This window comes from Myxococcales bacterium (assembly GCA_022563535.1).
Taxonomy (GTDB): domain Bacteria; phylum Myxococcota_A; class UBA9160; order UBA9160; family UBA4427; genus DUBZ01.
In genome coordinates this window covers 1-57,671 of record JADFNE010000020.1, presented here as the reverse complement: position 1 = coordinate 57,671, position 57,671 = coordinate 1, and the positions used below count along the sequence as shown (strand labels likewise).

The 57,671-nt window shown below is 60.6% G+C and carries 53 protein-coding genes and 1 tRNA gene (1 of these 54 running past the window's edge); 9 read left to right on the top strand and 45 right to left on the bottom strand.

Annotated features, from left to right (window positions below; translation table 11 throughout):
* The 22 genes from IH881_08650 to IH881_08545 all read right to left on the bottom strand — a co-directional run.
* On the bottom strand, positions 1-410 hold the beginning of the coding sequence (locus IH881_08650; GenBank protein ID MCH7867756.1) for a cysteine desulfurase. The gene continues 745 nt to the left of window position 1, outside the view; the window shows 410 of its 1,155 coding nt (coding positions 1-410); its start codon is at positions 408-410; the stop codon falls past the left edge of the window.
* 40 nt (positions 411-450) lie between these two features.
* Positions 451-927 carry a hypothetical protein gene (locus tag IH881_08645; GenBank protein ID MCH7867755.1) on the bottom strand — a complete coding sequence of 159 codons (477 nt, stop codon included), beginning with the start codon at positions 925-927 and terminating at the stop codon, positions 451-453.
* An 11-nt stretch (positions 928-938) separates the two neighbouring features.
* On the bottom strand, positions 939-2,291 hold the full coding sequence (gene pepQ, locus IH881_08640) for a Xaa-Pro dipeptidase (GenBank protein MCH7867754.1): 1,353 nt from the start codon (positions 2,289-2,291) through the stop codon (positions 939-941).
* A complete protein-coding gene (locus IH881_08635) occupies positions 2,288-3,862 on the bottom strand; it encodes a hypothetical protein (GenBank protein MCH7867753.1) in 1,575 nt (524 codons plus the stop codon). The genes pepQ and IH881_08635 overlap by 4 nt, the downstream gene beginning before the upstream one ends.
* Positions 3,843-5,012, bottom strand: a complete 1,170-nt coding sequence (locus IH881_08630) for a beta-lactamase family protein (protein ID MCH7867752.1) — start codon at positions 5,010-5,012, stop codon at positions 3,843-3,845. The genes IH881_08635 and IH881_08630 overlap by 20 nt, the downstream gene beginning before the upstream one ends.
* Before the next feature lie 102 nt (positions 5,013-5,114).
* Positions 5,115-6,032: an LD-carboxypeptidase gene (locus IH881_08625; GenBank protein ID MCH7867751.1), complete on the bottom strand. Its 918-nt coding sequence runs from the start codon at positions 6,030-6,032 to the stop codon at positions 5,115-5,117.
* Positions 6,033-7,448 (bottom strand): replicative DNA helicase, encoded by a 1,416-nt coding sequence (gene dnaB / locus IH881_08620; protein ID MCH7867750.1) that lies wholly within the window; start codon positions 7,446-7,448, stop codon positions 6,033-6,035.
* Between the two features lie 331 nt (positions 7,449-7,779).
* Positions 7,780-8,235 (bottom strand): 50S ribosomal protein L9, encoded by a 456-nt coding sequence (locus IH881_08615; protein ID MCH7867749.1) that lies wholly within the window; start codon positions 8,233-8,235, stop codon positions 7,780-7,782.
* Positions 8,236-8,246: 11 nt separating this feature from the next.
* A complete protein-coding gene (locus tag IH881_08610; protein ID MCH7867748.1) occupies positions 8,247-8,630 on the bottom strand; it encodes a 30S ribosomal protein S18 in 384 nt (127 codons plus the stop codon).
* A complete protein-coding gene (gene rpsF / locus IH881_08605; GenBank protein MCH7867747.1) occupies positions 8,627-9,262 on the bottom strand; it encodes a 30S ribosomal protein S6 in 636 nt (211 codons plus the stop codon). The genes IH881_08610 and rpsF overlap by 4 nt, the downstream gene beginning before the upstream one ends.
* 175 nt (positions 9,263-9,437) lie before the next feature.
* On the bottom strand, positions 9,438-10,019 hold the full coding sequence (gene pdxT / locus IH881_08600; GenBank protein ID MCH7867746.1) for a pyridoxal 5'-phosphate synthase glutaminase subunit PdxT: 582 nt from the start codon (positions 10,017-10,019) through the stop codon (positions 9,438-9,440).
* A gap of 66 nt (positions 10,020-10,085) precedes the next feature.
* Complete coding sequence (pdxS, locus tag IH881_08595) at positions 10,086-11,018, bottom strand: pyridoxal 5'-phosphate synthase lyase subunit PdxS (GenBank protein MCH7867745.1); 933 nt, start codon at positions 11,016-11,018, stop codon at positions 10,086-10,088.
* Between the two features lie 91 nt (positions 11,019-11,109).
* The gene (locus IH881_08590; protein MCH7867744.1) at positions 11,110-12,591 is read right to left on the bottom strand and encodes a PLP-dependent aminotransferase family protein; all 1,482 of its coding nucleotides are present in this window, start codon (positions 12,589-12,591) and stop codon (positions 11,110-11,112) included.
* A gap of 121 nt (positions 12,592-12,712) precedes the next feature.
* Positions 12,713-14,056 carry a Na+/H+ antiporter NhaA gene (locus tag IH881_08585; protein MCH7867743.1) on the bottom strand — a complete coding sequence of 448 codons (1,344 nt, stop codon included), beginning with the start codon at positions 14,054-14,056 and terminating at the stop codon, positions 12,713-12,715.
* Positions 14,057-14,239: 183 nt separating this feature from the next.
* Positions 14,240-14,824, bottom strand: coding sequence for an aminoacyl-tRNA hydrolase (locus IH881_08580; protein ID MCH7867742.1), 585 nt, complete (start codon positions 14,822-14,824; stop codon positions 14,240-14,242).
* Between the two features lie 25 nt (positions 14,825-14,849).
* Entirely contained in the window at positions 14,850-15,542 is a 693-nt protein-coding gene (locus tag IH881_08575) for a 50S ribosomal protein L25 (GenBank protein MCH7867741.1), read from the bottom strand.
* Positions 15,543-15,612: 70 nt separating this feature from the next.
* Positions 15,613-16,542 (bottom strand): ribose-phosphate pyrophosphokinase, encoded by a 930-nt coding sequence (locus tag IH881_08570; protein ID MCH7867740.1) that lies wholly within the window; start codon positions 16,540-16,542, stop codon positions 15,613-15,615.
* 63 nt (positions 16,543-16,605) lie between these two features.
* Positions 16,606-16,680 (bottom strand) — tRNA-Gln (locus tag IH881_08565).
* 71 nt (positions 16,681-16,751) lie between these two features.
* Positions 16,752-17,738: a 4-(cytidine 5'-diphospho)-2-C-methyl-D-erythritol kinase gene (locus tag IH881_08560; GenBank protein ID MCH7867739.1), complete on the bottom strand. Its 987-nt coding sequence runs from the start codon at positions 17,736-17,738 to the stop codon at positions 16,752-16,754.
* Positions 17,739-17,749: 11 nt separating this feature from the next.
* The gene (locus tag IH881_08555) at positions 17,750-18,040 is read right to left on the bottom strand and encodes a DUF1844 domain-containing protein (GenBank protein ID MCH7867738.1); all 291 of its coding nucleotides are present in this window, start codon (positions 18,038-18,040) and stop codon (positions 17,750-17,752) included.
* A gap of 3 nt (positions 18,041-18,043) precedes the next feature.
* The gene (locus IH881_08550; GenBank protein ID MCH7867737.1) at positions 18,044-18,661 is read right to left on the bottom strand and encodes a CDP-alcohol phosphatidyltransferase family protein; all 618 of its coding nucleotides are present in this window, start codon (positions 18,659-18,661) and stop codon (positions 18,044-18,046) included.
* A 2-nt stretch (positions 18,662-18,663) separates the two neighbouring features.
* Positions 18,664-18,945, bottom strand: coding sequence for a hypothetical protein (locus IH881_08545; protein ID MCH7867736.1), 282 nt, complete (start codon positions 18,943-18,945; stop codon positions 18,664-18,666).
* A 291-nt stretch (positions 18,946-19,236) separates the two neighbouring features.
* On the opposite strand from IH881_08545, the gene bamD reads away from it, so the two are divergent.
* From bamD to IH881_08530, 3 genes are all read left to right on the top strand, one after another.
* Positions 19,237-20,001 carry an outer membrane protein assembly factor BamD gene (bamD, locus tag IH881_08540; GenBank protein MCH7867735.1) on the top strand — a complete coding sequence of 255 codons (765 nt, stop codon included), beginning with the start codon at positions 19,237-19,239 and terminating at the stop codon, positions 19,999-20,001.
* Between the two features lie 104 nt (positions 20,002-20,105).
* Complete coding sequence (locus IH881_08535; GenBank protein MCH7867734.1) at positions 20,106-20,915, top strand: tetratricopeptide repeat protein; 810 nt, start codon at positions 20,106-20,108, stop codon at positions 20,913-20,915.
* 9 nt (positions 20,916-20,924) lie between these two features.
* Complete coding sequence (locus tag IH881_08530) at positions 20,925-21,455, top strand: CvpA family protein (GenBank protein MCH7867733.1); 531 nt, start codon at positions 20,925-20,927, stop codon at positions 21,453-21,455.
* A gap of 42 nt (positions 21,456-21,497) precedes the next feature.
* Here IH881_08530 and ispG read toward each other — a convergent pair whose 3' ends face one another.
* The 6 genes from ispG to IH881_08500 form a co-directional block, all read right to left on the bottom strand.
* Positions 21,498-23,570 (bottom strand): (E)-4-hydroxy-3-methylbut-2-enyl-diphosphate synthase, encoded by a 2,073-nt coding sequence (ispG, locus tag IH881_08525; GenBank protein ID MCH7867732.1) that lies wholly within the window; start codon positions 23,568-23,570, stop codon positions 21,498-21,500.
* Between the two features lie 5 nt (positions 23,571-23,575).
* Positions 23,576-26,215, bottom strand: coding sequence for an alanine--tRNA ligase (alaS, locus tag IH881_08520; protein ID MCH7867731.1), 2,640 nt, complete (start codon positions 26,213-26,215; stop codon positions 23,576-23,578).
* A 154-nt stretch (positions 26,216-26,369) separates the two neighbouring features.
* A complete protein-coding gene (locus IH881_08515; GenBank protein ID MCH7867730.1) occupies positions 26,370-27,563 on the bottom strand; it encodes a type IV pilus twitching motility protein PilT in 1,194 nt (397 codons plus the stop codon).
* A gap of 273 nt (positions 27,564-27,836) precedes the next feature.
* Positions 27,837-28,958 (bottom strand): recombinase RecA, encoded by a 1,122-nt coding sequence (gene recA / locus IH881_08510; protein ID MCH7867729.1) that lies wholly within the window; start codon positions 28,956-28,958, stop codon positions 27,837-27,839.
* A gap of 218 nt (positions 28,959-29,176) precedes the next feature.
* Positions 29,177-30,583, bottom strand: coding sequence for a competence/damage-inducible protein A (locus tag IH881_08505; GenBank protein MCH7867728.1), 1,407 nt, complete (start codon positions 30,581-30,583; stop codon positions 29,177-29,179).
* Positions 30,584-30,670: 87 nt separating this feature from the next.
* Positions 30,671-31,198, bottom strand: a complete 528-nt coding sequence (locus IH881_08500) for a phosphatidylglycerophosphatase A (GenBank protein MCH7867727.1) — start codon at positions 31,196-31,198, stop codon at positions 30,671-30,673.
* Between the two features lie 290 nt (positions 31,199-31,488).
* On the opposite strand from IH881_08500, the gene IH881_08495 reads away from it, so the two are divergent.
* From IH881_08495 to mltG, 3 genes are all read left to right on the top strand, one after another.
* Entirely contained in the window at positions 31,489-33,162 is a 1,674-nt protein-coding gene (locus tag IH881_08495) for a HEAT repeat domain-containing protein (protein MCH7867726.1), read from the top strand.
* A gap of 77 nt (positions 33,163-33,239) precedes the next feature.
* Positions 33,240-33,722, top strand: a complete 483-nt coding sequence (gene ruvX / locus IH881_08490) for a Holliday junction resolvase RuvX (protein ID MCH7867725.1) — start codon at positions 33,240-33,242, stop codon at positions 33,720-33,722.
* Positions 33,719-34,738, top strand: coding sequence for an endolytic transglycosylase MltG (mltG, locus tag IH881_08485; GenBank protein MCH7867724.1), 1,020 nt, complete (start codon positions 33,719-33,721; stop codon positions 34,736-34,738). Before ruvX ends, mltG begins: the two co-directional genes overlap by 4 nt.
* Before the next feature lie 76 nt (positions 34,739-34,814).
* On the opposite strand, the gene IH881_08480 is transcribed toward mltG, so the two are convergent.
* The 10 genes from IH881_08480 to IH881_08435 form a co-directional block, all read right to left on the bottom strand.
* Positions 34,815-35,852 carry a rod shape-determining protein gene (locus IH881_08480; GenBank protein MCH7867723.1) on the bottom strand — a complete coding sequence of 346 codons (1,038 nt, stop codon included), beginning with the start codon at positions 35,850-35,852 and terminating at the stop codon, positions 34,815-34,817.
* A gap of 195 nt (positions 35,853-36,047) precedes the next feature.
* Positions 36,048-36,491 carry a hypothetical protein gene (locus tag IH881_08475; protein ID MCH7867722.1) on the bottom strand — a complete coding sequence of 148 codons (444 nt, stop codon included), beginning with the start codon at positions 36,489-36,491 and terminating at the stop codon, positions 36,048-36,050.
* Between the two features lie 147 nt (positions 36,492-36,638).
* Positions 36,639-38,045: a proteasome accessory factor PafA2 family protein gene (locus tag IH881_08470; GenBank protein MCH7867721.1), complete on the bottom strand. Its 1,407-nt coding sequence runs from the start codon at positions 38,043-38,045 to the stop codon at positions 36,639-36,641.
* Between the two features lie 61 nt (positions 38,046-38,106).
* Positions 38,107-38,805, bottom strand: a complete 699-nt coding sequence (prcA, locus tag IH881_08465) for a proteasome subunit alpha (GenBank protein MCH7867720.1) — start codon at positions 38,803-38,805, stop codon at positions 38,107-38,109.
* On the bottom strand, positions 38,802-39,605 hold the full coding sequence (gene prcB / locus IH881_08460) for a proteasome subunit beta (GenBank protein ID MCH7867719.1): 804 nt from the start codon (positions 39,603-39,605) through the stop codon (positions 38,802-38,804). Before prcB ends, prcA begins: the two co-directional genes overlap by 4 nt.
* A gap of 39 nt (positions 39,606-39,644) precedes the next feature.
* Complete coding sequence (locus tag IH881_08455; GenBank protein ID MCH7867718.1) at positions 39,645-39,860, bottom strand: ubiquitin-like protein Pup; 216 nt, start codon at positions 39,858-39,860, stop codon at positions 39,645-39,647.
* A gap of 134 nt (positions 39,861-39,994) precedes the next feature.
* Positions 39,995-41,479, bottom strand: coding sequence for a proteasome accessory factor PafA2 (locus tag IH881_08450; protein ID MCH7867717.1), 1,485 nt, complete (start codon positions 41,477-41,479; stop codon positions 39,995-39,997).
* A 73-nt stretch (positions 41,480-41,552) separates the two neighbouring features.
* On the bottom strand, positions 41,553-43,346 hold the full coding sequence (gene arc / locus IH881_08445; protein ID MCH7867716.1) for a proteasome ATPase: 1,794 nt from the start codon (positions 43,344-43,346) through the stop codon (positions 41,553-41,555).
* Positions 43,347-44,273: 927 nt separating this feature from the next.
* The gene (locus tag IH881_08440; protein MCH7867715.1) at positions 44,274-44,972 is read right to left on the bottom strand and encodes an outer membrane lipoprotein carrier protein LolA; all 699 of its coding nucleotides are present in this window, start codon (positions 44,970-44,972) and stop codon (positions 44,274-44,276) included.
* A 97-nt stretch (positions 44,973-45,069) separates the two neighbouring features.
* Entirely contained in the window at positions 45,070-47,547 is a 2,478-nt protein-coding gene (locus IH881_08435; GenBank protein MCH7867714.1) for a DNA translocase FtsK 4TM domain-containing protein, read from the bottom strand.
* Between the two features lie 496 nt (positions 47,548-48,043).
* On the opposite strand from IH881_08435, the gene IH881_08430 reads away from it, so the two are divergent.
* The gene (locus IH881_08430) at positions 48,044-48,499 is read left to right on the top strand and encodes a single-stranded DNA-binding protein (protein MCH7867713.1); all 456 of its coding nucleotides are present in this window, start codon (positions 48,044-48,046) and stop codon (positions 48,497-48,499) included.
* Positions 48,500-48,626: 127 nt separating this feature from the next.
* Here IH881_08430 and IH881_08425 read toward each other — a convergent pair whose 3' ends face one another.
* The 7 genes from IH881_08425 to IH881_08395 all read right to left on the bottom strand — a co-directional run bounded on the left by IH881_08425 (position 48,627) and on the right by IH881_08395 (position 54,748).
* Positions 48,627-48,998 carry a TIGR02266 family protein gene (locus tag IH881_08425; GenBank protein ID MCH7867712.1) on the bottom strand — a complete coding sequence of 124 codons (372 nt, stop codon included), beginning with the start codon at positions 48,996-48,998 and terminating at the stop codon, positions 48,627-48,629.
* Positions 48,999-49,108: 110 nt separating this feature from the next.
* Complete coding sequence (gene radC / locus IH881_08420) at positions 49,109-49,909, bottom strand: DNA repair protein RadC (protein ID MCH7867711.1); 801 nt, start codon at positions 49,907-49,909, stop codon at positions 49,109-49,111.
* 116 nt (positions 49,910-50,025) lie between these two features.
* The gene (locus IH881_08415) at positions 50,026-51,309 is read right to left on the bottom strand and encodes a hypothetical protein (GenBank protein ID MCH7867710.1); all 1,284 of its coding nucleotides are present in this window, start codon (positions 51,307-51,309) and stop codon (positions 50,026-50,028) included.
* Positions 51,310-51,356: 47 nt separating this feature from the next.
* Entirely contained in the window at positions 51,357-52,487 is a 1,131-nt protein-coding gene (locus tag IH881_08410) for a zf-HC2 domain-containing protein (GenBank protein ID MCH7867709.1), read from the bottom strand.
* Positions 52,484-53,152 carry a sigma-70 family RNA polymerase sigma factor gene (locus IH881_08405; GenBank protein ID MCH7867708.1) on the bottom strand — a complete coding sequence of 223 codons (669 nt, stop codon included), beginning with the start codon at positions 53,150-53,152 and terminating at the stop codon, positions 52,484-52,486. The genes IH881_08410 and IH881_08405 overlap by 4 nt, the downstream gene beginning before the upstream one ends.
* A gap of 80 nt (positions 53,153-53,232) precedes the next feature.
* Positions 53,233-53,793: a cyclic pyranopterin monophosphate synthase MoaC gene (moaC, locus tag IH881_08400; protein ID MCH7867707.1), complete on the bottom strand. Its 561-nt coding sequence runs from the start codon at positions 53,791-53,793 to the stop codon at positions 53,233-53,235.
* Positions 53,783-54,748, bottom strand: a complete 966-nt coding sequence (locus tag IH881_08395) for an alpha/beta hydrolase (GenBank protein ID MCH7867706.1) — start codon at positions 54,746-54,748, stop codon at positions 53,783-53,785. Before IH881_08395 ends, moaC begins: the two co-directional genes overlap by 11 nt.
* A gap of 325 nt (positions 54,749-55,073) precedes the next feature.
* Here IH881_08395 and IH881_08390 point away from each other — a divergent pair, with 325 nt between their 5' ends.
* Entirely contained in the window at positions 55,074-56,675 is a 1,602-nt protein-coding gene (locus tag IH881_08390; protein MCH7867705.1) for a PAS domain-containing protein, read from the top strand.
* A 58-nt stretch (positions 56,676-56,733) separates the two neighbouring features.
* Complete coding sequence (locus IH881_08385) at positions 56,734-57,483, top strand: prolipoprotein diacylglyceryl transferase (GenBank protein ID MCH7867704.1); 750 nt, start codon at positions 56,734-56,736, stop codon at positions 57,481-57,483.
* The last annotated feature ends 188 nt before the right edge of the window (positions 57,484-57,671 follow it).

Below are 57,671 nucleotides of genomic sequence, written 5' to 3'. Positions count from 1 at the left end.
TCGACCGCTTCGGGGGTGACGAGACCGTCCGAATCCACCGGAAGTCGCACTTCGCGGTGGCCCTGGGCGGCCTGGAATCGACAAGCTTCGAGCACTGATGGGTGCTCGGTTTCGAGTGTCACAATCGTGTGTGGGACGGTCGACAGCGCACCCAACACACCCTGGATCGCGAGGTTGTTGCTCTCGGTCGCACCGCTGGTAAAGATGATCTCCTTTGGAGACGCTCCGAGCTGCGCGGCGATGCGCTCGCGCGCATCTTCAACCGCAGCATCGGCACGCCAACCAAAAGCGTGGGTGCTGCTCGATGCATTCCCGTAGTCTTCGCGGAAATAGGGGAGCATGGCTTCCAGCACGCGAGGGTCGAGTGGCGTGGTGGCCTGATGATCCAAATAGATAGGACGGCTACTCATCTGTCACTCGTGCTAGGGAGAGGGTTCAGGGTAGCACCCCTCACGAAGAGACATCAACAAACTTCACGAGGTCCCCAAAACAAACCCACTCCTTCGAATCAATTTCCCCCAACGTCTGTCTCTGTTTCCACATAATCGATCTCATCTCTGCGCGTGCCAAGCTGTCGCCCGGCGACCAGCCAACCCGGCACACCACCAATTCCCGCATCCCCACAACTTCGATACCCGCCCGACCCAGCACTCGCACCATCGGTTCGATCCGCTCGGGCGGTGCTGCCGTCTCGAACGGAGCCATCGCCCCGCCCTCGCGTCCCGCCAGTTTCGCCAATTCGCGGATCGACACCGAACTCATGTCAGCGCGAAAGCGCCAAAGACACCCCAGTCGTGTTCTGATCAAAACAAACCGGGGCACGGGAACGGCTCCGCCTTTCCCGACCCTGAGTCGCTGACCCGAGTCGATGGAATAACAACTCTCGAAGTACGCCTTGGCCATTTCGAGGTCGGCGGAGAGTTTCATACCCGCGCGCCCTACAGGTGTCCCGGCACGAACGGGCGCGTCAGGTTTTCAGCACCATCCTTTGTCACGAGGATATCGTCTTCGATGCGGATTCCTCCCCAGCAGGTCATGAGATCGAGAAGCTTCCAATCCAGCAGCTCGCTGTCCGGGCCGGCGCGCATGGGCTCGAGCAAGGACGGGATGAAATAGAGACCGGGCTCGATGGTGATGACTTGTCCCGTTTCGAGATCGCGGGTTGTGCGCAGATGGGGGCAGTCGTCCGGGGGCTCGCGGATAGACCCGCTGGGATCCGTTTGCTTCCCACCCACGTCGTGCACCTGAAGCCCTAGATGGTGGCCGAGGCCGTGTGGGAAGAAGGGAAAGACCAGGCCTCGCTCGCGCGCTTCGGCCTGCTCGATCCGGATGACGCCGACATCACAGAGCAGCTGCGCCACTCGCTCTTCGGCCATGCGATGCAGCGCAACGAAACTCAGACCGGGACGCACTTCGTCTACCAGGCCCTGCTGGAGGCTTTCCATCCCGTCGAGCAGCGCGCGGAACTCACTGCTCCCCGCCCCCTGACTGCCCGCGCAATAGGTTCGGGTGATATCGCTCGCGTAGCCATTGCAACGTGCGCCGGCATCGATGAGAAACGACTGGCCCGGAGCGGGGGCATGGGTGCGACGGTGTTGGTAGTGGAGTACGGCTGAAGCCTCATCCCACGCGATGATGTTGGGATAGGGAAGTTCCGGATCGAGTTGCCGAGTCGCCTCGAGGTAGCTGAGGTGAAGCCGATGTTCGGAGTGCGACTCAACAACTCCCTTGCGAACGACGGCATGCCCGAGGCTGGCGATGCGCTGCGCTTCGCGCAGGCAAGCAACCTCATAGGGAGTCTTGGTCCCGCGCTGCCAATCGAGGGCAGTCAACAGAGAGACCGGCTCGAAGCAATCTTGCGCAATGCCCAGCGCGCTCGCGGTTTCCGCGTCATCACCGACGAATGCACAGGTCCCCAGATCCTCTAGCCGTATGAAGGCGGCGACCGGGTCTTCGACCTCGTCGATCTCGAGGGATTGCTGCACCCAATCGTCGAGCTCGGGTAGCGGGGCGTGCCAGAAATCATGACCCGCCGCGCGCAGCAGCCGCACGGGCCGACCCGGTCGGTAGACCAGGAGATGATCCGGCCCTGGAACTGGCGCAAAGCGCAGGAAGTGGGGATGCGTGCGGAACGGGACCTCGAGATCATCGCCGTGGTAGGTCGCCAGACGCCCAGCGTGAAAGACGATGGTGTCGAAGCTCGCCCCCTGTTGGGCGGAGGCAACAAGCGCCGAAACAGTCGTGCGGTCGACCGCGCGCAGATGATCCCCGAACAAGCCTTGCCAGTTCACGGCCGCTCTCCCGCTTCCAGCGCGGTCAAGATCTTCTGCCAGATATCGCCGAACGCTCCGTTGCTCATCACCAGGACAACGTCTCCGGGTTCCATCTGCGCGGCTTGATCCATTGCGGCGGCATCGATGTCCGCGAAGATCTGGGTCGCGATTCCCTGGTCCTCGAGTGCGCTGGCCAACACCTCGGCCGAGAACAATTCGGTTGGCTCACCGGTATTGCTGTAAATGGGCTCGACGGGAAGTTCGCGCAGAACCACGCGATCGGCCCCGCCAAAAGCCTGGGCATACGCGTCCTGAAAAACCGCCCGGCGACTCGTGTTGGTTCGCGCTTCGAAGATGGCGATCAAGCGCTGACCTGGGAACTGGGCGCGCACGGCGCCGATCGACGCGCGCACCGCCGTGGGATGGTGAGCGAAGTCGTCGATCACCGTGACCCCCCGAACCTTGCCGCGGATCTCTTGACGCCGCTTGACGCCCCGAAAATTCGCGAGCGCGGGAATGGTTTCTGAAAGTGGAACGCCCTCGCGTTCGAGAACGGCCAGGGCCGCGATGCTGTTTGCGACGTTGAAGCCGCCGTAGAGCGGCATCAAGACCGAGTGCGACTCGCTCTTGTGCTGACCGCTCTTGTACTGGCGTAGGCGCAGGCGAAAGCGCGTGCCCTGCTCGCTGGGTTCGAGCTGGTCTGCGATCCAGTCGACACCGTCTGTATGCCAGACATCGTCGGGCGCCTCGCCCTCTTCCACCACCAGATACTTCACCACGCTGCAGCTGGCGCGGCCTGCAATTTCGCGCACGTGCTCACGACCCCAATCTGCCACGATGCAAGCCGTGTCGGGCATTGCGGCGACCAGATCGCGAAACGCCGACTTCACGTGATCGAGGTCGCGGTAGATATCGGCGTGGTCGAACTCGACCGAAGTCAAAATCAGACTCGCGGGATGGTAATGCAGGAACTTGGGCGTCTTGTCGAAGAAGGCGGTGTCGTATTCATCGCCTTCGACGACGAAGTGCTTGCCCGTACCCTCGCGGAAGCTCCCGTCAAAATCGAGACTGATGCCGCCCACCAGCAGCGATGGATCGCGCCCGGTCGCGAGCAGCAGATACGCGGTGATGCTCGTGGTGGTCGTTTTACCGTGGGTACCCGAGATTACGATGCGATGCTTGTCCGCCATCGCCAACTCGAACAGCGCGTCCGAAAACGAGCGATAGGGAATACCCGACGCAATGGCCGCCACGGCTTCCGGGTTGTCGGGGCGAACGGCATTGCCAATCACGATGAGATCGGGGGCGCGGCCCGAAGTAGAGGCTGCGGCCTCGAGGTGTGCCGGATCGAATCCCTCGCTTGGCGAGATCCCCCAATCGTCCAGCGCGAGACTCATGGGTGGGTACAGGGCTTTGTCCGAACCCGTGACGTCAATTCCCCGGCGTTTGAGCAAGCCGGCCAGGGAGCCCATGCCCGTGCCCCCGACGGCGATAAAATGCACGCGATTCAGTTCGCCGATCGGCGCCTTCTCGGGTGCCTTTTCCGGGGCTTCGACCGCGCCGCTCGGATCAGCCGGAGATGAAGGCATCTATGATGAAGTCGTGAATCTTGGGCCGAAGTTCGAAGCGACTTCGCTTCGCGACCAGATGCACGCGATTGGTGAGCATGACGACGATGGCTTCCCGTTCGAGATCGATCCAAAGAGAAGTTCCGGTAAACCCGAGGTGTCCGACGGAGTTGGGAGAAAAATAATTGCCGGAAGATGAAGCCCCCTGGGTCGGCGTGTCCCAACCCATTGCCCAGTCGGAGTCCTCGGGCAGATGCTGCCGAGTGCAGAATTCGCGCACCAGGGTTTTGGGGAATAGATCGCTGCGGCCGTGCCAGCCGTCGAGGAAGGCCCCGGCAAAGGTCATGACGTCGTCCGCGGTGGCGAACAACCCCGCGTGTCCCGCCACTCCTCCCATCGCCGACGCATTCGGATCGTGCACTTCGCCCCAGAGAATGCGGTCGCGCCATGAACAGTTTTCGGTGGCGGCAATGCGGCGGCGCAATTCTGCCGGGACCGCGTCTTGCGAACTCGTGCCGTCGACGGGCAGCGGCAAAAAGCGCGTGTCCTTCATCCCCAGTGGCCCGAAGATCTGCTCCGCGCAAAAAACGTCGAGGGGTTGTTGTGCCACGGCTTCGACGACTGCACCGAGGGTCATGAAGTCGAGATCCCCGTAGACCGCGGCTTCGCCGGGATCGTGCACGAGCCCCGAGCGAATCACCCGCTCGAGGATCCATTCGCGCCCTTCCGGTGTGCCGAGGATGCGATCAAAACTCTTGCGTTCTTTGCGGATCAACAGCTCGTGGAAGGCCCGCCAGGGCCTGAGCCCAGACGAGTGAGTGAGCAGGTGTCGCAGGGTGACGGCGTCTTTGTCGCGATCCGCAAACTCGGGCAACACCTTTGATACGGGATCGTGAAGATTGATCGCTCCCTCTTTCACGAGCAGCAGGATGGCCGAGGTCGTGGCCATCGGTTTGGTGAGAGAGGCCAGATCGAAGACCGTTTTCCGGGTCATCGGCAAACGCTCCGGTTGAAGCACCGCGTGACCGCGCACGCAAACGTGCTCGACGAGTTCGTTCTCGATCGGCATGCGAGCGAGCACGACGGCGCCCGGAATCTCTGCCTTCTCGATCGATTTTTCGATCGCCTTCGGGACGCGCGCCAACTTTCGGTTGATGATGCTTCGTTTCATCGTCGATCCATGGTCTTTCGAACCTTATCCAGCGCTATCCAGCAGTTTTGCGCGTTCGCCAATCTGCGACGAGATAACCACACGGGTCGTCCGCGCTGATTCCTAGCGTTTCGCCACCGCCAATTCCAACATTTCGATCTCGCCGCGGTCTCCGTCAATTGCGGCGCGCACACCCACAGCCCAGGCGAGGTTCTCATCGGCGTGGCCAAAGGGAAGTTCGCAAACGATCGGAACCCCCAGCGGCGTGAGGAGTTCTTCCAGCACGGCAGACGCCGTCGGCTGGGGCATGGACGAATTGGTGCAATCGGCGAAGGTGCCGATGCCGATCCCGACGACATCATCGAACTTGCCCGCGGATTGCAACTGCGAGAGCATTCGGTCGATGCTGTAGGGCGGCTCATGGGTCTCTTCGAGCAACAGGATCGAATCCCGGGTCTCGATTTCCCAGGGTGTGCCCAGGCTCCCCACCACCAATTTGAGCGATCCACCGGTGAGTCGACCCTCTCCCCAGCCGCGCACCATGGGCTTGCCCGAAATCCGCGGAGGCGGCCCGATGCCGAGCAGCGATGTCGTGATCGCTCGCCTGCTTGCTGCCGTGAGATCGTCGGGGCGGTCGAACATGGGCCCGTGAAAGCCCATCAGCCCCGCCTGGCGCAGTTGCCAGAGCAGCAGTGTCGTGATGTCGCTGTACCCCATCAAAGGTTTGGCGGCACTGCGCACGGCTTTGGGGTCGAGCCGTGAGATGATGCGATGGCAGCCATAACCGCCCCGGGCGCAGTAGATCGCGTCGATGTCGGGATCTGCAACCAGCTGCATGAATTCTGCTGCACGACGTTCGTCGGAACCCGCGAGATAACCCGCACTGCGGGTCAGATCGTCGGCCTGGACAACCTCGAAGCCGAGTTTACCCAGCATCGCGACGCCAGCTGCGAGACGCGCAGGCTCGATGGGCCCGGCGGGCGCGGCGATTCCGATCGTCGCGCCTTGCTTCAGCGCGCGCGGCTTGCGAAGCGCGGGCACCTAGAGAGGATCGTCCGCGTAGCTGCGGTCGGTGGGGAAACTTCCGCCGGAGTCAAAGCTTCCCGAACCTGGGCCTGCATAGGACTGTTCGTGTTCGGGCCAGTCCTTGAACAACGCATAGCGGCCGATGAATTCGAGCTTCACGGTTCCGGTCGGCCCATTGCGCTGCTTGCGAATCAACAACTCTGCCAGACCGGGGTGTTCGGTCTCGGGGTTGTAGACGACGTCGCGATAGATGAAGCCAATGATGTCTGCATCTTGTTCGATCGCCCCGGATTCGCGAAGGTCGGCGAGGATGGGTCGCTTGTCGTCTTTGCGGCCCTCGGGACCGCGGTTCAACTGCGACAGCGCGATCACCGGAATATTCAGTTCCTTGGCCAGGCCCTTGAGACCGCGGCTGATCTCGGAAATTTCTTGCTCGCGGCTCGCGACGCGGTGGTCGGCCCGGGCCAATTGCAGATAGTCGACGATCACCAGATCCAATCCGCGTTGGGAATGCATGCGACGGCATTTGGCGCGAATCTCGAGCACCGTGGGCGCCGGCGTATCGTCGATCCAGATGTTTGCGGCCGACAGCAATTCGGCGGCCCGCACGAGTTGGCCATGACTTTCCTGCGTGATGAATCCGTTGCGGAACTTGGCCGCATCGACCTGCGCTTCGCTCGCCAACAAGCGCATGACGAGGGACTGGGTCGTCATCTCGAGGGAAAAAACCGCAACCTTTTTTGTGCTGCCGACCGCCACGTTGCGGGCGAAGTTGAGCGCCAGGGCGGTCTTTCCCATCGAGGGCCGGGCGGCGATGATGATCAGATCCCCCGGCTGCAGTCCCCCGGTCATTTCGTCGAGTTCTTTGAAGTGGGTGCGCAACCCGGTGAGGTCGCCGCCCCGGGACATCAACATCTCGATGTGATCGATCGCGCTGTGGACTTCGACCTTGAGCGGACTCAGGGTGGACTTGGCCTGTTCCTGGCTCAGGCCGAAGATCCTCGACTCGGCCTCGTCGAGCAGTTGGTCTGAAGACTGAATCTCGTCATATCCGAGATTCACGATCTCGGACGCGACGCTGATCAAGCTTCGCTTCACACTCTTTTCGCGCACGATGCGGGCGTAGTGAACGATGTTGGCTGCAGTAGCCTCGTAGTCGGCGATCTCCGCCAACATCACCACGCCTCCCACCGACTCGAGCAGATCATTTGATTTCAGATAGTCGGCCAGCGTCACCAGATCGACAGGTTGGTTTCTGTCCTTCAGGGTCAACATCGCCCCGTAGAGCGCGCGATGGGCGGGGTGATAGAAGGAGTCGGTCGAGACTTCCGTCACGATCGAGTGAATGGCGTTGTTGTCCAGCAAGATGGCCGAGAGAACGGCCTTCTCCGCGTCGAGGTCACTCGGGGGAACGCGACGTCGAGGATCCACGGGTGCGGCAACTTGTGCCGGTGTTCTCTGATCCCACGGTCCCTGCCCGTCGTTGCTCAACTTGGCGTCCTCAATTTGACTGGTCTCGATTTCGAACGCGCGTCTGCACAGCGACTCGAGGGCAGAGTAAGGTGGTCACGAATCGGCAGCCCGATGCAATGAAACGACGCCGGATGTGACCACCGCAGTATAACGGGATCGAATCGGGGACGGGGCGGGAATCTCAACGTGTCCGGAGAAATGCATCCGCCGCGATGGAAGCGCCCCAAAGAGAAGCCAAGAGAGGCCAAACGAGAAGCTGGACGTGAAGGCACCGGGTGCCTGCGAACGTCTACTCTTCGAGGCTCACGATCAGCTTCACAGTCGTATCAATATCCGAATGGAGTTTGATTCCGATCGTGTGCTCGCCAACTTCTTTGATCGACTCGGGCAACACGATCTTGCGGCGATCGATCTTCATGCCCTTCTCCGCGATCAACTCGGCGATGTTCTGCGTGGTGACCGACCCGAAGAGCTTGCCGTCTTCGCCAGCGCGCCGCTTGACCTCGATCACCATGCTCTTCAACTTGTGCGAGGTTGCGCGCAAGTCTTTCAGGTCCTTGGCGAGCTTTTCGGAGATTACGCGCTTGTTGTGTTCCAACGCCTTGACGTTTGCGTGGGTGGCAAGAATCGCCATCCCGCCGGGAACCAGGTAGTTGCGGGCGAAGCCGGGTTTCACGCTGACGAGGTCGCCGGCGCTGCCGAGCTTGGCCACGTTCTCGCGCAGAATCACATCGATCGCACTCATGTTGTCCCTCGCTACATATGCCCTGCCGCGATGGGCAGGAGGGCAATTTGACGCGCGCGTTTGATCGCAGTCGCCAGCTTGCGCTGGTGTTTCGCGCAGGTCCCGGAGATCCGGCGCGGCGTCACCTTGCCCGTCTCGGAAATGAAAAGCCTGAGCGTCTTCGGGTCCTTGTAACTGAGGACCAGCTTCTTGTCCGCGCAGTAGCGGCAAACCTTGCGCCGCTGGAACATGCCCTTCTTGGCCTTGCGTGCCTTCTTGCGCGCTCGCGCACGGAGCTTGGCCTTTACGCTCCAGCTGCCCCGGCTCGGACGATCGCTAGAGGGTCGGGGGCTTCGTTCAACGCGATCGTCGCGTTCACCCTGGTCCGTCTCGGTGCGGCCGACTTCTTCGCTCATGAGGTCTCCTCCTCGCTCGAGTCGCCAGCCTCATCGGCGTCACTCGCTTTTTTGCTCGACTCGGCAGCGTCTTTGGCGTCGGATTTGGCGTCGGATTTGGCAGCTTCAGCACCCTCAGTCTCGGCGGCGGCCGGCTCTTCCGAATCACCGTCCGCTGGAGCGGCCTCTTCGGCGGCGGCCGCGGCTTCGCGCGCTGCAGCCGCTGCTTCCTCGGCGGCCACGCGTTCGATTTCTGCCCTTGCCTTGGCCTCTTCTTCCTCGCGCACTGCGCGCTCCTCTGCCTTGCGCACCTGCTCGGCTTCGGCTTCGGCAGCTACAACCTTGCGCGCTTCGACGTCGGTGACATCGGGGTCCGTCTGAATGGTCATGAAACGCAGCACCGACTCGTTGAGTCGAAGCACGCGCTCGAAGGCCGGAATGACCTGGCCGTCGTCCAAAAACGAGAGAACGTAATAGTGGCCCTTGTGAAACTTGCGAATCTCGTAGGCGAGCTTTCGCTTGCCCAGGTCTTCGCACAAGAGCCGAACGGAATCGTGCTCAGTGAAGGCCCGGCCGACCCGCTCGAAGATCGCAGCAGTGCCGTCCGCGGAAATTTCCGGCTGGACGATGATAGTCGTTTCGTATTCCCGCAATGAGGCGCCTCCTGGACGGGCACTCGAGGTGCCCGAGCCCCCATCCGACGGTCGCTTCGACGGGCTCGAACGCGACCAATGTGGGGACTGAGGAATATGGATAAGACCCGTGCGGACATGGCGCCCGCCTTCGGGGCGACAATGGATACCATAGACCCGCGCTGGGGCAAGGGATTTACGCCGGATCGAGCAACTGGTGGACCCGCGGGTCGCCGCCCAGCTCTGGGTGGAATGTGCAGACGATCAGATTATCCCGGCGGACCAGCACCGGAGCCCCCTCGACCCGGACCAATACTTCGACATCGGAGGAAAGCTCCGCCAGGCGCGGCGCGCGGATGAACACGCAGCGAAGCCCCGAAAAGGCCCTCGCAGCCTCGGGAGCTCCCTGCTCTGGGGTATCGGCCACGGCCGCAAAGGAATCGACCTGGGTTCCGTAGGCGTTGCGATGCGCCACGAGATCGATCAGGCCCAGGGTTCTGACCGGATGGTTCTGGGAGGCTTTGGCGAGCAGAATTGCCCCGGCGCAGGTTCCGAGAATGGGTCGACCGGATTCGGCAAAGGAGAGCAGCGGCCCGTAGAGCCCGAGGCGATCCAACCCCTTGGCGATGGTCGTGCTTTCTCCCCCGGGCAGCACCAATGCGTCGATCTCGGCGAGGTGCTTTTCTCGCAAAACCGGCTGGGTGCTCGCGCCCAGGCGCTCGAGCGCCTGGGCGTGTGCATCGACGTCTCCCTGGATGGCCAAGATTCCGACGTTCACGTGGTTCTTCTCCCGAGCTTCAAAACCTGATCTTCGAAACCTGATCTTCGAAACAATGATCCGGCGCTACCAGCCGCGGTTTGCCATCCGCTGGCTCTCGTCGAGGGTCTCCATTTCAATCCCCTCCATGGCGTCGCCCAGCCCTCGGCAGGACTCGAGCACCTCGGCCGGATCCTCCCAGTGGGTGCAGGCGCGCACGATGGCCCGGGCGCGCGCCTCCGGATCGGCGCTCTTGAAGATCCCCGATCCGACGAACACGGCTTCGGCCCCGAGCATGCGGCACAACGCCGCATCGGGCGGTGTCGCCACCCCACCCGCGGCAAAGTTGGGCACCGGCAAGCGACCATTTTCGTGGACGTAACACACGAGGTCGTAGGGCGCGCCCAGATCCTTTGCCTGCGCCATCAATTCTTCCGGCCGCAGTGCGCCGAGTGCGCGAATGTCACCAATCACGGTGCGCAGGTGCCGCACCGCTTCGACGATGTTTCCGCTGCCGGCCTCGCCCTTGGTGCGAATCATCGCCGCGCCCTCGCCGATCCTGCGCAACGCCTCCCCGAGATTGCGTGCACCGCAGACGAACGGGACCTTGTACGCGTGCTTGTCGACATGGTGAGCCTCATCGGCCGGGGTCAATACTTCGCTCTCATCGATGAAATCGATTCCCATGGCTTCGAGAACCCGAGCTTCCATCATGTGCCCGATTCGCACCTTGGCCATCACGGGGATCGAGACACATTTTTGGATCTCTTCGATCATCTCGACCTGGCTCATGCGCGCAACACCACCATCGCGGCGAATGTCCGACGGCACGCGTTCGAGCGCCATCACCGCACACGCGCCTGCGCTTTCGGCGAGCTTGGCTTGTTCGGCGTTGGTGACGTCCATGATCACGCCGCCCTTCATCATTTCCGCCAACCCGACCTTGAGTTCGAAGGCCTCGGCGGTCGTTCGCCCAGCGCCATTGGTTCTGCTCTTCGTCTCGTCTGCCTTGCTCGCCATGCTGTCACTCCTCCTTGCGGCACGTTTGCCGCTTTGGTCTTGTCCGCCCGACGGTGTCCACTTCAGTGGAGGGCGAGCGGACGATCGATTTTTACAAGTGGGCGCCTGCTGTCAGGGGCTCCGGCGTCCGGGTCGTGCTCGCGCTGTTGACCACCTTCGCCAGGGCTTCGATGCCGCGACGGATCTCGCTGACCTCGGCCTGGGCAATGGTCAGCCGCATGCCGCGGGATGGACCGCGGTCGGGAAGAAAATGCGATCCCGGGGCGAACAACACCCCCGCGCGAGCGGCGTCTGCCATCAGATCGCGGGTATCCACCTCGAACGGCAACTCGACCCAGACCTGATAGCCACCCTCGGGTTCGGTCACCTGGGTTCCTTCGGGCATCAATTCTGACAGGGCCTCGAGCATGCAGTCGAGTCGACTCCGCAAGATCGGTTTCAGCCGTTCCAAATGCCGGTCGTAGTGCCCCGCCCGTATGAACTCTTCCATCGCGGCCTGCAGCGGAAGCGAGTCCGCTAGATCTGATGCGTGTTTGAGGGCGACCAGCCCTTCGACCGCTCGTCCTCGGGCCGCCAGCGCACCGGTGCGAACACCCGGGAACAGGGACTTTGAGAAGGAACTGAGATGGACCACGCTGCCCACCTCGTCCAGCGCCGCGAGGGGAAGAACCTGCTGTCCACGCAAGCGCAGATCCATTTCGAAGGCGTCTTCAATGATCGGTTTGCCGTGTCGCGCCGCCACCCGGAGCAATGCCCGGCGATGCGCTACGCCCGTGGTCGTTCCCATCGGGTTGTGAAAAGTTGGAATCGTGTAGAAAGCCTTGACCTCGGGACGCGCCAACAGTCGATCGAGCGCATCGAGGTCGGGTCCGTCCGAATTCATCGGCACTTCCGCCGCGCGCACTCCAAAACTCACCAGGGTGCCGAGCACGTTGTGGTAAGTCGGGGATTCGACCGCAACCGTGTCCCCTTGAGACGCGAACAACCGAATCGCGAGAGCGATCCCCTGGCTCGCACCATGACACAGTACGATCTCGCTTGCGGCGACGGGAACATCCGCTTTGCGCAGTCTCTCCGCGATCGCATCGCGCAGGCCCAGATGACCCTGGGTGTCGCCGTACAAAAACAGTTCCGCCCCACCCCCGTCCAACACATGTTCGAGACAGCGCCGAAATTCTTTGACCGGATAGAGAGAGGCTTCGGGCACCAGCGAGTTCAGCGATACCGCGTTGTCGACCGCAGGGTATCGGGGGCGCCCCGCGTCGAAGTGCAGCAGTTGTTCGACCTGTGCGCTCAACGCCACCGCGACCTGTTCGGCTTCGGCGCGTTCCCGGCGCACAAAGGTTCCGCGACCTACGGTGGATTCGACCAGTCCGTGGGCGGCGAGGGCTTCGTACGCCATCGAAACTGTGTCCCGGTTGACCCTGAGATCCTTCGCGAGTGCGCGAATTGCCGGCAGTCGCGTTCCCGCAGCAACCTCGCCAGATTCGATTTGAAGCCTCAGCTGGCTCGCGATCTGTTGGTATACCGGAAGGTCCGATTGACCGGAATGATCGAGGTCGGGAAGACGCATCGCGCCAGCTTAAGATCCGGTCAATACTCAGTCAATGCCCAGACAATCCCAATATCTTCCAGCCAAATCACCATAACACGAGCTAGAGGCAGTCCTGAACCCAGACAATCTGGCGAAACAGCTATTCGTCTGGACCTTTGGCAGCCATTGGAACAGGGAGATGATCCCCCACCCCAGCACCAGCACCGTGGCCCAATTCGTCTGCTTCGCTGACTCGAGCCTGGACGGCACTCACGATCCGCGCCACGACGATGGCGGCCAGACCGACGAAGCCGGAAAACAGCGCACCCATCTTGGCTTGCCCCTGCAACGCGGGATCGTTAAATGCGGCGGTCGCGACAAAAAGCGCGACCGTCAAGCCGAGCGCAGCGATGAACCCGGCCATGACCAGGTCGCCGACCCCCATACCCGCCGGAAGCGGAAACCCGAGTCGTCGGGCCAGCAAGCCCATGAACGTGACCCCGGCGGTCTTGCCGATCACCAACGCGCCGAGGATCAGCCAGGTCATGGGGCCAATCGAAGCCAACACCACGCCCGCGTTGCAGAACGCAAAGAAGAAGAGCCCAAAGTCCACCGTCGACTTCCGTTGATGCTCGAACAGGTGCAGCGGAGAGTGTTCCGTATGGCTTTCCGCTGCCGCTTGCTCACCCATTTGGTCGACTTCGTCTTCGTCCACGTACAATCCGGTATCCCGAGAGGGAGCCGGCAAGAATGGAACGACCACCGCGAGCGCAAGCGCCGGATGCAGGTGGGCCAGCATCAGACCACACCAGGAGATTGGGCCCGCAGTCAGGATGTAGACCGGCCACTGCTGAACTCCCATGCGCCGCAAGCCGTATGTGACGCCCATCCCGAGCAATACGAGACCGAGATAGGCGTGGGCGGCGGGTGTGCTGGGATCGCCGTAGAAGATGGCGATGATCCCCAGCCCGACCGCATCGTCGGCGACAGCGAGCAGCAACAGGAAGGCCACCGCTGGATGCCCTTTGCCAAAGACCATCCGCGCAACCAACCAGGCCAGGGCGATATCGGTTGCGGTCGGCACGCCCCAACCCCGAGCCAGCGCATTGAAGTCCACTTCGGCGGGGTCGTAGATCCCCAGCTCGAAACAAGCAATCAGGCCGAGGATGAACACGAGAATCGGGCCAACGATACCGCCCACGGTGGCCATCAGCGGGTTGATCGCCTTGCGCGGCGGATTCAGGCTACCCCCGGGCAGGCAAGACTCGGTGATCTCTTTGGCCGCGATGCCAAAGAACAGCACCATGAAAATATCGTTGACCAGAAAGTGAAGCGTGAGTTCGTGTCCAAAGACGGCGAGATCCCCAAACGGCTTCCAATGCACCGCGTGTTCGTACCAACCGTGAGCGAAGTTGGCAGCGAAGAGCGCCGCCACCACGCCCACCAAGAGTGGTATGGAAAATTCCTGAAGCAGGTTGACGACGCTGCGCTTCTCTTGACTCACGGACGCATCCTCCCGCTGCCAGCGACTCGATCGGAATCGAATCGCTGACAACTCGTGGGAATGCCTCGACCTGATGACCGAGCATTCTCAACGCCCACTTCGACTATTCTCGTAATCGTCTTGATCTATTCGAATTGGCCGCGGGTGGCGGCAGGAGACGGCAACCGCCGCGCAACCGCGCGATCAATCTCCCGGCGACGGCTCAGCATTGAAGTCGCTCATCGCGGCTTCGATGCCATCGGCAATGGACGCTTCAAGCGCTTGAACCGCCGCGTCTATTCTCGCAACCAACTTATTTTCTTCGTCGGCGGAAAATTCTTCGAGGACATAGTCGATCGTGGAACTCGACTCGGGTGGACGCCCGATCCCGAAGCGCAGGCGCGCAAAGCCATCGCTCCCGAGCGCGTCGATCACATCCGCTGCCCCGCGATGCCCCCCGGCTCCTCCCTGCCCTCGCAGGCGCAAGCGCCCGAAGGGTAGATCGAGATCGTCGTAGACCAGGATCAGGTCCCGGGTCAGTTCCACGCTGGGCATGGCGGCGAGTGCGGCCGCAACCGCGCTACCCGAGCGATTCATGAAGGTCTCTGGCTTGAGCAGGCCCACTTCACAGCCCGCGATCAGACCCCGGCCGAAGTGCCCCGCGAAAGCGGGGGTATGGATCTCGATCCGGTGGCGGGACGCCAACGCGTCGAGCACCCGAAAACCCACATTGTGGCGGGTTCTCGCGTGGTTCGGCCCCGGATTGCCAAGTCCAACCAGCAGCCTCAAGCGACGACCTCACACGGGGAGTTCGCTATTTGTCCGAATCTTTTGCGTCTGCGGCTTTGTCATCGTCAGCGGCCGCATCGTCCTTGGCGGCCTCGCCCTCAGCAACATCGCCCTCGACTGCTTCGCCCTCAGCCACGACTTCCGGGACCTCCTCGACCTTGGGCACTGCAACGTGCGCAACGGCAAGACCCGGATCGGCGCTCGTTTCTACACCGTCGGGAAGGGTCAGATCGCTAACGTGAAGTGTGTCGCCAACTTCCAGCGCACTGACGTCGATATCGATCGAGTCGGGAATGGCCGTGGGGAGACAAGCGAGATCGATTTCGCGCATCGAGTGTTCGAGAATTCCGCCGAGACTTACGCCCACCGCGCTACCGGTCAGGTGAATCGGAACCGAAACGTGGATTTTCTCCGACCTGTCGATTTCGAAGAAATCAGCATGCACCAGGGTGCCGGCGACCGGGTGTCGTTGGAGTTCTTTGACCAACACGATCTTGCCCTTGACCTCGCTCGCACCCTGAAGGTCGATCAGGGTATTGAGCCCCGCGTGGCTCGACTTCAGCAGGTTCTCGAGTTCGCTCGCCTCGAGGGTGAGTGAGATCGACGCCCGGTTGTGTCCATAGACCACTGCCGGGACCCGACCCTGGGTGCGCAAGCGGCGCGCAAAGCCCTTGCCCGTATCGCTTCTAAGTTCGACTGCGAGTGTTGGATCGGCCACGGTGTTCTCCTAAATCGTTTGGAATTGAGCCACGTTGTCTTTTCCATGGCCCGAGAATGTCGCTCGACGCTCAGTCGAAAAGCGAACTCACACTTTCTTCGTTGTTGATGCGGCGAATGGCTTCGCCCATATGCTCGGCCACAGAGACCACGTGAATCTTGCCGCATTCTCGCGCCTCGGTTCGGAGCGGAATCGAATCGGTCACGATCAGCTCCGACAACGGGGATTCGATCAATCGCTTGATCGCGGGTCCCGAAAGCACCGGATGCGCGACTGCGGCATAAACGGATTCGGCACCGGCTTTGATCAAACTGCGCGCCGCCTCGGCCAGGGTGCCGGCCGTGTCGACCATGTCGTCGACGATCACGCAGGTCGCACCTTTTACGTCGCCGATGATGTGCATCACTTCGGAGACATTGGCTCTCTCGCGGCGCTTGTCGACAATGACCAGGCTGGCGTCGAGCCGCTTGGCGTAGGCACGCGCCCGCTCCACGCCGCCGGCATCCGGAGAGATGATCGTCACAGGCCCGGGCACGCGCTTTTTCATTGCTTTCAGCAACACACCGGTGGCATAGAGATTGTCGACCGGAATATTGAAGAAGCCCTGAATCTGACCCGCGTGCAGGTCCAGGCACAGCACGCGATCGGCCCCGGCGGTCGTCAGCAGGTCTGCGACCAACTTTGCCGTGATGGGAACGCGGGGTTTGACCTTGCGATCCTGGCGCGCGTAGCCGTAGTAGGGGACAACCGCCGTCACTCTGCGCGCAGACGAACGCTTGAGCGCATCCAGCATGATGAGCAGTTCCATGATGTGGACGTTGGCGGGGGCACACAACGACTGAAGCACGAAGCAGTCCATACCGCGCACGTTCTCGGTGATCTCGACGCTGCACTCGCCGTCACTGAACGTGCCGACCTCGGCCTGACCGAGACTCATCCCGAGATAGTCTGCGATGTTTCGCGACAGGGCGAGGTTTGAATTTCCGCTGAACAACTTCATAAGTTTTCTCTATTCGCGTTGTCTGCTCTAACTGCTTGTCTTGCTTATCTTGCAAAAAACGATTGGTTGGGGCGGCAGGACTCGAACCTGCAGATGGCGGCTCCAAAGGCCGCTGCCTTACCATTTGGCGACGCCCCAAGATCGAACCCATGTCTGGGATTCGAACGGTTTCAGTTTCCGTCTTCTTATGCGTCTCCAGGTACGCGCTTCTACACGCTTCTTCGCGCTACGCTTTCGATTTCCCCCAGCGTCCGCGTGACGCATGCCCAAATGGGCGCCTCAAAATCCGCCCGCTCGAGCGCCGAAAGGGCCAGAGCCTCGTCGGCGAAGACGCCATAAACCGTGGCGCCACTCCCGCTCATTCCTGTCCAGCGTGCCCCGAGATTCCGAAGTCGCTCTTTGAGCACTCCGATGGCCGGACAGAGACTGGTGGCCGCAGCTTCGAGATCGTTTTCGAGCAGTCCCGAATCGAATGCCTTCGAAAGCGTTTCTGCGGCCCGGAGGCCCCCACTGAGTCCCTCGAGCGCCCGCATCGTATAGCGGGTCCGGTCGAGCGTCAACGCGGCCGACCCGCGATCGAATTGCTCGAAAACCTCAGCGGTTGCGAGGGATACGCCGGGATTGACCAGCAACAGCCACTGCTCTGGTAGCCCGGGGAGAGGAGAGATTTCCGCGCCGATCCCGCTCACCAGGCTGGGCTCGGGCATGAGAAAGAAGGGAACGTCCGCCCCGAGTTCGGCCGCGAGCTCGGACAGGGCGCGGCGGTTCAATGCCTCGGGATGCAACGCATGGAGCATCCGCAAAATCGTACCGGCATCGCTCGACCCGCCGCCGAGCCCGGCCCCGATCGGAATCGACTTCTCGAGCCGGATCGACAAGCTCCCCGACCATCTCGCAGCCGCGAAAAAAGCCCGAGCGGCTCGCACCGCGAGATTCTCCGAAACCTCGGGAAACGACGAACTGGCCGGAAGCTCGGGGGTGCCAAGCATCTCGAAAGCAATATCGAGGTCCGGGGCGGAAGCCGCCGGCGCAATCGCCCCGAGCTCCAGGCTGAGACGATCCGCGAGTTCCAGGGGAACGAAGAGACTCTCGAGCAGGTGGTAGCCATCGGGCTTGCGACCCAATACCCGCAGGCCGAGGTTCAACTTGGCAGGAGCCAATGCGGTGCTCGTGCTCGTCGAGGTCGCGGCGGTCATGAAAATCCGGGCTAAAGCGAGACGAAACGACTGTGGAGCTCGTAGAGCAGGTTGTCGATCAGCTTGAGTTCGCCTTCTTCGAGATTGCCCTGGGTCTTGACGCGCAACATCTTGAGGGTGTCGATGGTCTGACGCGCCATGATCAGATCCTGCTCGCCTACTGGGGCTCCGTCGGGTCCGTTGACCAGACCCATCTGGTAGAGCGCCGACGTCGAAAGCGAAAGTACGAAGGTCGAAAAATCGATCGACGGCAGGCCTTTCATCTCCTTCGTCTTGGAATCGGATCCAGTGGAATCACTCATCGGTTACGCCGCCTCCGTCGGATTGGCACCCCGCGCTGCGTCGAGCAGCGCCAGTTCGCGCTGAGCCACCCAGAGTCGCTGGGCAAACGTATAGGTCGTTCCCGCGGCCAGCACCCACAGTACGGGTTCGACGAGGCCAAATACCGCGCCAAACACCAATAAACCCATCCGCTCACCGCGCTCGAGCATACCACCCGGCATATGCCCAATATGCAGCTCGGCCCGGGCTTTCGAATATGAGGTCAGGACGGTGCACACCAGAACGTATGCCGTGAGAACTGCGAGCCCCTGCTGCCCTGCCCCGGCATAGAAGAGCACGATGCCGAGCAGTACGACCATGTCGACCAGGCGATCGAGGGTCGAATCGAGAAACCCGCCAAAAGTGGTCGAGATCTTGAAGTGCCGGGCGACGACGCCGTCGACTAGATCAAAACACCCGCTGACGAACATTACCAGACCGCCGACCAGAAATTCGCCCTGAGAAAAAGCCGCGGCCGCAGCCACGGACACAGCGGCGCCGCACACGGTCAGCCAATCTGGATTGATGGGGCGCAGAAAGAGGAAGGGGAAAACCGCATGGACGAAGCCATCGACGCGGTGACCCAACCTCTCCTTGATCACGTTCAGACCTCTCTGAACGGCGGCGGAGACAGCGGATCCACCGGGGTTCCGACCGTGGTGTCCGCGGGCTCTGCCATTGGATCGCTGGGCACACCGACCGGCGCCTCGACGACCTGCTCTTGCGCTTCGGGTTCTTCTTCTTCTTCTTCGATGAAGATGAAAATTTTGTCCGAAACGTCCGGCAGAGCGTCGATGTAGCTCTGCTCCTGTGCTTTGCTGATCCAGCCATTGCGCAGCCGCAGCCGCTTGTCATATTGGAGCTGTTCGAGAGAGCCTCGTTCCATGGTTCGCACCGACCCTTTCTTGAATCTGAGTTGGGATTGAAATTGGGTTGTCGTCTAGTTTGTCTAGAATTCTAGTTTGTCTAGAATATTGTCTAGAATGATATGCAGAACACTGAATGATTCCGCGGGGTTCACCTTGAACATGCAGGGAACCGAAAACCTGCGGCCAGTAGCCTAGCAGATTGAACCCGCCGCGAGAGGATTTGTGATTTGACCTCCCTCCCGCGGCCAGAGAAAGGTTTCAAAATGCAATACCACCGATCCGGGGTCTCACCTCGAAGTAAAATCTGGGTGTGGGCCACACTTGCGCTCCTGCTCGCTTTTGGGTCTTCCTGCAGGGAAAGACCGCCGCTTTTTGTCGAAGTGGCACCCGCTGAGGAATTGTACGAGAAGGGCCTCGAGATCCTGAAGGGAAAGCGCGCCTACATTTGGTTCACCGTCGTCGACTACGACGAGGCGATCGAAACGTTCCAGACGATCATCGACAACTATCCGTATCACGAACTTGCGGTCCAGGCCGAGCTGCGAATCGCAGACGCCTACTTCGATAACCGACGCTACGACGACGCGCTGTCGTACTACCGGTCCTTTTCCGACCTCCACCCCCAACACGAAAAAGTGCCGTATACGGTGCTCCGCTCGGCGCTGTGTCACTACGAACAAATCCGCTCGATCAACCGGGACCAGACCGCGACCCGGGAAGCGCAGATCTATCTCGAGATTCTGATCCGAGAGCACCCCTACGCGCTCGAGACCCGGAAGGGCGAAGCGATGCTGCGGGACCTGCGCACTCGCCTTTCGCGCAACATGATGCAGATGGGCGACTTCTACATGAAGAGGGATGAGTTTCAAGCTGCTGCCGAGCGCTATCGCACGGTGCTCAATGTCTACCCGGGACTCGGACTCGACGCCGAGGTCCTCTACAAGCTCGGGGTCTGTTACGAGAACATGATGCGACGCGACGAGGCCCGAAGGTTGTTCCATGTCGTCGTCGCCAACTATCCAAAATCGGACACAGCGAAACTGGCGTCCGAGAGAATCGCGGCAACGAACTGACCGTCAATTGATCGGGGTGCGCGGGCATGAGGGTCTTTTCGCTACGCCTGCTGTAACCTTCTCTTGCGGTCCTCAGCGGATCGAAACAACAGGAGCGGGCCAGCTTGGAGCGATCAGACGGAGCGACCGCAGTTCCAACCAAGATCATCCGATCCATTCGCATGACGAGCGGTGAGCGCGAAGCGTACTCGCTGGGGCGATCCCTGTTCGAACGCGGGGACGTCGGCCCCGCCCTCGAAGCACTGAACTCGCTCCTGCGCACCCGCAACGACTTTGCCGACGTCCATTACATGGTCGGGGTGCTGCTGGAACTGAGGGGAGATTCGGACGCCGCCGGGCGCAGCTTACGACGTGCCATTGCCCTGAACCCGTCGTACGCCGAAGCACTTCTCGCCCTGGCGAGCGTGTGTGAGCGCGGGGGAGATTTCGACCACTCGCGCGAATTTGCCGAACGAGCATCGGCCCTGACGCGAACTTCCTCGGGGTCACTCGATCCCGTCACCCGGGGCAAACTGGCAAATTTGCAGGCGGCCACGGCCGACGCGTACTTCGATGCAGGAGAATTGCGAGAGGCCGTCGAGGGCTACCGCAAGGCTCTCGATCGTTGTCCGAATTTCCACGACATCCGTTATCGCCTGGGGGTCGCGCTGCGCGAACTCGGCCTGCCCGACCAGGCACTGCGCGAATTCAAACGCGTGCTGCGCGGCAACCCCGGGCTACTCGACGCCCAGGTTCAACTCGGACTCACCTATTACACACTCGGTCGCAGCGAAGACGCCCTGGAGCGCTGGCAGGCCGTATTGAAATTTGATCCCAATCGCGACGATGCCCGGATGTACACCCGGATGGTCATTTCGAAGCACGAGCTCGCCACCGCGCCCAACGAAATTCCGAACGGAAACTCGGGGGAGTAAACAAAGATCATGGATACCGATTCGCTCACCATCCTCGACGGGTTCATTCTGTTCGTGCTGTTGGTCGCAGCTGCCCGGGGCGCCTACATCGGCATGATTCGCGAGAGCTTTTCGATTGCCGCAGTCGGCATCAGCTGTATCGCCCTGCGCTTCGGCAACAGCTACGCGGCCAATTGGTTGACCGAGTTCACCGGTGGAGAAATTGGTGCCGGCGCCGCTCCCTTCATTACCGGAGCAGTGATTCTGATCGGAACCGTGGTCCTGGTGGGCTATTTGGGGCGAACCGTCAAACGGGGCGCCGAGGCCGTGGGGCTGGGCTGGGCCGACCGGCTCGGCGGAGGGGCACTGGGCGTTGCAGAGGGTGCGTTGGTCGGAACCTTGCTCGTGCTCGGCGCGACCCTGATATTCGGCGAGGAGCATGCTTCGATCAAGGGATCGCGCAGCGTCGAGGCGGTGGAACAACTCCAAGAATACGTCGCCAACGAGTATCCGGAACAATTCAAGGCACTCCCCAGTGTCGCCGCACCCTTCAAGCGCTAGTAGTTGCTGCTGCAGGGTGGGATACGCCGTATAGTGTCGGATCTAGCTGGGGTCGACCCAGCGACCGGAGTCCTTGATCAGTTCGACCAGTCGCCCGGGTGCCTGATCTTCGCGCACGCTTCGTGCGAATACCTCATGGCCGACGTAGAGCGTCACGAGACCCGCCCCCGAACCCACGTAGCCGAAGTCGGCGTCCGCCATCTCGCCGGGGCCATTCACGATACAACCCATGATGGCGATCTTGACTCCCTTTAGATGTTCGGTGAGGGACTTGATGCGCGCGGTTACGAGTTCGAGGTCGAACAGCGTACGACCGCAGGACGGACACGAGATGAACTCCGTGCGAGTCGCGCGCAGACGCGCGCCCTGCAGAACGCGATACGCGAGATCGACCGCACGTCCCGAATCGTCGTTCCCTCCGAGCGTCACCATGTCGCCAATACCGTCGCAGAGTGGGGCCCCGAGATCGATTGCGACGTCGACGATGGCTCGCTCAGAATCGGATCGATCGCAAGAATCGCCAGCGGCGTAATGACGCAAGACGATCGGGACATTTGAGGCACCCCGCTCGCCCAGGCGTTGCACGATCCGCCTCGCCCCGTGATTGGCGCGGGGAACCGAACACGAAAAAAGCAGTCGTGTCTGACCGGCCGATCGACTTGCATCGAGTGCTCGATCGACGAGTGCGGACAACCCGGCGAGATCCCCTGCGAGACACCACTCGAGTGCAATGCCAGCACGCTGGGAAAACCGAGCACTGACTTCGCACGCCCGAAGCGAAGTTTCGCCATCAATCCGAATCACGAGACGAGAGACTCGCTCGGACAGATCGAGGCTCAAGCTGTCGACGTCGGTTGCGTCGGACGCGGGGGCGGCAAACGCAAGGGGTTGATCGAGCCCGCATTTCGAGAGCGTGCGTCGCAAGCTGTCGATCGCCTGGAGATCGGCGAGATCAGCCAGATTCGAAAGCGCAAGCTGGATCGACTCGCAAGCGACATCTCGCTGACCGGCGAGGCTCTTGGCATGAGCCTCGGACCATGCGTCGAGATTGCGCTGGGGTACCGGACCCAGATCGAGTTCGACCCGTACCGGCTCTTTTCCGCCGAGCGCCAGTCCGGCTAGCTCGAGGGCGGTGGTTTCCCGGCGCTCGTAGCTATAGGGATCTGCCGTGAAGACCTGTTGAAGCTGCGTTCCGGCCGTGCCCTCGTCCGCAGTCCAACGCGCCTGGGCGCGTTCGGCCAGCGCGCGAGCCACCGGAATCTCTCGGATGGGATGCTCGGTGAGCGAGACGCGAATGGTGTCCCCGATGCCATCTTCGAGCAAAGCGCCGATCCCGATCGCACTCTTGATGCGGCCATCCTCGCTATCCCCTGCTTCGGTCACCCCAATATGGAAAGGATAAGTCCCCCCCGGCGGCGACGGACGTGCGTTCAGCCTCTGGGCCAGCAGTCGATAGGCCTGGACGGCGATCTGGGTGTTCGAGGCTTTCATGCTGAAGACGATGTCGTAGAAGTTCTCGGATTCGCAGACATCCAAAAACTCGAGCGCGCTCTCCACCATGCCACGCGGGGTATCGCCAAAGCGGTTCATCACACGGTCACTGAGAGATCCATGGTTGGTCCCGATGCGCATCGATACCCCCACCTCACGACAGCGCAGGACCAGCGGTCGAAAGCGATCCGCAACTTTTTCGATCTCGACCGCGTATTCGCTGTCGCTGAACTCGCGAACCTCGAATTTCTTGCGGTCGACGTAGTTGCCCGGGTTGATGCGAATCTTTTCTACGTGATCGACGCAGAGCATGGCGGCGTTGGGTGTGAAGTGGATGTCTGCCACCAGGGGCACTGTGATCCTACGCTTCGCCAACTCTCGGCGAATCTCGGGCAGAACCTCCGCGTCTCGCACCGAGGGCACCGTGAGTCGAACGATCTCGCAATCGACCTCGGCCAGGGATTCGATCTGGTCGACGGTTGCGCGCACGTCACGCGTATCGGTGTTGGTCATCGATTGAATGCGCAAGGGATTGGCCCCGCCGATCCCGACGTCGCCCACCTTGACTTCCCGGGTCGCGCGTCGCAGCCCGGTGAAGAGATCCCTCGCGTAGAAAGTTCTCATGGCGATCAACTAGCACCGACGAGTTCGTAGAACTTCGCGATCGCGGCGTCGATCTTTGACGCGTCCATGCCGCCGGCCTGGGCGAAGTCTGGACGCCCACCGCCGCCGCCGCCGACAACCCCCGCCACCTCGCGGATCAAATCGCCGGCCTTGAAGTTCTGGAGTTGATCTTTTGTGACGCCGATCGCCACCAGGACCTTGCCGTTATTTTCCGCCAACAGACAAACGACACTGCTGCCCAGTTTGTTTCGCAGGTCGTCGATCATGCCGCGCATCCCCTTGGCGTCGGCGCCTTCGACGCAACCCGCCACGGCCTTGCCCGCTTTGATCTCTCGGGCGGAGCCCGCCAGGTCAAGAGCAACGCTCCCAAGCTTCGACGCATCGAGTGCTTCGCGCTCGCGTCGAGCAGCTTTGCGTTCTTCGAGCAGGCGCGAGACCCGCTCGGTCACATCGACAGTCGAGACCTTGAGCAGGGCGGCCGTTTCGCGCAGCGCCCGTTCCTGCACGCGAATATGCTGCAGGGCGGCCTTGCCGCTCAGGGCTTCAATGCGTCGAATGCCCGCGGAAATACCCGATTCACTCACGATCTTGAGCAAACCGATGTCGCCCGTTGCCCCGGCGTGGGTGCCACCGCAGAGTTCAGTCGAACAATCGCCAAATGAAACGACGCGCACCTCGTCGCCGTACTTTTCCTCGAACAGCGCGATCGCTCCCTGCTTGACGGCGTCGTTGTACGAGAGCAGGCGGGTCGTCCCGGGGTGGTTCTCTTCGATCCACTGATTGGCGAGGTCTTCAATCTCCTCGAGTTCTGCGACCGTCACACCCTGATCGTGGGTAAAGTCGAAACGCAGTCGTTCCCCGTTGACCAGCGAACCCTTCTGCATGGCTTGCGGTCCGAGCACCTGCCGCAGTGCCGCGTGAAGCAAATGCGTCGCTGAATGATTGCGTACGATCGCCTGTCGGTTCGCAGCGTCGACCACAAGCTGCGCAATCTCACCCTGATGAATCTCTCCGGTGGAGACAAGTCCATGGTGCACGATCAAACCGTCGATGGGCCTTTGCGTGTCCCGCACTTCGATCTCACCGCGAGGTCCCGTGATGAGCCCGCGGTCGCCCACCTGGCCACCGCTCTCCGCGTAGAAGGGACTTTCCCCAAAAACCAGTTCCACCTCGTCGCCGGCCCTGGCCACCTCCACCGGTTCGCCGTCGCGCAAGATCGCGCGCAAGCTCGATTCGCCGGTCAGTCCTTCGTAGCCGCTGAAATCGCTGGTCACTTCCGAAACGATGCGGCCGTAGACTTCGGCGACCGTCGTATCGCCGGTTCCCTTCCAGGCCGCGCGCGCTCGCGTGCGTTGGGCTTCCATCTCCCGGTCGAAACCAGCACGATCGAGGGTCATGTTCCGACCGGCGAGGATGTCGGCGGTCAGATCGACCGGAAAGCCATAGGTGTCGTAGAGCTTGAAAAGCATTTCGCCGGGAAGCGTCTTCTGCCCCTTCGCATCGAGTTCTTTGATTTCGCCCTCGAGCAGGTTGAGGCCCTTTGAAAGGGTCTCGAGAAAACGCTCCTCTTCCCGTTTGATACGGGCACAGATGAACGCGCGCCGTTCGATCAGTTCGGGGAAGGCCCCGGACATTTCGTCGATCACCTTGTCCGCCACCTGATGGATGAAGGGCTGCTCGGTCCCGAGCAAGACGCCGTGGCGCGACGCCCGGCGCAAAATGCGGCGCAGCACATAACCCCGTCCCTCGTTGGAGGGCAGGACTCCGTCGCCGATCAAGAAGGTCAGTGCGCGGGCGTGGTCGGCCACCACCTTGAGCGACACATCCTTTTCGGAATCCTCGCCGAGCGCTACTCCGGTCAGCTCTTGTCCTCGTTCGATCAAGGGCACGAACAAGTCGGTCTCGTAGTTGGAGTCGACTTGCTGCAGCACCTGAGCCCAGCGTTCGAGACCACCGCCGGTATCGACCGATGGCTTGGGAAGCGGGGTCATCTCGCCGCTGGCGCTGCGGTTGTACTGCATGAAGACCAGATTCCAGATCTCGAGCCAGCGCCCACAATCGCAAGAGGGATCACACACCGCGGATGTGCAGTGTCCGGTTTCTCCGAAATCGACGTGGATTTCGCTGCAGGGACCGCATGGTCCCGTCTCGCCCATCGCCCAGAAATTTTCGTCCTCGCCAAGTCGGTAGATCTTGGCTTCGGGAAGGCCAATACCGTCGCGCCATATGCCATACGCTTCGTCGTCTTCGGTGAATACCGAGACTGCGAGACTCGCAGGGGACAGCTTGAGCCGATCGGTCAACAGTTCCCAGGCGAACTCGATCGCTTCCTGCTTGAAGTAGTCGCCAAAGGAAAAATTTCCGAGCATCTCGAAGAAAGTGTGGTGCCGGGGCGTGCGGCCAACGTTCTCGAGGTCGTTGTGTTTGCCCGAGACTCGCATGCATTTTTGCGAGCTGGTGGCCCGGGAATAGCTGCGCGTTTCTTCGCCGAGAAACAGTCGCTTGAAGGGGACCATGCCCGCGTTGACGAACATCAGCGTCGGGTCGTCCTGGGGAACCAGCGAAGCACTCGGCTGACGCGAATGTCCCTTGTTCTCGTAAAAATCGAGAAACAGCTCGCGGATGTCTTTGGCTGCCGGTCCCATGCTCCACCTTTCCTGCCCGAGGGCGGTGCAATATAGCGGAATGGGCGTGGGGGGCGAAGGCTGGGGCGCAAAGGGCGCCGACGCGAAGGGGAAGACCGCGCAGTGCTGAGGTGCGAACTGGGGCTATTGGCTTTGGGGCTCGAGGCAGATGGAGCTAGAAACGATCGATGCTGAAGCCGTCGTCGTCCACCAGGGCATCGTCGATATTGTCGGCCTCGGGCTTATCTTTTTCGTCGTCGCCCTCACCGTCGAACTCGTTCCACTGAGAGTCCGAAGTCGAGGCGATGCCGCGGAACCGCAAGGCAAAGTCGTCCGGGTTCGACACGTTCTTCAGCGCTTCGTCGTAGGTCACGAGACCGTCTTTCACCAACTGCATCAGTGACTGATCGAAGGTCTGCATGCCGTAGGTGGTGAAACCCTTGGCGATCACCTCGGGAATTTCCTTGGTGCGGTCCTTGTCGCCGATGCACTCGCGGACGAACGCAGTCGAAACCAACACTTCCAGCGCGGGAACGCGGCCGTTGCCATCAGCCCGGGGAACCAGTCGCTGTGAGATCACCGCCTTCAAAATGGTCGCCAACTGCAATCGAACCTGCTTCTGCTGGTAGGGCGGAAATACCGAGATGATACGGTTGATCGTCTCGGTCGCGTCGAGGGTATGCAAGGTGCTCATCACGAGGTGACCGGTTTCAGCTGCAGTGAGGGCCGTTTCGATCGTCTCGAAGTCGCGCATCTCGCCGACCAGAATGACGTCGGGGTCCTGACGCAAGGCCGCCCGCAGGGCGTTGGAAAAACTGTGGGTGTCGACGCCGATCTCGCGCTGGTTCACGATCGAGCGGCGATCGCGAATCAAAAATTCGATCGGGTCTTCGATCGTCATGATGTGAGAAGTACGCTCGGTATTGATCTGTTCGATCATCGCCGCCAACGTGGTCGACTTGCCCGAACCCGTAGTCCCGGTCACGAGAACAAGTCCCCGCTGCTCGCGAGCAATCTTCTGGATGATCGGAGGAAGATGGAGTTGCTCCGCGGTCTTCACTCCAAAGGGGATGACCCGGAAGACAACGCCAATGGTGCCGCGCTGCTGAAAAATGTTGACGCGAAAGCGCCCGAGTCCCGCAATCCCGTAGGCGAGATCCGCTTCGCGTTGCTCTTCGAAATTCGCCCTCTGCTTTTCGTTCATGATCGAGAACGCGATTTTCTGCAGATCGTCGGGCATCATGCGCTCGCCGTTCTTGAGCGGCACCAGCGCACCGTCGACTCGGAACATAGGGGGCAATCCGGCCTTCAGATGAATGTCCGAGGCTCCGCCCTTGATCGCGACCTTCAGGATGTCGTTGAGATCCATACCCATGAACTGTGGGAGCCCCTTCGCCGATGTCGTGATGCTGGTTCGCATTTCACAACCAGTCTGTGGGTGTTTCGACAGGAAGGGAGAGCAGCTTGAGCCGAGCGGCACGCAACTCGCCGAGAGGCGAGCGTTCGGGCGTCAAATTCGCGTGCGCAAGGAATACGCAATGTGATTGCAATTAGAGCGGAATTCGACAGTCCTTCAAAGAACTCTACGCTTCCGGGACCGACGAGAAGATGCCGGTCCCGGGAGCGTGGTGGATCGTTGCTCTCAGACGTCTTCGGTTTCGGGCTCGGAGGCATCCGCAGCAATCGCGCCGTGTCCCCCTACCGGGACGGGAAGCTTGAGTCCCTTGGCCGCGTACACGACCTCCGCCAGGCGTCCACAAGTCTCTGGATTTTCCTTGAGGAAGCGACGGGCATTCTCCCGCCCCTGGCCGATTCGCTCGCCGTCGTACGAGTACCAGGAGCCGCTTTTCTCGACCAGGCCTTCCTCGACACCGAGGTCCAGCAGGTCTCCCTCGCGAGAAATCCCTTCGTTGTAAAGGATGTCGAACTCCGCCTGGCGAAACGGAGGTGCGACCTTGTTCTTCACCACCTTGACCCGAGTACGATTGCCCACCACCTCGTCGCCGTCCTTGAGTGCGGCGATCCGGCGTACATCGATGCGAATCGACGCATAGAACTTCAGCGCGTTGCCTCCGGTGGTCGTCTCCGGGTTGCCAAACATCACCCCAATCTTCATGCGAATCTGATTGATGAACATGATCGTGGCGCCAGACTTGGCGACGGTGGCCGTGAGCTTGCGCAACGCCTGGCTCATCAGCCGAGCTTGCAGGCCCACGTGATGGTCCCCCATCTCTCCCTCGATCTCGGCCCGGGGCACCAGCGCTGCCACCGAATCGATCACCACGATATCGATCGCACCGGAGCGCAGCAGGACGTCGGCAATCTCGAGGGCCTGTTCACCGGTATCGGGCTGTGAGACCAGCAGGTCTTCGACCTTGACGCCGAGGCGTCTGGCGTAGTTCACGTCCAGCGCGTGCTCGGCGTCGATGAAGGCCGCGACTCCGCCAGTCTTCTGCACTTCTGCAATGGCGTGCAGGGTCAGCGTCGTCTTGCCACTCGACTCCGGTCCGTAGATCTCGACCACTCGACCGCGAGGATAGCCGCCGATCCCCAGAGCGATGTCGATGCTCGGCGAGCCGCTCGAAAAGTAGGGAATCTCGTAATCGATCTTGTCTCCGGACATCGCAACGATCGCGCCCTTGCCAAATTGCTTTTCGATCGAGGCGATCGCCATCTCGAGCGCCTTCGCCCGCTGTTCTCCGTTGCCCTCTCGACTGATCCGCTGTACCGGTGCTCGCTCTAGCTTCTGTGACTTTTTTGCCATGATTCAATTCCTTTCTTTTTCTTGATTCCCATTCCTTGCCTTTGGACCGTTCCCCATAAACGAGTGCCCGACAAAAAGTGAGTTGAGGGGTGATGCGTTAAACAGATCGCATCCCAGACCACACCCGTGGAATGGAAGAGCGAGCCCGTGAAATCTTCTTTCGTATTCGACGGTTCTGACCCGCGCAGCCGTTCTTTTCCAACTCGAGTTTGTTGACGTCACTGCGATGCCCCCGAAGACCCGGCCGGTGGCGCTGCGCCGTCGCGGCGACGCAGCAGCGAGGGACTCACGAGTTCGATGCCCATCAGCGAGCGCCTCACCCAGTCGAGAGCAACCTGGGCGGTCAGGGTGCGATGCCGCACGCGATCGAGGGGAAAGATGAAACTGTCTGCGTGGGTCTCCGCACCGCTTCGAGCCACCGCCACGCAAACCAGACCGACCGGTTTTTCGTCCGTGCCGCCGTCGGGTCCAGAGATGCCGGTGGTCGAGACTCCAAAGTCTGTGCCGAAGCGCTTGCGCACACCCTCGGCCATGGCGACTGCGACTGGCTGCGAGACGGCACCGTGGCTGGCGAGCAACTCTTCGGGTACGCCTAGCTGCGCCACCTTGACTTCATTCGCATAGGCGATGACGCCCCCGGCGAAGTAGCGCGAAGCGCCCGGAACCTGGGTGATCTGCTCGGCCAACAACCCGCCGGTGCAGGATTCCGCAGTGGCGATCGTGGCTCCGGCTTCCACCAACAGCCGGCCCACCACCGCAGCGAGGGTTTCATCCCCTTCGCCGTAGACGACAGCGCCGAGGGTGTCGCGAATTTCGCGGCACACGCTTTCAAGCTTGGCCTCGGCCTCGGCCGCAGTTGCCGACCGGACCACCGGGCGCAAATAGTTGTCGGGAAACGAGGTGCGAAAGCCGAGCTCGACCTCAGCATCCCGGGCGATGTCCTTGAGTTCGGCATCGAGGGTCGACTCGCCGAGGCCGAAGGTGCGGAGCAACTTCACTCGCATCGCGCGCCCGCTGCTACCCTCATGATTATCGGCGACCCGTGCCACCACCCGGGGCAACACCTGCTGGTCGAGCATCAGCGCGAGTTCCCGCGGCACCCCCGGCATGGCAAAGATCAGGGTTTCTTCGGCTTCGACCGCTTCTGCGCCCTTCCCTGTCCCCGCGATCTTCATCATGAAGCCGGGCGCCGTACCGACCGGATTGGACAACACTTCGGCCCGGGCGGGAAAGTAAGCCTGCTTGGCATTGTTCTCGCTCATTTCGCGACCGAGCTGGCCGAAGAACTTGCGGATCGTTTCGAGGGAGGCTTCGTCGAGCAGCAGTTCGCAACCAAATGTCTCGGCCAGCACCGCCGTCGTGAGATCGTCTCGGGTCGGCCCGAGACCCCCCGAAACCAACACGATGTCCGCCCGGGCAACGGCGCGTCGAAACGCGTCGGCCATTTCTTCGGGATGGTCGAGAACTGAGGTTTGAAAGCGGGTCTCGACTTCGACATCCCGCAGGCGCTCGGACATCAAGGCCTTGTTCGAGTCGACGATTTCGCCGCGCAGGATTTCGTCGCCGATGGTAATGATCTCGGCGCACAGAATGTTGCTGCGGCTGCTCATCTTTTTACCGGCCACCGTTCACCATCCATCGTTTACCATCCACCCTTCACCATCCACCCCTCACCCACCATCCACCCCTCACCTTCTCACTACCATCAACCATCAAGCTTTACCCAACCAGCCAAACCACAAGACGCCGGCGGTCGGGAGTGCGAGGCCGACGGCCCCGAAGACACCCGCGACACAATCGTCTGCCATTACGCCCGCCCCGCCAGAGATGTTTCGCTCCACCCAGCGAATCACCCCCGGCTTGTAGATATCTAACACCCGAAATGTGACGAATCCGGTCACGACGAGCAGAATAAAAGAAACTCTTTCGATCCGACCGCCACCCCCTTCAACGACTGTAAAAAGGTCAACCACAGGCAACAGCGCCACGAGGGGAGCCAATGCGATGAGTTGGCCGACCAACTCGTCGATCACAATGCGTCCGTCATCGGTGGAGTCGAAAATTTCCTCGGCCCGGCCAGCCGACCACACGCCGAGCACCGAAAGCACGACTACCCCCGCGAAGTAGACAGCCAGCCCCTCCCGGGCGAGCGGAAAAAAGAGCAGGACACCGACCATGGACCCAAAGGTGCCGGGAGCGAGCGGGATGAACCCGACCCCCGCCCCGGTTGCGGCAGCCAAGACCACAACTCTCAGCAGAGGATTCGGCAGAGGTGTTTTCGCCACACTTTCACGAGGTCGATCGCGCAATTTCATCAGCGGCTCGAGTTCGTTTGCGGCTTACACCTTACAGCTGAGATCCAGCCAGATTGCGCGATGTCGGGTCAGGGGGGCGACGCAAAGCAGGTTAGCCCTCGGCTCGAGTCAGAGTCAATCCAAAAAGCGAAAGAAAAGCAAAAATCTATTGAACCCAAGGAGGCTCCGTTGAACACTGGATCTCCTGCGCGTCAAGGGGCTGCCGGAGACGGTCGATGAGCTGGCTGTGCAGCCGCTCTCCGTCGATTCTCAGCATCTATCGAGGTCCCGTCATGGCTAAAATTCGCGTTTTCGAGCCGGACGCCGGCCCCCGCGCCGGGCCGAATCTCGCGGCCCTGGTTCTCGAATTGAATCGACTGCTGCGGGCCATTTCCATCTACGGCCCCCGGCATCCAAGCCGCGAAAATCTGCTCCAGCGCACATTCCTCCTGTGGAAACTCGAACTCGAGTGCACCGGCGCGATCGAGTTCCGGCGGAACGGTGGAGAGATCTGCCACGACGAGCTCGGCGCCATCGACTCCAGCCATCTGGCTGAACTCATCCGGGCCATGGAAATCCATCAGCTGGATCGCGTTCGGGTGACCGACGAATTCGATCAGGATGGTTTCACCCGGTTTGCGATCCTGCTCGCAATTCCGACGGCCAACCTGGATCAGATGTGCGAAGGAGGGTTCGCGGGCCGGCTCTACTCGAGTTCGGGACCCGGAATCGAAGTCAATGGACGCTCTCGCGAACAGGCCGATCCGGTCGCGATCGAGGCCGCAACAGAACCCCCCGCGCCACCAGCGCGATTGACCTTCCCCAGCCTCGAAGAAGACCCCTTCGGAGCCCCGGCGATGGCCATGCAGGGCGAGCACTTGAGACGCTGCCTGCGAGAGCTCGACCGATGCGACGACGACCTGCTCTACCAGGGGCTGATCGACAAGATTCTCGGCTGGACCCGGGAACTCGGGGATGCGGGCCAGCGCGCCGAAGTCTATCGCGCGCTGCTGATCCTGACCGAGCACGCAAGCGCGAATTCCGACGGCGATGAACCCCGAACACGCATGGCGCGATCTGCCATGGAATCGCTGATCGACGGTCCGCAAATCGAGTTTCTGATTGCACGAGCTTGCGACTGTGAAGCGGGAGGGGTCCGCCCGACCCAGATCCTGCTCCAGCTCGGCGAACGCTCTACGCCGGCCCTGCTCGACGCGCTCGAACGCGAGACCGACCGAGCGCGTTCGACGCGACTGGCTAGCACGGTGTTGGCGCTCGGCGAGTGCGCGGTGCCCGCGTTGATCGGGGCGATCGCCAAGCGCACGGGCAGTCGCCTGCAGCTGGTGGTTCGCCTCGCGGGTGAACTCCAGAGCCCGAAGATGGTGCCCATTCTCGCCAACGTCTTTCACGACAGTGGACCCGCGCTGCGCAAAGAAGCCGGAATGGCCCTCGTCAACATCGGTAACAACGAGGCGTGCGATGTCCTCGTGAGAGGCCTCGAGAGGGACACCGAAGAACTCTCGAGCGCCGCAGCCCTCTGTCTTGGCGTGCTGCGGGCCGAACACACGAGCGAGGCGTTGCTTTCCGCGCTCGACCGGGCCCGCAAACAACGACGCTACCGGTTGGCGGGGGTGATCGTTCGCGCGCTCGGCCAACTCGGCAGTCCGCAAGAGAAAATCAGCCGCGTCCTGGCGAACATTCTCGCATCACCGCTGTCCGAAGACAAAAGCGACGGTGGCAACGGCCAGGGCGGACGCGAGCTCAAGTGCGCGACCCTCGAGGTGCTGGACGGTCGCCACGGCAGCGAAGTCCGGGCCATGCTCATCGCGGCACTCCGAGACGACGATCCCGCGGTGAGCAGCAAGGCGCACGAAGTCTTGAACAAACGAGATTGCACGCAAACAAACTGAGAACCGATGCGACTCGCACCCATGAGAAAAACAGGAAAACTCAGGTTCAACCCGAGCGCAACGAAGTCGCTACAGTTGTGCGTTCGATGAGAACCCTCGGCCTTGACATCGGAAGTAAACGGATCGGTCTGGCAATTTCCGACGAAGACGGGATCTTCGCTTTCCCGAGCGGAAAACTCGAGCGCGTCGGGCGCAAACAAGACCTCGAAGCTCTGGTCCGATTGATCGCGGAGCGCGGGATCGACCGCGCGGTGATCGGCGTTCCGCTCCACATGAACGGACGGTCGGGAAAGGGCGCCGAAGCGGCCCGATCCTTCGCTCGAGATTTGGCCGAGACGGCGGGGATCGCGGTGGACACCATCGACGAGCGATTGACCACGATTGAAGCCAAACGCGCGCTCAGCGCCGTGGGTCGCCGCGCCAAGCAACAGAAGGACGTGATCGATTCAGTCGCTGCAGCGATCATCTTGAACACCTACCTCGAACTGCGGCGCAACGATTCCCCGCCCGAGTCGGGCGCGGGTGAGCCAGTGCCTGACCTCGAGGACATCGATTCGTGAACTCCCGCCAACGGCTCGGGATGCTCGCACTCGGGATTGCCCTGGCCTTCGGGCTCGGCCAATTCGCCTACGGGGCTCTACAACCTGTTCAGCCCCAAAGCGACGGAGGCGATGAGGCGATTCAACTCTTCTTGATTGAACAGGGACAGGGGCTCGGACAGGTCGCTCGCGGCCTACAGAAAGCCGGTCTGATCCGGGAAGCCTGGGCGCTCAACCTGCTGGCTCGTTTTCACGGCGACGCGGGCAATCTCCGAGCGGGGGAGTACGAGGTCTCGGCAGGTTGGTCTACCCAGACCATCCTCAATCGCATCACCTCGGGTCGCGTCAAGACCTATGAGATCGTGCTCCCCGAAGGCATCCGGGCTTGGGAAGTTGCCGTCAGGCTCGCGGGAGCAGGCCTGGCGGATCTCGACGACTTTATGGCGACGGTAGGCGATGGAGATTTCGCGAAAGAACTCGGTATCGATCAAGCGAGCCTCGAAGGCTACCTGTACCCCGAGACCTATCGACTTCCGCGTCACCTCACTTCGCGCGAGATCGTTCGGGTGTTCGTCGAACAATTTCACAGAGTCTGGCGAGAAATCGAAACCACCGCCGAAGGGCAATCACTTTCCAAACACGAAATTGTGACACTCGCTTCGATCGTCGAAAAGGAAACCGCGGCGCCGGAAGAGCGCCCCCTGATCGCTGCGGTCTTTCACAATCGCTTGAAGAGGAAGATGCGGCTCGAGACGGATCCCACCGTGATCTTCGGAATCGAAAACTTCGACGGCAACGTCACGAAGAAACATCTGCGTGACGCTTCAAACCCCTACAACACCTATCGCATCGCGGGTCTGCCTCCGGGCCCAATCGCGAGTCCGGGCATCGATGCCCTGCGCGCCGTCCTCGAACCCGCCGAAACCGAGTTTCTCTACTTCGTGTCGCGCAACGACGGGACACACCAGTTTTCTCGCACGTACCGCGAGCACAGAAAGGCGGTGAGAGAATATCAATTGCGCAGGCGATCGCGCTGAGCGCGACCGGATGGTCGGGTGTAGTTCGAGGCTGAGCGCACGCGCGGTTCGACCCGCGCGAGTCCTCGTTACTGGATTACTGGAGCGACACTTCCCGCAGCAGGTCGAGGTTTTCCAGTGCCTTGCCGGCACCGTGGACGACCGCCGTGTAGGGATCCTCACTGCGCAGGATCGGCAGCTTGGTCTCTTGTCGCAATACCTGGTCGAGGTCCCGCAGCAGGGAACCACCGCCCACGAGCATGATGCCGCGATCGACGATATCCGCCGCCAGTTCCGGGGGCGTCTTCTCCAGGGTGAGGTGCACGGTTTCGACGATGGCGTGAATCGGTTCGACCAACGCCTCGCGAATTTCGTCACTGGTGGCGACGATCACCTTGGGAATCCCGGCAATCAGATCTCGTCCCTTGACCTCTTGGGTCAGAGACTTCGAATGAGCGGCCGCCGCGCCAATATTGATCTTGACCTGCTCAGCCGTTTGCTCGCCGATCAACATGTTGTACTTGCGCTTGATGTAGTTGATGATCGCATCGTCCATCTTGTCGCCGCCTACGCGAATTGAACGCGAGGCGACAATGCCCGAAAGCGAGATGACGGCGACGTCTGTGGTGCCCCCGCCGATATCGACCACCATGTTGCCCTGGGGTGCGGTGACGTCGAGCCCCGCGCCGATGGCCGCAGCCATGGGCTCTTCGATCAAGAAGACCTCACGCGCTCCCGCGGACAGTGCAGATTCGCGAACCGCGCGTTTTTCTACGCTCGTAATGCAGGGCGGAACACAGATCACGATGCGCGGTCGCACCAGAGCGCCGCGGTTGTGTGCCCGTCGAATGAAATAGCGAAGCATCGCTTCGGTAATTTCAAAGTCGGCAATGACTCCGTCTTTGATGGGTCGAATCGCTTTGATGGATCCTGGAGTGCGGCCGAGCATCTCCTTCGCTTCATGACCTACCGCGCGAACTTTTTGCTCGCCTCCTCGCCGATCCGTGACAATTGCGACGACGCTGGGCTCCGAGCAAACCAGGCCTTTGCCTCGGCAATATACCAGGGTGTTGGCAGTACCGAGATCAATCGCAAGGTCTTGGGAGAACCATCCGGCGATAGTGTCCAAAAACATGTGGGCCGTCCTTGTGAGAGTACGAGCTGGGGGGCGCAGCTGTAACCATTCTGAAAGGCCTATCGGACATGGACACGCAGGGATTGAGGCAAAACTGCGTCGGACAAGGATCTTTTGAATCCGAACGTGACCGCCCGTCACACAGCCGTCAGATCCGAGAAGATCGATCTTGTTGAGAGCTCTTGAGTGGGTGTTCTAGTCGCTGGAAGCGGGTTCCGGGGCAACAACGCTTTCGCTGCCCGACAAGCCCGCTGGAACCACGTCAGGCTCCACCAGACTACGCAGCGCCCCAACTCTCGACACCAGGGCGCCCACCTCACCCCGCACCTGCTCAAAGCGAATCTGATAGGCCTCTACCGCGGACGCTGCCGCTGTAACTTCGGCTTCGAGCACCACAATTTCACTCTCCAGCAACGCCGCCCTGCGGGATTGCTCGACCAGGGCCAACCCTGTTGCCAACAGCGCAATCGCCAATACGACAACGAGCACACGGCTGTTTTTTCGGGCTTCGGAATTCGTGCTCGATCCGGCCGGTTGTGGGGATTGCGGCTCGGGTGAGATCGATTCGGAAGCATCCCCGGATTCGGGTGCGTTCAGTTCTGCTGGTACGGAGTCGGGTACGAGCACGGGTCGGACCATGTGGGTCGCCACTCCTGTCGGGCGCTAGCCGATGCGTCGATCGGGTCTGTGACGCTAACGCGACTGCGCGGGCTGAAGTTAGCGCGACAGCGCCTCTTCGCGAACACCCCCAGGGTCGGAGATCAAGCCCCGGGAGGTCCCGGCGTGTCAGGACTGGATGACGAGTTTCGAAAGGCTGGTCTTGCGCAGGTTCGTCTTCTGAATGGTGCGCACGAGCTCAGCTACCTTCTCGATGTCGTTTTCGAAGGGGTTGTTGCAGATCACCCTGACGTTGAGCAGGTTGCCCAGCCTGATGTTCGACCAGTCGAGGTCGTACTGGATCGAATGCTCACGGGCCAGTTTGATGAACTCACCTCGCATGCGCGCGCGCGTATCCGGAGGCGGCGTATCCTTGGCCTTCTCGACGTCTTCGTCGGTAAACTCCCGCTCGACGGCACCGGCGCGCTCGAGCAGATAGTACAGGCTCCGCTTGCGCTGGATGTCGTGGTACTGCAGATCCATCATGAAGACCTTCGGATCGTTCCAGGAACATCCCGTTTTGTCGATATAGGCCTCGATCATGCGTCGCTTGATCACCCAGTCGACTTGGCGGTCGAGCTTGCGCGGATCGTCCGCCAGACAATCGAGGACATACTGCCATTTCGTTACGGCGTCTTTGTGCTCGTCGTCGACGGGGTACTGCTCACAGTACTTCTGAGCCATCTCGCAGTATTCGCGCTGGATGTCGATGGGCGAACATTCTCGTCCGTTGTCGAGGCGAAGTTTCCGCTTGCAGGTGACGTCGTAGGTGATGTCCTTGATGGCCTTCACGGGGTTGCGCAGCGTGAAGTCCTTGTTGATGAAGTTGTCTTCGATCATCTGCAAGACGATCGAGCAGGTCGCGACCTTCAAGAAGTTCGTGTACCCGCTCATGTTCGAATCGCCCACGATCACGTGCAGGCGGCGATACTTTTCGCGATCCGCGTGGGGTTCGTCCCGGGTGTTGATGATCGAGCGATCATTGGTCGTGGTGCCCGAAATCTTCTGATAGATGTGCTGCGCACGCTGGCTCACGCAGTAGTGCACACCGTCCTGGGTCTGAAATACCTTGCCGGCCCCGGTGAAGATCTGGCGGGTCACCAGGAACGGGATCAACTGTTCGGCGAGATAGTAGAAATCGACATCTCGATCCACGAGGTAGTTCTCGTGGCAGCCATAGCTGTTGCCGACGAAGTCCGTATTGTTCTTGAAGATCGAGAGCTTGCCCGGGATACGCTCTTCGCGAATCTTTTCTTCGGCGTAGTTCTGGAGGTCTTCGAGGATCCGCTCACCCGCCCGGTCGTACATCGCGACCTGTCTCGGAGAGGAACATTCGGGTGTGGCGTACTCGGGATGGCATCCCGTGTCCTGGTAGAACCTCGCGCCATTTTCCAGGAAGACGTTTAGAAAATGCTCGGTGGTGATCAGCTTCTCGAATAGAAATCGGATCGCCTTTTCCACCGGCAGGGTCTTGCGCCCTTCCGGCGTAAAGATGATTCCGTACTCCGTTTCTATCCCGTAGATTCGCTTCTGCACTCGCTCTCGCTACCGACGACTCATTTCGCCATTGGACGAACTAGGCGGGCCGAATGCTCACCTACTCGCCTAGCATAGTCTGTACTATATCGGCCGACAGGCGAGTAAACTTGCGCCCGGTGCGGGTTCGATCCAAGATACAGACTTCCAGGGTGGTCGCATCGAGGGTGCTGTTGTCGCTGGCCCCACGCGTGAGGGCCTTCAGCCCCAAATTTACGACTTCCCCTTGGGTCATGCCTTCCCGATAGTCGCCTTCCAATACGCTTTGGACATCATCGACGTTACCCCCGATCACACAAAATCCCTTGTGATCGCTGATGAAGCCGTCGAACTTCACGCGGTACAGACAATTGTGTTCATGTCCCACCAGGCTGTCGTCTCCGACTTCGGCCACGATCAGTTCGACTTCGAGCGGTTTCATCTCACGGGTGAATGCCTCGCCGACCGCCTGGGAGTAGGCGTTGGCCAGCGCCTTGCCGCGAACATCCTCCCGGCTGTAGGCGTACCCGCGCGAATCGGCAAAACGCACGCCAATCTTCCGAAGCATGTCGAACTCGCTGAACTTGCCAACGCCCGCGAAGGCGATGCGGTCGTAGATTTCGCCAACCTTCGAAAGGCTGGTCGCATTCTCCGCGATCAGGAGCACACCGGTGTCGTATTCGAGGGCCACGATGGACTTGCCCCGCGCGATCCCCTTGCGGGCAAATTCGGCCTTGTCGGCCATCACCTGTTCAGGTGATACGTAGAATGGCATTGTCATCGGCTGTTTCCTCCGGCGGCAACCGTCCGCTCTTCGACCAGAGCGCGATAGATTCTCTCGATCTCATGATCTTCTACGCGCCGAATGCGCTCCTCGGTCGCCAGGCATATGATGGGAAAGATCCTTCGCTGGAGATCCACGCCCCCGGTCGCGCGGTCTTGATCCGCGGCATCCGTGAGTGCCGTTACCGTGACGGCGATCGCCTCATCGGCGGTCAGGTCCGCGCGCCAACTTTTCCTCAGAGATTCGTTGGCGTACAGCCCGCCGGAGCCCGTGGCCTCGAACTCGGTCTCTTCGTAGCGCCCGCCGGTAATGTCGTACTTCCAGAGGCGTCCGGCGTTGCGTCTCAAGTCGTATCCAGCAAACAACGGAACCACGACCAGGCCCTGCATCGCTGCCGGAAGGTTTTGGCGGATCATCTGGCCGAGCTTGTTCGCCTTGCCCTCGAGTTCCAGGGCCTCACCCTCGATCTTCTCGTAGTGTTCGAGCTCGACCGAGAGAATCTTGCCCATCTCGATGCACGGACCCGCGGCACCTGAAATTGCCATCAGTGAATGTGAGTCGGTCGTAAAGACTTTTTCGACGTCACGTGAAGCAACGCGATGTCCCTCGGTCGCCAATCGGTCGCCAGCAACCAGGACACCGTCCACATACTTGAACGCCAACACGGTCGTCCCATGCGGAATACTGGCTTCCGAAGAACTGTCCCACGGTGAAAAGTCTGGTAGTAGCGCTGGCTGGTCAGCCTGCAGATACTCCCAAAAACTCGACCCTTGATACGTACCTCTGATGAGCACCAATCCCCCCTATCTGGTTTCAGAGTGAGCCAACGCTGGCGGCTATTGCCCTCCGCGCTGGACGTAATTCTTTACGAACTCCTCGGCGTTCTCTTCGAGCACGGCATCGATATCCTCCACCAGAGCATCCATTTCCTCTTTCAGATCCTTGCCCTTCTTGGCGATCTTCTTGCTGCCGCCCTTGGCCTCGGGAGCGTCGCCATCGCCGTCGCCGCCACCGCCGCCCTTCTTCTGCTTCTGCCCACTCTCCGCAGCCATGATGATGGGATGCCGGCTTGCCGTGTTGCCACCGATCTTCGTCATAAATACAGCCATGTTTCCGTTCCTTGCTTGTGGTTCGTTCATCGAAGTTCCAGTACCCGACTACACCAACTATTCCCAACTATTCCCAACTACGCACGAAGCATTCGCACCAAATCCGATGCTTTGTCCGCACTGTCCAGGAGCTCTTCTACGTGGGCGCGCGTTCCCTTTAGCGGCTCGGACATCATGATCCGCTTCACCGGCTGATCCTCGACACCGAACGAGATCGAATCCCAATTCACTCCAAACACTTCAGTAGGGTAGCGCCTCAGGCACTCTCCGCGAAAATATGCCCGGGTATCCTCGGGTGGCTGGTGTACCGCGGCGGCGATTTCTTCATCGGTAACAATGCGCTCGACCCGTCCTTGCCGCTCGAGCATGTGATACAGCCCTTTTTCTGGGCGTGAATCATGATATTGCAGGTCGAGCATTTGGACCTGAGCGTCTCGCCAATCGAGTTTCTTTCGCTCCATGAAACTCTCGATCAGCGCCTTTTTGCTGATCCAGTCGATTTCACGTGTGAGATCCATCGGATCACGTGCCAGAGCTTCTAGCACGTACTGCCACTTTTCGAGCACGTCCATGACGACCGGATCCATCGTGCGACCGGTGGTATATCGCAACGCACTCTCGAGATATTCGGACTGTAGCTGCACGGCAGTCATCTTTTTCCCGTTTGCCATGGCCAGTTCGACCTTGCAGCTCGGATCGTGGGATACCTGCTTGATGGCCCGGACCGGATCTCGCAAGATCAGCCCGTCTGGCACCGCACCGTCTTCGATCATCGAGACCACAAGAGCGGTTACGCCGTTGCGCAGGTAGATCGTGTACTCGTTCATGTTCGAGTCGCCCATGATCACGTGAAGTCTTCGGTATTTCTCACGATCGGCATGGGGCTCATCACGCGTGTTGATGATGGGCCGCTTGACCATGGTGTCCAGGGCGACCTCGACCTCGAAGAAGTCCGCACGTTGTGATATCTGGTAGTCGCAGGGCTGGGATCGGTTCTCGCTGCCTACTTTGCCTGCCCCGGCGTATACCTGTCGCGTCACGAAGAACGGCATCAGATGTTCGACGATCCGCTTGAAAGGCGTCTGTCGGTCCATCAAATAGTTTTCGTGGCAGCCGTAGCTGTTGCCCTTGCGATCGCTGTTGTTTTTGTAGATGAGCATGTTCGCGCCGTCGGGCAACAACGAATTGGCCTCGCGGCGACTCACTTCGATCACTCGCTCGCCGGCCTTTTCGTGGATCACGAGATCCCGGGCATTCGTAACTTCTGGACTCGAATACTCGGGATGGGCGTGATCAACGTAGTAGCGCGCGCCGTTGATCAGGGTCTTGTTGCGGGCGATATTTTCTTGCTGGTTGGGCGTGTACTTTTCGCCGTCGACCTGGAACCCCCGGGCATCAGCGAGTGGGTTTTCCTGGTCGTAGTCCCAGAGAATCTCGCCAGCAGGGTCCTCCCGGTAGGCGTTCACCAGAAGGACACAGCTAGAGATCGGGTCGAAATCGGGGTCATTTTTGACGGTGATCCCGTATTCGATTTCTGTCCCCATGACGGTCTGCGTTGCCATGCTTCATCCACCGATCGAAGGTTTGCAGATGAAGCTCTCTCACCAGCACATCCCTACTACGAGCAACACAGACTCAGAGATACTGTCCTGAGCCTGGGACGGTCTCGATCGTAGCCTCCTTGCGTTCCAGTCCAGTAATCAAGGTGCGGACATTGATGATTCGCTCACCCTTGCGACCGGAAATTCGCGCCCAATCGTCTGGGTTGGTGGTGTTCGGGAGATCTTCGTTCTCCTTGAATTCTTCAGAAACCGAGAGCATCAAGTCGTCGGCGGTGATGCCGTGGACCTCGCCCGCGATCGCCCGCTTGACTGCCTTGCGCTTGGCCCGGGCAACAATGTTCTGGATCATCGCACCACTGCTGAAGTCCTTGAAGTAGAAGATCTCGCGCTCGCCCTTGGCGTAGGTGACTTCGAGGAACTTATTATCGTCGCCGGTCGAGTACATCTTCTTGATCAGGTCATCGATCATCTTGGCGCAAGCGTCCTGAGCACTATCCGCTTTTTCAACCGCTTCCGGGTCGATAGGCAGTTTGTCCGTCAGGTACTTGGAGAAGATCTCCCTTGCGGCTTTTTCGTCCGGGCGACTCACCTTGACCTTGAGATCCAGGCGACCTGGCCGCAACACGGCGGGGTCGATCAGATCCTGGCGGTTACTCGCCCCGATCACGATCACGTTCTCGAGTGACTCGACGCCGTCGATCTCCGACAGGAACTGGGCAACAACCGTAGCTTCCATGTCCGAGGAAATGCCCGACCCCCGCATGCGGAAGAGCGAGTCCATTTCATCAAAGAAGATCACCACGGGCACCTTGGCACCGGCCGCCTTTTCCCGGGCCTTCTTGAAGACCTCGCGCAACTTGCTTTCGGTTTCGCCGACGTACTTGTTCAACAGCTCCGGCCCCTTGACGTTGAGGAAGTAGGCGGTTGTCGTTTCACCGGTGCGTTCCGCCATCTTGCGCGCAAGACTGTTGGCAACCGCTTTCGCAATCATGGTCTTGCCACAACCGGGCGGGCCGTAGAGCAAGATCCCCTTCGGCGGCTTGAGCTCGAACTCGGCAAAGATCTCGGGGTACAGGTAAGGAAGTTCCACCGAGTCGCGCAGGACTTCGATCTGATCCCCGAGCCCACCGATCTCTTCGTAGGAAACGTCCGGAATCTCTTCCAGCATGACCTCTTCGACCGAAGACTTCGGCATCTTTTCAAAGGCGTACTGGGTCCGCGTGTCGATCATCAGGTGATCGCCGACGTTGATCTTCTCGCTGCGGAGTGGCTCGGCGAGGGTGACGACGCGCTCGTCATCCATGTGTCCCGTTACCAGACAACGATGCTCGGAAATCACCTCTACGACAGACGCAATCTCGCCGCGCTGGGTATAGCCCGCCGGCTCGATGACGTTGAACGCCTCGTTCAGAACAACCAGCTGCCCTTCTTCGAGCTGGAAAGGATCGAGGTTCGGGTGAACGTTGACGCGCATCGATCGCCCGTCCACGATGATTTCGGCGGTTCCGTCTTTGTTCGGCCGCGTAAACACACCGTACGTGTTGGGCGGTGCGCAGAGTTTGTCGACCTCTTCCTTGAGCACTTCAATCTGTTGCTTGGCTTCCTGCAACATGTTGACGAGCTTCTCGTTCTGGGTCTCGCCTTCGCGGATCTGCTCTCGCGACGAGTCGAAGCGCCGTCGCAGAGACTCATAATCGGAGACAACGCGATCGAGCCGCTGTCGGAACTCGTGAGAGTCGCTGCCGAAGAAGCGGATCGCATCCTGGAGTTGTTCGACTTCACTCTGGAAAGAGCGTTCTTCGGCTCCACCCAATGGCGAATTGGGGTCGCCGCCAGAGCGCGAACCCGTGGGCGATATTCGTCGCATTACATCGCGAACGAAGCCCTTTCGACCTGAACCTGAGCCAGAACCTGATCCCGAATCATAATCGCTCACTGAGCACTCTCCTCGTCCAGCGTTCCCGAACCGTAAGTGCCGACATCTGTGTAGTCGTCACTGCGTGGTTAACGCGTGGTTGGCAAGCTGCTGGGTGAGATCCAATGCAAAGGGCGTGCCGCTGGACGCTTGTTGCCTCGTCATTGCCCATTGTTGCCTCCTGCATTGGACGTTCAGGGGGGTGCTACTGAACAACTGCCTTCGAATATTCGCGTGTTCATGCACGCAATTGCAAGTTTCGTTGCAACGAACTTGCTGAACAGACTGTGCGTCCGACTGTGAACACCCCAACTCCTCTCAGATGGATGTCGCAGCCGCAGAGCGGGTTCTCTCAAATCGCGCTCGCCCGGGTCTCCGTTGCGTCGTTGTCACCAAACGCCACGATATTCCGAAGGTTTTGCAAGTTTTGCAAGTTTAGATCTTATCAACACGATCTCCCGGCTGCCAACCAAAGTGAAGCAGCAAAGTTCGTGCTAAACTGCCGTTATAGAAGAGAACTCCCGTTCCATATCGTGCGATCGGCGTACGACCCCTCACCAAAACGCTCATCGGAAACGTACGCTGCTCCACGCATCCCCCTCGACCACGCATTCCGTTGTCACCCCACAAAACGCGCGAGAAGTCTGCAACTCCCGCCGCAAATTATTGCAGCTCCACATGGGAACCGGCGAAATTCTGTCTGAGAGCGTCGAATCATCAACGCTCAGTTCATTGCGTTCAAGCTGCACTGCAATTTTCATCGCAGCTTGTACGGTGGCGAACCCATTTCGCCCACTCAAGGCAAGTCAGTGCACCCCGCGTGTCGCTCTCGAGCTACTGCGACAAATTCTGCACAGCTGAGGACCCCGTCGACTGGGTTCAAGGCGCAGGGACCAGGTCTATGACCTGAACATTGCTGGGAATTTCAAAGCGGAAGGTCGAGGCATCCGGATGCAGATTGATTCGGGTGTCGGAAAACGAAATGACGGTTCGGTTGCCGAACAGGTCGACCAGGCTGGTGGCCAGTATTTCGCCAGTCAAGCGGTGGGCCCGCAGTCCAAGGGACTCGTAGCTCGCGCGCTCTTTCGGAATCAGTGTGAGTTCCAGCGCATCCTGGGCGTCCGGAACACAAGACGAAACCTCGACTTCGAACTCGTCGAGGATCTTGCCCTCCCCCAACAAGAATTCGAGCACCGCGCCGGTCAAATAGCCCTCGGTGACCGGTAGACGCTGGGCCTCTCGGGCTTCGGGATCGTAGATCCAAAGGATCTTGCCGTCGCTGATCACCAGGCTCTTTGCCGGTGTTTCGTAGCGCCAACGCATCTTGCCCGGCTTGGCGAACTGAACGAAGCCGGTACTCGGCGCATCCGCTCCGAGGCTCGCTTTGCCCAGCATGACGGACTGGGTCCGCTGTCGGAAGTTCGCCGAGAAATCGTCAACGGACTCGTAGTGGGCCTGAATGACCGCCGCGAGCCGTTCTGCGCAGGGTTCGGTTCCGACCGGCTTCACAGCAGAGCCAGCCCGCGACGGCGTTTCATCGTTTCCGAGTTCCGACCCCGATCCGACAGAACTCAGCACGAACACACCTGCAACGGCTACGACCACCGACAGCAGTGACCGTATCCCGCAAGAACGGGAACACGATGGCAGCCGCGTTGATCTCGGCGCGAGGTTTTTATTCGTATTGATCGGCATCGGCGCTGGGGAGAAATACATCGCGGGAGCGCGTTCCCACCTGAGGACCCACCATCCCCTGGTTCTCCATTTCTTCAATGATGCGCGCAGCTCGGTTGTAACCGACCTTGAGGCGCCGCTGGATGTAGGAAATGGAGGCATTGCGAGTCTCAACCACGATTGCGACCGCTTGATCGAACATTTCATCGACATCTTCGTTAGACGAACGATCTGTAGATTCGGTTTCAAATTGGATGTTGACTAGATCTTGATCAAACACGGGCTTCCCCTGGTCGCGCAGGTGGGCAACCAGCTCATTGACTTCTTTTTCGGTGATGAAGGCACCGTGGAGGCGCCGCACCACCGATGTACCCGGCGGAATGAAGAGCATGTCGCCATTGCCGAGAAGATTCTCCGCGCCCTTTTGATCGAGCACCGTTCTCGAATCGATCCCCGAGGAGACCTGGAACGAAACCCGCGAGGGGAAATTGGCTTTGATGACACCGGTCAGGACGTCGACGCTCGGCCGCTGGGTCGCGAGGACTAGATGAATACCTGCGGCCCGTGCCATCTGGGCGAGGCGCTGCAGGGACTCTTCAACGTCTTTGGCCGCCATCACCATGAGATCGGCGAGTTCGTCGATCACCACGACGATGTACGGAAGCTTTTCGAAGCGGACTTCTTCGCCTTCGTCTTCGCCGGGCTTGGCTCGCAAGCGATAGGTCTCATTGCCGGCGGCAAGCTCGCTTTCGACCTTGTCGTTGAACTGGACGATATTGCGAACTCGCAGCGCGCTCATGCGTTGGTAGCGGTCTTCCATCTTGCGCACGATCGCCTGAAGGGCCGCAGCGGCCCGTTTGGGGCTCGTGACCACGTCGGCAATCAGATGTGGAATCCCTTCGTAGACCGACAGCTCGAGCAGCTTGGGATCGATGAGCAGAAGTTTGAGTTCATCGGGACGTGCCCGACACAGAAGCGAACACAGGAAGGCGTTGAGAAACACGCTCTTCCCGGTGCCGGTCGCACCCGCGACCAGAAGATGCGGCATGCGCGCAAGGTCCGAGGTGACGGGGTTGCCAAAGATGTCGTGCCCCATCGCGACTTCGAGCGGAGACTTGCTGTTGCGAAACGCTTCCGAATCGAGCAGCAGGTGGAGATACACGGTTTCGCGTTCGGCATTGGGAATCTCGATCCCCACCACGGACTTGCCCGGTAGCGGCGCAATGATTCGGATTGAAATTGCCCGCAACGCCATCGCGAGATCGTCGGTCAAATTGACGATCCGGTTGACCTTGACCCCCGGCCCGGGTTCGTACTCGTACATCGTGATCACAGGGCCCGGATGCACCCGAACCACCCGTCCCTCGACCCCAAAGTCCAGCAGCTTCTTTTCGAGGATGCGCGAGTTCATCAACAGGCTGTCGCGGTCGAATTGCAAATCGATCTTGGTCGGGCGATGAAAGATCGAAATGTCTGGATGTTGATACGGACCGTGGGGACCGTCTTCGTTGAATTCGAAGGCTTCCTGGCTCGGCTTCTTGTTTACTTCCCGTTCGCGATCGTGGTCGACAATGAAGGGAGCTTCGGACGCTTTACGGTTGCGGGACGGGGCTTGTTCTGCGTCTTCTTCCTCCTCTTCGTCCTCGTACTCCCAGTCGCCTTCCTCTTCCTCCTCGTCGTCTTCCCACTCTGACTCGCTCGCTTCGTCGGCTTCCTCGTCCGTCGCCCACTGCGGGTCCCCGTCCGCATCGACCCGGCGCCGGTTGCGCCTCGCATCGCGCAGAGACAGGCGACTCACGCGCTCACCCAACGAATTCGCAAAACCCGCCAGCCCGGCTCCGATCGGTTCCAGCACGCGCTTGACCGCCACAGCCGATATAACGAGTGCGTCGGCCGCATAGCGCCCGGCGTACGCGGATCCCGTTGCCGTGGCCGCCAGCGCCCTACCCGCGGAAATTCCGAACAACCCCAGTACGCCGAGCACCAGGATCAGGGAACTGATCAGCAGTGCACCCCATTCTCCCAGCAAGATCTCTTCGCCGGACACCAGGAATTCGCCGAAGCGACCGGCCAGCGGCGCCCCGAGTCGCCCCGGTGCCAGGTGATGGAGGATCAACGGAAGCGTCGTTGCGCCGAGCAACAACAGGATCCCGCTGGGCCAGAAACGCGATCGCGCCTCTGGGATCCCGTGCCCGAGCAGGAGCCGGCCGCCGAGCCAGGCGGCGGCAGCCACCACAATACCCGCCCCGTAGCCGAGCAGGCCGATCAACGATCCGGCGATCATGGCCCCCAGGGGCCCAATGCGATTGTGCACTTCGCCGATTGCAAAAATCGGATCGGCGGGAGAATACGTACCGAGCGCCAACGCAGCGACCAAACCAAAACCCACCAGCACCAGGCCAGCCGCCTCACTGGTGACTCGCGCGACATACGTACTTGCGCCGGCCGCAGCCTTCTTTTTGGATCGCGCCCTAGCCATGGCCGTTCACCAGGATCCGCGCTGGGGCGCCGCCCGCGCCGAGGAGGCTGGGTCTTGTCGCCAAACGAACGGGTTTTGTCGGCTTTGTCGGCTTCAGCGGCTTCAAAGAGCCGAAGTATTGGAAGACCATGGATCCCTCACCCCCCGGAAAGGAAACTACGTCCAGAGGTTAATCGGACAGGGATGAGAACGCCATCGCGAAGCGAAATTGAGAGGCAGAGAATTGAGCAGCCTGCCAAAGCCGATCTACACCACCTGCTCGCCCCCGGAGGATCGAACCGCACTACCCAGCTCCAAGGTGGAGGCTCGGCTTGCGGCGATCGGTCTCGCGATTGGCACTCGACCGCAAAACAGCGTACTGCGATTCACAACGATTTCGGACCCGCCCGCCGCCGAATGCTCTCGAAATCGTCCGTCCAAATCTCTTGACGTGCGAGGTTTCGGACGGAATCATGGTCGCAACATTTCCCCCCAGAACGTCCCGACGGAGATCAACATGGCAGGTGTCAACAAAGTAATTCTCATTGGCAATCTCGGGCGCGACCCGGAACTACGCTACACGCAGAACGGTCAGGCGGTCGTCAACTTTTCACTGGCCACCAGCGAAACCTGGACGGACAAGAATGGCGAACGCGTCGATAAAACCGAATGGCATCGCATCGTGGCCTGGGCCAAGACGGCAGAACTGTGCGCCCAGTACTTGTCCAAGGGACGCACGGTCTATATCGAGGGCCGGCTCCAGACGCGGGAATGGGAAGACAAAGAAGGCGTGAAGCGTCAAACCACCGAAATCAACGCGACCACGGTTCAGTTCCTGGGCGGTCCGCGAGGCGATAGCGGCGGAGGTACTGCGGGGGGAACCAGTGGCGGACCCGGTGGAGGAGCGAGGGGCGACGATGCCGGCAATAGCTCCGGCGGCCCGCCTCCAGACGATGGCGGCATTCCATTCTAGTGATCTGAACGGAGATACAGGCATCTCTACGGGGTAGCCCGTCAGTCATTCGACGAGCCCTGACCTGGGGAATCCCGGTCGGGGCTTTTCTTTGGGATATTTCAACGGGCTGCTAGAGCGGGGTAGATTAGCTCGGGCCGTTTCGCAGGGACCGAACCATGCCGTTGATGCGGTCGCGATCCTCGTCCGTCAACTCGTCGAACTCGATTCCCATTCCCGCCGGTTCCTGATCGGTCGCGCTTCGCACCCAGACCACACGACCGACGGTCTGCATCGGCGCTACGTTCCCCGGGAGGTTGAAGCGAAGCGAAACCTCGGTCCCGGTCGGACGCGGCTTTTCGGTTTCGATGAAGAGCCCGCCTTCGTTGATGTCCCGAGTGAACTCCGAAAAAATCTCATCGACCGTGGAATACTCGACGCGAACAAGTAGATCTGAACGACCGGAGCGCCGGCGCTCGCTGTCATCCATCTCGGCATCTTCAATACTCACTTTCGACATCGCTGTTGCCCTTCCTGCCCACTACTACTGACCGCTCGTGTTTCGGAGCCACTCGCGGCCGTTCGAGACAAGTCCTCAGAAACATTCTTCGACTAAGCATGCGAGGGTCATTAGTTTTCAGTGTCAAAACTTGGTGCCAGTCCGGTGCCCCTGGGGGACTTTGCAAGTTCGCCGGCCTCGCAGAAGCTGAAGTAACCCCGTTCGGCCACCACCACGTGGTCCAGGATCCGAATACCCATGATGCGCCCCGCTTTGGCTAGGCGCTGGGTCACCTCGCGGTCTTCAGCGCTCGGCGTCGGATCACCGCTCGGGTGGTTGTGTACCAGCACCATTGCCGCCGCAGAGTCGCGGACCGCCGAGCGAAACACTTCGCGCGGGTGCACCAGGCTGGCGGTAAGGGTGCCTTGCGAAATTTTCTCCTCACGCAGCATCCGGTGTCGACTATCCAACAAGATCACGATGAAGAGTTCGTGCTCGCAGTCGCGCAGGCGAGGATGAAAATGACGGTAGATTTCTTCGGGCCCACCCATGCGCTCGCCGGGGGCCAGTCGTCGCCCGTGGAGTCGCCGGCCCAACTCAATTGCGGCTGCGAGACTCGCGAGCTTGGCCGGGCCGAGTCCCGATAAATCACGACTCGTGGCGGACGTTACGCGAGTAAGGCCGGCCAATCCTCGAGAGCGTGCGAGCAACGAGCGTGCGAGCGAGAGGGCATCTCTGCCGGCACCCCCGGTTCGCAGGAAGAGGGCAACGAGCTCGGCATCGGCAAGCGCCTCGGCACCCAGCGCACGCAAACGCTCGCGGGGAAGGTCGTGGCGGTAATTATGGGAAAGATCGCGAGCGGACTCGAGTACGTTCGAAGTTTCGGGCGAGTCGCTGGGGCAATCGGTCGGAAGGTCGGCGAACACGGTCATGCAGATGGCTCCGCGGGACCGGGCGCGCGGTTAGGTTAGCGGCTCCAACCGTGTTTGCATCGGTCGAGCTCAATCGAGGAGTCGAGAGTCGCGCACTCGGTCATGATCAGGTGATGTCAGAGTGTGGCCGCGCAGTCGCGCTCGCTTGCTTCCGCCTTGTCCATGATGACGTCAAAGCTCATCGGATCCAATTCCGGGGCCACCAGGCTGCGGAAGGTCTCGCGACGATGCTGCGAAGTCTCGAGTTCAACCACGAACTGCCGCAGCAACGCGAGGAACCCGCTGGCCTCCGCCGCCTGGCTCAACGCAGCCTCGAGTTCGATCGGCACCTCGGGCCGATAGGCGGCGCCAGCGGCAAAATGCACGGCGCCATCGTGGGGTGAAACTTCGCCGAGGCGGCGCATGGCGGCGCGCACGTAGGGGTCGGTGAACGCGCCCCTCGGCGCCAATGCTCGCGTGAGTGCCCCAATCTCGAGTAGCGAATGCAATCTGCGATCGAAGGTCAAATTGCAGTTCGATACGTGCTCGGGTTTCAAACGGCGGAGCGCTTCCTGTGCGGCTGCGACAGCGTCCGCGAGGCCCGCAGCGGGCCGCAGATCGAGACTGAATTCGTAGAGCCCACGGGCCGCGTCATGAGAAAGCCGCGATCGCAATTCAATCTTCTGACCGTCGGCAAACTTCGCGCTGATGACCAGGTCTTCGCCAATCTGCTGGGCCACCGCACTGGCAATCATGGGACTCGTCACGCCCTCGATCGACGCAGCGGCCTCGGCGGTCTTCGCGGTCTCGCTGAGAATCAGGCCAAATCCGTCCGGTTTTTCCTGTACGCGAAACGTCGGAGACTCGGTCGTGAGGAAGACCAGGGTCGAGCGGCCACCAAAATAGCGATGAGCCACCGCCTCGAGGGTGTTCGGGAGCGGCTCCAAATTGATCACCAACTCGGTTTGACGCGACTTCACGGGGATCGTCACGCTCTGTTGTCTATACCCCTCCCGAAACGCCCGAACGATCAGGGCGTCGCGGGGTCCTGCCTTGATACGCGGAGGTAACAATATTGTGACGGGCGCCTGAGCTTGTTCGAAGCGTTTTTGAAAGTTGCGGCGGACATAGAACAGATCGACAAAACCACCGGAAGGAGTCGTGTCGATTTCGATCGTTCTCTCTGCGTACCAGTAATCGAAACCACCTTGAAAAATTGCGCCCATCGGTGCAGCGACGTTGCGAAGACTCCAACCCACCGCCTGGTCGGGGGCCATGTCTATGACCTCGGGGACCTCAGGCTCGTGCATCTCCGCTTCCAGTGCGTCGTTCTGGGCAGATCCGCTCGATGCCAGACACGGAAACACCAGACACAGGAACAAAACAACCGCGCTGCGGACGTTCGTTCGGCGCCACTTCACGATGGGTGTGGATGCTAAGACAATGGAACAGCGACGGCGGCGCGTTCTCAATCCGAAATCGCTGGTGCCTCGGCGGCAGCCCAGCTTTCGCGATTTCGCTTGACCGCCAACTCGAAGTCCCGGGCGAGCCGCAACGCTTCTTCGTCACCACTGCCTTGGAGTGCACTCATCACGCGCTCGACATCGCCGATCTCTTCAGCGCGGGCCGCCAGCTCACGTAGCCAGATTTCCTGTTCCGCCACACTGACCGTCGCCATCTGATGAGCGAAACCTGGTGGGTCTTCCTGGAGCATTCGGAGCCGTGCGTCCAACTCTCGAAGCCTGCGCCCTTCCAGTGAAAGGCCTTCCTCACCGCCGCTGGGAACAGGTGTGATGCGCGAAACGGCAACCGGCGTGATACCGCGATCGCGTCCCGAGCCGAAATTCTGCCGCGCCACCGTCGTGCCGAGTCCGAAACCGCCAGGGGTCACCGTGAATGAAGGTGCCGCGAAAGCTTGGCGAAACGGACCCGCCACCGTTGGGTTGCTGACACGAAACATATTACCGGCAGCATCGCCTTGTCCCGGTCGGAGCTGAATCGGGCCGCGTTGATCGATGGCGACTCGGAATAGGAACGGGCCGGCGCCAGTCTCGGAGTCGAGCCGCAACCGCGGAAGTGTCTCGGCGAGTTGGACCTGATCCGCAGCAAGCACTCGGGGCTGCCGACTGCCCGGCGCGAGGGGCAGGGCGCTGGGCGACGCCTGGTTCTGGGGGACATCGGGTGTGACGGTCCGGGGATTTGACGCAAGGGCGGGGCCGGTCGACGCCCGGCGAAAATCCAACGTCCCGAGGTTCAGATCCCCGGTGATCACGGTAAGGATCAGCGCCGCGGCGACCGCCGTCACGGGAATCGCAATATTGGGCACGACCCACCGCGACAACCGATCCAGCACACGACCCAACCAATCCGATTGCCCTTCCCCGTCGGCGATGCGCTGCATCACGTTGCTCACCAGGTCCACGGGCGGCTCTGGGTTGGGGAGTGTTCGCAGCAAGCGGATCGTGTCGCGAATTTCGGCGAGTTCATGACTGCATGGTTCACACTGATCGAGATGAGCGTCGAACAACGCTCGCGAGTCGAGCGAGAGTTCGCCGTCGAGATAGTCGGCCATTCGCGCTTGGATGCCGGAGTGATTCACTGGGAATTGACCTCGCCGCTTTTCCCGAGTGCGCTTCGAAGCTCTTCGCGAAGCGCCTTGCGAGCTCGGTGGATTCTCGACTTGATGGTGCCCTCGGCGACGCCGAGAATTTCTGCGATTTCGCCGTATGCGAGACCCTCTATGTCGTACAGCACGACGGGCATCCGCAAGGAAGGAGTGAGATGTTGCAGAGCAGTACGAACGCGCGCAGAGAGCTCGTTGCCAAGTGCTGCATCCTCTGGATCGCGCGGGGAATAGGGAAGGTTGTCTCCACCGGCTTGGCGCACGGCCAAGCGATCGATTCGTGCTCGAGCGCGACCCAATGTGCGTCGACGATTGAGCGCCGCGTTGGCCGCGACGCGGTAGACGAAGGTTGAAAATCTCGCTTCGCTGCGAAAACGCTTGCCATGCCGATGCAGACTTAAGAAGGTCTCCTGAGAAACGTCTTCTGCTTCTTCTCGCGTGCCCATCATGCGCATGAGCAGGCGAAACACGCGACGCTGATGACGTTCGACGAGAACCTCGAACGCGCTCTCGTCCCCGCCCTGCCAGCGCAGCACCAACTCGCGGTCCGGGTCATCAATGACCATGCGCGATCCCGCCTCGCTACTCAGCCCCATGCTTGCCTGGGCGGCGGGCCCCCTTTCTACGATTTCATAGATCATCGACTGCCTCTTCTCAGACAGAAACCGTTCGGAGTCTTCTGGTTCCACAGGGGCATTGAGAGTCAGTGACTTTTCTGATTTCACGCGATTTTTCCAGTTTTCGGTTCGCTTTCGCCGGGTCGAGTCCAGGTCCCGCTCTTGCCACCACTTTTGTGAATCAAGCGCAGGGACTGCAGGCTGATGTTTCGATCGATCGCCTTGCACATGTCATAGACCGTTAGCCCAGCGGCACTTGCGGCGACCATTGCCTCCATCTCTACGCCGGTGCGCCAATGGGTCTCGGCACGCGCTTCGATCAGGAGCGCTGTACCGTCGAGGTTTGGAGTCAGCGAAACCTCCACAGAATCTAGCGGCAGCGGATGCGCAAGGGGAATCCATTCGCCGGTTCGTTTTGCCGCCTGAATGCCGGCCAGTCGTGCGGTTGCGAGAACGTCCCCCTTGGGCACCGAGCCATCGGCGATCTTGGCCAGGGTCGCCGGGGCCATCTGCACTTCGCAGCGGGCGATACAAACCCGGTGGGTGATCTCCTTCTCTCCGATGTTCACCATTCGGACGTGACCCATGGCGTCGACATGGGTCAGCTCACCCGACGATTCGCCATTCGAGTCATTGGTTGACTTGTGGTTCGATCTAGTGGACATCGTGTCGCTCCCGGCCGCTTCCGGTGTGCGCATCCTTTTCGCATCGCTGGATCCAGTCCAGCACGTCGGCAAAGACCGTTTCCCGGTCCACGTCGTTGAAGATTTCGTGAAAATTTCTCGGATAGATCCGCAGTTCCGCGCGAGGTGCTTTCGAGCCTTCGATCGATCCCGGCAGGGTCTGGTAAAACGCTTGGCTGCCGCTTGGGAGACAGAGTCTATCGGCTTCGCCGTGGGCCAGAAACATGGGAACTTCGACCCGCGCACCTGCGCCGCGCAGTCGCTCGATCTGATTGATGATCGCGACCGCATGGGAAGTCGTGGAGATGCCGTGTACCAACGGATCGTCGATATAGCGTCTGACGACGTCTGGATCCGAGCAAATGGCGCGGGGATCGATTCCGGCGTTTACACCCAGGCGCGGAGCCACTTTGTAGAGCAGACGGGCCAACAAGATCTTGCCGCGCGACAATTCCGAGGACAGTTCTAGAGCGGCGCCGGAGGTGACCACGCTCTGCACCCGCGGACTGCGCTCGACCGCATAGGTGGTCACGATGAGCCCCCCCAGGCTGTGTCCCACCAGCGTCACAGGCAGACCGCCCGACTCCTCGAGAACCAGTTCCAAAAAGATTTCGAGATCGTTCAGGTAGTCCGCGATGCCGTCGATGTGACCGCGCCGTCCGGCTGAGCGGCCATGGCCGCGCAGATCAAATCCGTGGACTGCCGTGTCGCGCTGGGCGAACCAAGCGCCCATGTGGTCGTAGCGACCGCTGTGTTCTCCCAATCCATGCACCAGGATTACGCTCCGAACCGCTTTGTTGGGCAGCCATGAACGGCGAAACAGCGGCATCCCGGCATGACCCCGGAAGCGAGATTCGATGCGTCGCACGGCGTTTGCGCGCCATGGGTCGGGCGGGCCAGCAGAAGCGGCTTGGCCAGCGGCCGCGTGTGATTCCACCTGACATCCCCGATCCGCTATGTCGACTGCGATGCGAAATTGCGGCCCCCCGCCGCCCGTTCTGCACTCGCTCGATTTTGCGAGCATACCAACCCTGACGCGCCAAGCCGAATCGTCTATGGAACAAAAAGGGCGGTAATCGGAAACCCTATGGTCCCGCGACAATGCCGAAGAAGTAAAACAGATACAAAAAGAGGTTGTCTGCGAGCGTTGGACGGAATTCGGAAGTTGGTGAAGCGAATACGATGTTTGATTGCCCATGCGTCTCTCGCTCTGATACGATGGGCATCGCTAGTGGTTTCCTCTGCTCTCCACTCAGGTACTCATGAGCGCTGACCTCCCGCCCATCCTCGGTCTCATAGACGGCATCCCCGCCAGCGAATTGCTGGATGGACTCGCGAGCCTTCATCAATCGGTTGTCGTGACCGATCCCGACGGCGTCGTACTCTGGGCCAGCCGTGATTTGGAACAAGCGCTCGGCGGCCCCGGTAGTTCTGCGGGACTCGCGCTCGCGAGTGTCTGCGAGAGTTACCTCCGGGGGTTGAACGATGTCTCTCGATCCCTGGGACCCGAGAACCTGCGACGTGATCTCGCTGCGCCCTACCTCCAACCCCAGATCGCCAACATCCTCGAGCAGCTCGCACACCGCGAGAGCGTGTGCCATTACCGAATCGAGCCGCACTGGGCCGACAGTCGCGCCTCGACTGACTCTTCTGACTGCATCGGGACCGGGTGTACCGCGCTCGAGATCCACGCCTTTGGTGTAGACACCCTCGCCAATAGCGAGCAGAAGGGACTGCCGCACATCAATCGTCTTTATGTGACGATCCTTCGCCCGGCGCCAAAGCTGGAGGCCAGGGGTTCGGCACCCTCGAATCCGAGTGGGTTCTACAAGGATGTGCTCGATCGATTGCCCGAAGCGACGCTCACGATCGACACGGCTGGCTTCATCACCTATGCCAATGCCGGTGCAGTCAGCGTGCTCGGACGAACATCGGATGAATTGATCGACACTCCCGTGAGTCTCTACCTTCCGAGTTCTTCCATCGTCGAGGCAAACGCTCCGCGTGACGCCCAGCCGGGCCAGATCAACCGAAGCGTCATTGAGTTCGAACCTACGGGACAAGCCCTTCGCTTCATCGAAGTCACGAGCCGTAGCCTTGATCTGCCCGACGGCACCTACGCGGGTCGCATCCTGCAACTGCGCGACACCACGACTGAACAGAACATCGGCGAACAGCTAAGGCAGAAAATCGCTTCGCTCGAAACGTACGTCCACTCGGTGTCCCACGATCTCCGGTCTCCTTTGGTTTCGCTGCTCGGCTTTACTCGCCTGATGAAGATCGACTACGGCGAAATACTCGGCGAAACCGGAAGAAGATTTCTGGACCGCATCGAGCAGGCCGGTTGCAACATGAACGACTTGACCCGGGATCTGCTCGAACTTTCCACGAGGACGAAGTCCAGCAGTGCCAGCGAGGCCGCGGATCCACTCAACGTGCTGCGCCAGATTCAGGCGGAGGTAAAGCCTCGACTCGAAGAACAGGGGATCGAGCTGCGGCTGCCCGCCGTCCCGCCGATGATTCAATGCGATCGGACCCAGCTCTATCAGGTCTTTTCCAATCTGATCGGCAATGCGATCCAGCACATGGGCCCCTGTGAAGCGCCCCGCATCGAAGTTGAGATCCAGCAGCGTTCGGGCCAGCGGATCATTGTCGTGCGAGACAATGGGAGAGGCATCGTCGCCTCGGAACATGAACGGATCTTTGATGCCTTCCATTCAATTTCTCGGGACGACGGCACGCGTTCAACCGGGGTCGGTCTTGCAATCGTGAAGAAAATTGCACTTTCGTACAAGGGCCGGATATGGGTCGAAAGTGAGCCGGGACAAGGCGCCGCATTTTTCGTGAGCCTGAAACACCGCTAGTCCCGTTGCCTGGGCGTATTGCCCGCAGGCTTTGGTTCCCGTAGGCTGCGCGCGCAGTATGTATCCAATTCTCTTTACGATTCCCGGTATCGACTACCCAATCAGCAGCTTCGGCGTGATGATGGCGTTGGGCTTCCTCGCGGCGTATTGGCTGGTTTCGCGCGAGTTGCCCGACAAGGGCATCGACCCGGAACTGGGCTCTAATCTGCTGCTCTTCGTGATGCTTGGCGGCGTGCTCGGCGCAAAGCTCTACTTCGCGACCGACATGACGTTTCGCGAGGGTCTCCCCTGGTCCAGTTACTTCTTTCAGCGCGCGGGCATTACCTGGTACGGCGGCCTGCTCGGAGCCATTGCGTCGGTGGCCGTGGCGTGTCGCATCTACCGAATCGAACTGCGACGAATGCTCGAAGCTTCCGCAGTGGCTACGGCAGTCGGGCAATCCTTTGGTCGCATCGGCTGCTTTCTGGTTGGAGACGACTACGGAATCGAAAGCAATCTACCCTGGGCCATCGCCTTCCCCAACGGAACCCCGCCGGTATTCGAAACCGTCCACCCTACCCAGCTCTACGAAGTCGCGTGGCTGCTTCCCATTGCCCTACTTCTGTATTCGAGACGAAAGAAGAGTCCATTTTTGTTTGGCGAGTACATGGCCGCCAACGGATTTGGCCGCATCATCATCGAAGCCTTGCGCACAAACCCTGAAGTTGCGCTCGGTTTGACAGAGCCCCAGTGGATCGGCATTGGGCTGGTCGTCACGGGGATCGCTAGCTGGATTTATTATCGCCGGCAGGATGCACGGGTGGGATAGTGGCGGTTGCGGTCGTGTTGCGGGGGCTTGGGGATGAAGCTCGGGAGTTTCCTTCTACCTGGCTTGGTTGCCCGTTGGGCGGTTAGGGAAAAGGGCGGTTTGGTAGTGCGGAAGGGCTGGGCGTCGGCGAGAGCGCTGGGTGGGGGAGAGTTTTTAGCCAGGTATTGCGGAGAGGTCGATTAGGCCGC

What these genes read in the sequence shown, in the direction of transcription:
- IH881_08645 (MCH7867755.1), bottom strand. Translation starts at nt 927, where the DNA reads ATGAAACTCTCCGCCGACCTCGAAATGGCCAAGGCGTACTTCGAGAGT.
- IH881_08560 (MCH7867739.1), bottom strand. Translation starts at nt 17,738, where the DNA reads ATGACCGCCGCGACCTCGACGAGCACGAGCACCGCATTGGCTCCTGCC.
- IH881_08610 (MCH7867748.1), bottom strand. Translation starts at nt 8,630, where the DNA reads ATGAGCGAAGAAGTCGGCCGCACCGAGACGGACCAGGGTGAACGCGAC.
- IH881_08635 (MCH7867753.1), bottom strand. Translation starts at nt 3,862, where the DNA reads ATGCCTTCATCTCCGGCTGATCCGAGCGGCGCGGTCGAAGCCCCGGAA.
- recA (MCH7867729.1), bottom strand. Translation starts at nt 28,958, where the DNA reads ATGGCAAAAAAGTCACAGAAGCTAGAGCGAGCACCGGTACAGCGGATC.
- prcA (MCH7867720.1), bottom strand. Translation starts at nt 38,805, where the DNA reads ATGACAATGCCATTCTACGTATCACCTGAACAGGTGATGGCCGACAAG.
- IH881_08430 (MCH7867713.1), top strand. Translation starts at nt 48,044, where the DNA reads ATGGCAGGTGTCAACAAAGTAATTCTCATTGGCAATCTCGGGCGCGAC.
- IH881_08590 (MCH7867744.1), bottom strand. Translation starts at nt 12,591, where the DNA reads ATGCGTCTTCCCGACCTCGATCATTCCGGTCAATCGGACCTTCCGGTA.
- IH881_08475 (MCH7867722.1), bottom strand. Translation starts at nt 36,491, where the DNA reads ATGGTCCGACCCGTGCTCGTACCCGACTCCGTACCAGCAGAACTGAAC.
- IH881_08405 (MCH7867708.1), bottom strand. Translation starts at nt 53,152, where the DNA reads ATGATCTATGAAATCGTAGAAAGGGGGCCCGCCGCCCAGGCAAGCATG.
- IH881_08555 (MCH7867738.1), bottom strand. Translation starts at nt 18,040, where the DNA reads ATGAGTGATTCCACTGGATCCGATTCCAAGACGAAGGAGATGAAAGGC.
- IH881_08435 (MCH7867714.1), bottom strand. Translation starts at nt 47,547, where the DNA reads ATGGCTAGGGCGCGATCCAAAAAGAAGGCTGCGGCCGGCGCAAGTACG.
- radC (MCH7867711.1), bottom strand. Translation starts at nt 49,909, where the DNA reads ATGACCGTGTTCGCCGACCTTCCGACCGATTGCCCCAGCGACTCGCCC.
- IH881_08530 (MCH7867733.1), top strand. Translation starts at nt 20,925, where the DNA reads ATGGATACCGATTCGCTCACCATCCTCGACGGGTTCATTCTGTTCGTG.
- IH881_08385 (MCH7867704.1), top strand. Translation starts at nt 56,734, where the DNA reads ATGTATCCAATTCTCTTTACGATTCCCGGTATCGACTACCCAATCAGC.
- IH881_08515 (MCH7867730.1), bottom strand. Translation starts at nt 27,563, where the DNA reads ATGGATCTCAACGACATCCTGAAGGTCGCGATCAAGGGCGGAGCCTCG.
- alaS (MCH7867731.1), bottom strand. Translation starts at nt 26,215, where the DNA reads ATGGGACCGGCAGCCAAAGACATCCGCGAGCTGTTTCTCGATTTTTAC.
- IH881_08495 (MCH7867726.1), top strand. Translation starts at nt 31,489, where the DNA reads ATGAGCTGGCTGTGCAGCCGCTCTCCGTCGATTCTCAGCATCTATCGA.
- IH881_08545 (MCH7867736.1), bottom strand. Translation starts at nt 18,945, where the DNA reads ATGGAACGAGGCTCTCTCGAACAGCTCCAATATGACAAGCGGCTGCGG.
- IH881_08455 (MCH7867718.1), bottom strand. Translation starts at nt 39,860, where the DNA reads ATGGCTGCGGAGAGTGGGCAGAAGCAGAAGAAGGGCGGCGGTGGCGGC.
- IH881_08390 (MCH7867705.1), top strand. Translation starts at nt 55,074, where the DNA reads ATGAGCGCTGACCTCCCGCCCATCCTCGGTCTCATAGACGGCATCCCC.
- pdxS (MCH7867745.1), bottom strand. Translation starts at nt 11,018, where the DNA reads ATGGCGAGCAAGGCAGACGAGACGAAGAGCAGAACCAATGGCGCTGGG.
- arc (MCH7867716.1), bottom strand. Translation starts at nt 43,346, where the DNA reads ATGCGACGAATATCGCCCACGGGTTCGCGCTCTGGCGGCGACCCCAAT.
- moaC (MCH7867707.1), bottom strand. Translation starts at nt 53,793, where the DNA reads ATGTCCACTAGATCGAACCACAAGTCAACCAATGACTCGAATGGCGAA.
- IH881_08425 (MCH7867712.1), bottom strand. Translation starts at nt 48,998, where the DNA reads ATGTCGAAAGTGAGTATTGAAGATGCCGAGATGGATGACAGCGAGCGC.
- ispG (MCH7867732.1), bottom strand. Translation starts at nt 23,570, where the DNA reads ATGAGAACTTTCTACGCGAGGGATCTCTTCACCGGGCTGCGACGCGCG.
- IH881_08615 (MCH7867749.1), bottom strand. Translation starts at nt 8,235, where the DNA reads ATGAGTGCGATCGATGTGATTCTGCGCGAGAACGTGGCCAAGCTCGGC.
- IH881_08480 (MCH7867723.1), bottom strand. Translation starts at nt 35,852, where the DNA reads ATGTTTTTGGACACTATCGCCGGATGGTTCTCCCAAGACCTTGCGATT.
- IH881_08450 (MCH7867717.1), bottom strand. Translation starts at nt 41,479, where the DNA reads ATGGCAACGCAGACCGTCATGGGGACAGAAATCGAATACGGGATCACC.
- IH881_08630 (MCH7867752.1), bottom strand. Translation starts at nt 5,012, where the DNA reads ATGAAACGAAGCATCATCAACCGAAAGTTGGCGCGCGTCCCGAAGGCG.
- IH881_08570 (MCH7867740.1), bottom strand. Translation starts at nt 16,542, where the DNA reads ATGAAGTTGTTCAGCGGAAATTCAAACCTCGCCCTGTCGCGAAACATC.